Annotated in this window: 49 protein-coding genes, 1 pseudogene and 1 riboswitch (2 of these 51 only partly in view); of the genes and pseudogenes, 18 read left to right on the forward strand and 32 right to left on the reverse strand. The window is 72.2% G+C overall.

Going from position 1 to position 57,671, the window contains the following annotated elements:
• A protein-coding gene (locus tag QA802_RS11930; RefSeq protein WP_319167557.1) for a thioredoxin domain-containing protein crosses the window boundary here: on the forward strand, window positions 1–800 show its 3' portion. 43 nt of this gene lie to the left of the window's left edge; the window shows 800 of its 843 coding nt (coding positions 44–843); its start codon lies beyond the left edge, outside the window; the stop codon is at window positions 798–800.
• Between the two features lie 101 nt (window positions 801–901).
• Window positions 902–2,584 (forward strand): alkaline phosphatase D family protein, encoded by a 1,683-nt coding sequence (locus QA802_RS11935; RefSeq protein WP_319167558.1) that lies wholly within the window; start codon window positions 902–904, stop codon window positions 2,582–2,584.
• Between the two features lie 46 nt (window positions 2,585–2,630).
• On the opposite strand, the gene QA802_RS11940 is transcribed toward QA802_RS11935, so the two are convergent.
• Window positions 2,631–3,200, reverse strand: coding sequence for a dienelactone hydrolase family protein (locus QA802_RS11940; protein ID WP_319167560.1), 570 nt, complete (start codon window positions 3,198–3,200; stop codon window positions 2,631–2,633).
• A gap of 98 nt (window positions 3,201–3,298) precedes the next feature.
• Between QA802_RS11940 and QA802_RS11945 the strand changes: the two genes are divergently transcribed.
• Window positions 3,299–4,447: a mechanosensitive ion channel family protein gene (locus QA802_RS11945; RefSeq protein ID WP_334521041.1), complete on the forward strand. Its 1,149-nt coding sequence runs from the start codon at window positions 3,299–3,301 to the stop codon at window positions 4,445–4,447.
• On the opposite strand, the gene QA802_RS11950 is transcribed toward QA802_RS11945, so the two are convergent.
• The 6 genes and pseudogenes from QA802_RS11950 to QA802_RS11975 all read right to left on the reverse strand — a co-directional run bounded on the left by QA802_RS11950 (window position 4,414) and on the right by QA802_RS11975 (window position 10,088).
• Window positions 4,414–5,154 (reverse strand): SDR family NAD(P)-dependent oxidoreductase, encoded by a 741-nt coding sequence (locus QA802_RS11950; protein ID WP_319167563.1) that lies wholly within the window; start codon window positions 5,152–5,154, stop codon window positions 4,414–4,416. The two genes, QA802_RS11945 and QA802_RS11950, sit on opposite strands and share 34 nt — an antisense overlap.
• A gap of 111 nt (window positions 5,155–5,265) precedes the next feature.
• Window positions 5,266–6,851, reverse strand: a pseudogene (locus QA802_RS11955) (Na+/H+ antiporter).
• A gap of 65 nt (window positions 6,852–6,916) precedes the next feature.
• Window positions 6,917–7,390: a GNAT family N-acetyltransferase gene (locus QA802_RS11960; RefSeq protein WP_319167566.1), complete on the reverse strand. Its 474-nt coding sequence runs from the start codon at window positions 7,388–7,390 to the stop codon at window positions 6,917–6,919.
• Window positions 7,387–8,331 carry an RluA family pseudouridine synthase gene (locus tag QA802_RS11965; RefSeq protein WP_319167568.1) on the reverse strand — a complete coding sequence of 315 codons (945 nt, stop codon included), beginning with the start codon at window positions 8,329–8,331 and terminating at the stop codon, window positions 7,387–7,389. The genes QA802_RS11960 and QA802_RS11965 overlap by 4 nt, the downstream gene beginning before the upstream one ends.
• Before the next feature lie 76 nt (window positions 8,332–8,407).
• A complete protein-coding gene (gene lspA, locus QA802_RS11970; protein WP_319167570.1) occupies window positions 8,408–9,004 on the reverse strand; it encodes a signal peptidase II in 597 nt (198 codons plus the stop codon).
• Window positions 9,005–9,071: 67 nt separating this feature from the next.
• On the reverse strand, window positions 9,072–10,088 hold the full coding sequence (locus QA802_RS11975; RefSeq protein ID WP_334521050.1) for a TraR/DksA family transcriptional regulator: 1,017 nt from the start codon (window positions 10,086–10,088) through the stop codon (window positions 9,072–9,074).
• A 603-nt stretch (window positions 10,089–10,691) separates the two neighbouring features.
• Here QA802_RS11975 and ileS point away from each other — a divergent pair.
• Window positions 10,692–13,829 carry an isoleucine--tRNA ligase gene (gene ileS / locus QA802_RS11980; RefSeq protein ID WP_334521052.1) on the forward strand — a complete coding sequence of 1,046 codons (3,138 nt, stop codon included), beginning with the start codon at window positions 10,692–10,694 and terminating at the stop codon, window positions 13,827–13,829.
• Between the two features lie 225 nt (window positions 13,830–14,054).
• On the opposite strand, the gene QA802_RS11985 is transcribed toward ileS, so the two are convergent.
• The 16 genes from QA802_RS11985 to rsmH form a co-directional block, all read right to left on the reverse strand.
• Window positions 14,055–15,305, reverse strand: a complete 1,251-nt coding sequence (locus tag QA802_RS11985; protein WP_334521054.1) for a DivIVA domain-containing protein — start codon at window positions 15,303–15,305, stop codon at window positions 14,055–14,057.
• 52 nt (window positions 15,306–15,357) lie between these two features.
• A complete protein-coding gene (locus QA802_RS11990) occupies window positions 15,358–15,642 on the reverse strand; it encodes a YggT family protein (protein ID WP_319167576.1) in 285 nt (94 codons plus the stop codon).
• A 76-nt stretch (window positions 15,643–15,718) separates the two neighbouring features.
• Window positions 15,719–16,360, reverse strand: coding sequence for a cell division protein SepF (locus QA802_RS11995; protein ID WP_319167577.1), 642 nt, complete (start codon window positions 16,358–16,360; stop codon window positions 15,719–15,721).
• Between the two features lie 128 nt (window positions 16,361–16,488).
• Window positions 16,489–17,208 (reverse strand): YggS family pyridoxal phosphate-dependent enzyme, encoded by a 720-nt coding sequence (locus QA802_RS12000; RefSeq protein ID WP_334521060.1) that lies wholly within the window; start codon window positions 17,206–17,208, stop codon window positions 16,489–16,491.
• A gap of 6 nt (window positions 17,209–17,214) precedes the next feature.
• Complete coding sequence (pgeF, locus tag QA802_RS12005) at window positions 17,215–17,943, reverse strand: peptidoglycan editing factor PgeF (protein ID WP_334521063.1); 729 nt, start codon at window positions 17,941–17,943, stop codon at window positions 17,215–17,217.
• Window positions 17,940–19,130, reverse strand: a complete 1,191-nt coding sequence (gene ftsZ / locus QA802_RS12010; RefSeq protein ID WP_266727418.1) for a cell division protein FtsZ — start codon at window positions 19,128–19,130, stop codon at window positions 17,940–17,942. Before ftsZ ends, pgeF begins: the two co-directional genes overlap by 4 nt.
• A gap of 277 nt (window positions 19,131–19,407) precedes the next feature.
• On the reverse strand, window positions 19,408–20,202 hold the full coding sequence (locus tag QA802_RS12015) for a cell division protein FtsQ/DivIB (RefSeq protein WP_334521065.1): 795 nt from the start codon (window positions 20,200–20,202) through the stop codon (window positions 19,408–19,410).
• A 26-nt stretch (window positions 20,203–20,228) separates the two neighbouring features.
• On the reverse strand, window positions 20,229–21,326 hold the full coding sequence (murG, locus tag QA802_RS12020; RefSeq protein ID WP_319167587.1) for an undecaprenyldiphospho-muramoylpentapeptide beta-N-acetylglucosaminyltransferase: 1,098 nt from the start codon (window positions 21,324–21,326) through the stop codon (window positions 20,229–20,231).
• Window positions 21,327–21,332: 6 nt separating this feature from the next.
• Entirely contained in the window at window positions 21,333–22,697 is a 1,365-nt protein-coding gene (gene ftsW / locus QA802_RS12025) for a putative lipid II flippase FtsW (RefSeq protein WP_334521068.1), read from the reverse strand.
• A gap of 108 nt (window positions 22,698–22,805) precedes the next feature.
• The gene (gene murD / locus QA802_RS12030) at window positions 22,806–24,224 is read right to left on the reverse strand and encodes a UDP-N-acetylmuramoyl-L-alanine--D-glutamate ligase (protein WP_334521071.1); all 1,419 of its coding nucleotides are present in this window, start codon (window positions 24,222–24,224) and stop codon (window positions 22,806–22,808) included.
• Window positions 24,206–25,279 carry a phospho-N-acetylmuramoyl-pentapeptide-transferase gene (mraY, locus tag QA802_RS12035; RefSeq protein WP_319167593.1) on the reverse strand — a complete coding sequence of 358 codons (1,074 nt, stop codon included), beginning with the start codon at window positions 25,277–25,279 and terminating at the stop codon, window positions 24,206–24,208. The genes murD and mraY overlap by 19 nt, the downstream gene beginning before the upstream one ends.
• Complete coding sequence (locus QA802_RS12040; RefSeq protein ID WP_334521074.1) at window positions 25,276–26,706, reverse strand: UDP-N-acetylmuramoyl-tripeptide--D-alanyl-D-alanine ligase; 1,431 nt, start codon at window positions 26,704–26,706, stop codon at window positions 25,276–25,278. The genes mraY and QA802_RS12040 overlap by 4 nt, the downstream gene beginning before the upstream one ends.
• 4 nt (window positions 26,707–26,710) lie before the next feature.
• Window positions 26,711–28,408, reverse strand: coding sequence for a UDP-N-acetylmuramoyl-L-alanyl-D-glutamate--2,6-diaminopimelate ligase (locus QA802_RS12045; protein WP_443042092.1), 1,698 nt, complete (start codon window positions 28,406–28,408; stop codon window positions 26,711–26,713).
• Window positions 28,409–28,502: 94 nt separating this feature from the next.
• Complete coding sequence (locus QA802_RS12050; protein WP_334521080.1) at window positions 28,503–30,470, reverse strand: peptidoglycan D,D-transpeptidase FtsI family protein; 1,968 nt, start codon at window positions 30,468–30,470, stop codon at window positions 28,503–28,505.
• 5 nt (window positions 30,471–30,475) lie between these two features.
• On the reverse strand, window positions 30,476–31,063 hold the full coding sequence (gene ftsL, locus QA802_RS12055) for a cell division protein FtsL (RefSeq protein WP_334521082.1): 588 nt from the start codon (window positions 31,061–31,063) through the stop codon (window positions 30,476–30,478).
• Window positions 31,064–31,108: 45 nt separating this feature from the next.
• On the reverse strand, window positions 31,109–32,065 hold the full coding sequence (gene rsmH, locus QA802_RS12060) for a 16S rRNA (cytosine(1402)-N(4))-methyltransferase RsmH (RefSeq protein ID WP_334521086.1): 957 nt from the start codon (window positions 32,063–32,065) through the stop codon (window positions 31,109–31,111).
• Between the two features lie 259 nt (window positions 32,066–32,324).
• On the opposite strand from rsmH, the gene QA802_RS12065 reads away from it, so the two are divergent.
• The 4 genes from QA802_RS12065 to QA802_RS12080 all read left to right on the forward strand — a co-directional run bounded on the left by QA802_RS12065 (window position 32,325) and on the right by QA802_RS12080 (window position 38,093).
• Window positions 32,325–32,933: a beta-class carbonic anhydrase gene (locus tag QA802_RS12065; protein ID WP_443042093.1), complete on the forward strand. Its 609-nt coding sequence runs from the start codon at window positions 32,325–32,327 to the stop codon at window positions 32,931–32,933.
• 251 nt (window positions 32,934–33,184) lie between these two features.
• A complete protein-coding gene (locus QA802_RS12070) occupies window positions 33,185–34,219 on the forward strand; it encodes an AAA family ATPase (RefSeq protein WP_334521092.1) in 1,035 nt (344 codons plus the stop codon).
• A complete protein-coding gene (locus tag QA802_RS12075) occupies window positions 34,219–35,595 on the forward strand; it encodes a DUF58 domain-containing protein (protein ID WP_334521093.1) in 1,377 nt (458 codons plus the stop codon). The genes QA802_RS12070 and QA802_RS12075 overlap by 1 nt, the downstream gene beginning before the upstream one ends.
• Window positions 35,592–38,093: a transglutaminase TgpA family protein gene (locus QA802_RS12080; RefSeq protein ID WP_334521095.1), complete on the forward strand. Its 2,502-nt coding sequence runs from the start codon at window positions 35,592–35,594 to the stop codon at window positions 38,091–38,093. Before QA802_RS12075 ends, QA802_RS12080 begins: the two co-directional genes overlap by 4 nt.
• A gap of 124 nt (window positions 38,094–38,217) precedes the next feature.
• On the opposite strand, the gene QA802_RS12085 is transcribed toward QA802_RS12080, so the two are convergent.
• The 3 genes from QA802_RS12085 to QA802_RS12095 all read right to left on the reverse strand — a co-directional run bounded on the left by QA802_RS12085 (window position 38,218) and on the right by QA802_RS12095 (window position 40,825).
• A complete protein-coding gene (locus QA802_RS12085) occupies window positions 38,218–38,622 on the reverse strand; it encodes an SCO2097 family morphological protein (RefSeq protein ID WP_057580028.1) in 405 nt (134 codons plus the stop codon).
• 274 nt (window positions 38,623–38,896) lie between these two features.
• Entirely contained in the window at window positions 38,897–39,688 is a 792-nt protein-coding gene (locus QA802_RS12090; RefSeq protein ID WP_319167607.1) for a methyltransferase, read from the reverse strand.
• Window positions 39,689–40,258: 570 nt separating this feature from the next.
• Window positions 40,259–40,825: an SAV_6107 family HEPN domain-containing protein gene (locus QA802_RS12095; protein ID WP_334521097.1), complete on the reverse strand. Its 567-nt coding sequence runs from the start codon at window positions 40,823–40,825 to the stop codon at window positions 40,259–40,261.
• A 179-nt stretch (window positions 40,826–41,004) separates the two neighbouring features.
• On the opposite strand from QA802_RS12095, the gene QA802_RS12100 reads away from it, so the two are divergent.
• The 5 genes from QA802_RS12100 to QA802_RS12120 all read left to right on the forward strand — a co-directional run bounded on the left by QA802_RS12100 (window position 41,005) and on the right by QA802_RS12120 (window position 47,179).
• Entirely contained in the window at window positions 41,005–41,847 is an 843-nt protein-coding gene (locus QA802_RS12100; protein ID WP_334521099.1) for an ATP-binding cassette domain-containing protein, read from the forward strand.
• Window positions 41,819–43,903 carry a YhgE/Pip family protein gene (locus QA802_RS12105; RefSeq protein WP_334521100.1) on the forward strand — a complete coding sequence of 695 codons (2,085 nt, stop codon included), beginning with the start codon at window positions 41,819–41,821 and terminating at the stop codon, window positions 43,901–43,903. Before QA802_RS12100 ends, QA802_RS12105 begins: the two co-directional genes overlap by 29 nt.
• 44 nt (window positions 43,904–43,947) lie before the next feature.
• On the forward strand, window positions 43,948–44,571 hold the full coding sequence (locus QA802_RS12110; protein WP_334521103.1) for a TetR/AcrR family transcriptional regulator: 624 nt from the start codon (window positions 43,948–43,950) through the stop codon (window positions 44,569–44,571).
• A 471-nt stretch (window positions 44,572–45,042) separates the two neighbouring features.
• Window positions 45,043–45,657 carry a DUF4126 domain-containing protein gene (locus tag QA802_RS12115; RefSeq protein ID WP_334521105.1) on the forward strand — a complete coding sequence of 205 codons (615 nt, stop codon included), beginning with the start codon at window positions 45,043–45,045 and terminating at the stop codon, window positions 45,655–45,657.
• A gap of 37 nt (window positions 45,658–45,694) precedes the next feature.
• Window positions 45,695–47,179, forward strand: coding sequence for a phytoene desaturase family protein (locus QA802_RS12120; RefSeq protein WP_334521108.1), 1,485 nt, complete (start codon window positions 45,695–45,697; stop codon window positions 47,177–47,179).
• A gap of 81 nt (window positions 47,180–47,260) precedes the next feature.
• On the opposite strand, the gene QA802_RS12125 is transcribed toward QA802_RS12120, so the two are convergent.
• The 6 genes from QA802_RS12125 to QA802_RS12150 all read right to left on the reverse strand — a co-directional run bounded on the left by QA802_RS12125 (window position 47,261) and on the right by QA802_RS12150 (window position 52,298).
• A complete protein-coding gene (locus QA802_RS12125) occupies window positions 47,261–48,283 on the reverse strand; it encodes an SCO2102 family sporulation regulator (RefSeq protein WP_334521111.1) in 1,023 nt (340 codons plus the stop codon).
• Window positions 48,284–48,339: 56 nt separating this feature from the next.
• The gene (gene metF, locus QA802_RS12130; RefSeq protein ID WP_334521114.1) at window positions 48,340–49,263 is read right to left on the reverse strand and encodes a methylenetetrahydrofolate reductase [NAD(P)H]; all 924 of its coding nucleotides are present in this window, start codon (window positions 49,261–49,263) and stop codon (window positions 48,340–48,342) included.
• Between the two features lie 162 nt (window positions 49,264–49,425).
• Window positions 49,426–50,073: a thiamine phosphate synthase gene (gene thiE, locus QA802_RS12135; protein WP_334521117.1), complete on the reverse strand. Its 648-nt coding sequence runs from the start codon at window positions 50,071–50,073 to the stop codon at window positions 49,426–49,428.
• Window positions 50,074–50,149: 76 nt separating this feature from the next.
• Window positions 50,150–50,515, reverse strand: coding sequence for an Rv2175c family DNA-binding protein (locus QA802_RS12140; protein ID WP_057580009.1), 366 nt, complete (start codon window positions 50,513–50,515; stop codon window positions 50,150–50,152).
• A 78-nt stretch (window positions 50,516–50,593) separates the two neighbouring features.
• Window positions 50,594–51,835 (reverse strand): NAD(P)/FAD-dependent oxidoreductase, encoded by a 1,242-nt coding sequence (locus QA802_RS12145; protein ID WP_334521120.1) that lies wholly within the window; start codon window positions 51,833–51,835, stop codon window positions 50,594–50,596.
• 97 nt (window positions 51,836–51,932) lie between these two features.
• Window positions 51,933–52,298, reverse strand: coding sequence for an avidin-fold protein (locus tag QA802_RS12150; protein WP_334521123.1), 366 nt, complete (start codon window positions 52,296–52,298; stop codon window positions 51,933–51,935).
• 52 nt (window positions 52,299–52,350) lie between these two features.
• Window positions 52,351–52,462: riboswitch (TPP riboswitch) on the forward strand.
• Here QA802_RS12150 and thiO point away from each other — a divergent pair.
• The 5 genes from thiO to QA802_RS12175 form a co-directional block, all read left to right on the forward strand.
• Complete coding sequence (thiO, locus tag QA802_RS12155) at window positions 52,460–53,626, forward strand: glycine oxidase ThiO (RefSeq protein WP_334521126.1); 1,167 nt, start codon at window positions 52,460–52,462, stop codon at window positions 53,624–53,626. Its footprint overlaps the riboswitch before it by 3 nt.
• A 14-nt stretch (window positions 53,627–53,640) precedes the next feature.
• On the forward strand, window positions 53,641–53,841 hold the full coding sequence (thiS, locus tag QA802_RS12160) for a sulfur carrier protein ThiS (protein ID WP_306956140.1): 201 nt from the start codon (window positions 53,641–53,643) through the stop codon (window positions 53,839–53,841).
• A gap of 3 nt (window positions 53,842–53,844) precedes the next feature.
• Window positions 53,845–54,654, forward strand: coding sequence for a thiazole synthase (locus QA802_RS12165; RefSeq protein ID WP_319167635.1), 810 nt, complete (start codon window positions 53,845–53,847; stop codon window positions 54,652–54,654).
• A 244-nt stretch (window positions 54,655–54,898) separates the two neighbouring features.
• On the forward strand, window positions 54,899–56,839 hold the full coding sequence (gene pknB, locus QA802_RS12170) for a Stk1 family PASTA domain-containing Ser/Thr kinase (protein WP_334521129.1): 1,941 nt from the start codon (window positions 54,899–54,901) through the stop codon (window positions 56,837–56,839).
• Window positions 56,840–56,873: 34 nt separating this feature from the next.
• A protein-coding gene (locus QA802_RS12175; RefSeq protein ID WP_334521132.1) for a deoxyribonuclease IV crosses the window boundary here: on the forward strand, window positions 56,874–57,671 show its 5' portion. It continues 81 nt past the right edge of the window; 798 of the gene's 879 nt are visible here — the first part of the coding sequence; its start codon is at window positions 56,874–56,876; its stop codon lies off the right edge, out of view.

Genomic DNA, 57,671 nt, shown 5'->3' on the forward strand with positions numbered 1-57,671 from the left:
AGCGGCTGCGCATCGAGCGCGAGCGCGAGGCCAAGCGCGCCAAGGTCAAGCGTCAGATCATCGTCGCCTGCTCGGTCGTCGGCGTCCTGGCCGCCGCCGGCGGCATAGGCTACGCCGTCGTCCAGGCCAACAAGCCCAGCTACTGGGAGGAGGCGAAGGACGCCAAGGTCGTCGCCCCCGCCAACACCTCGGGCACGAACGGCACGACGGTCATGCTCGGCAAGAGCACGGCCAAGAAGGTCCTGAAGATGTACGAGGACCCCCGCTGCCCGATCTGCGCGCAGTTCGAGCAGACGGTCGGAGCGGCGGTCGAGAAGGACCTCGACGCCGGCAAGTTCAAGATCCAGTACATCGGCGCCTCGTTCCTGGACGGCGACCGGCTCAGTGACGGCACGATCGGTTCGCGCGGCGAGGGCTCCAAGAACGCGCTGAGCGCCATGGGCGCCGCGCTGAACGTGAGCACGGACGCGTTCATCGAGTACAAGACCGCGCTCTACTCGGCGAAGTGGCACCCGGAGGAGTCGGACGACAAGTTCAAGAGCGACAGCTACCTCATCGAGGTGGCCGACGCGGTTCCCGCGCTGAAGGGCAACACGAAGTTCCAGAACGCCGTCAAGAACGGTACCTATGACGCCTGGGCCCTCGCGATGTCGAAGACCTTCGACAACAACAAGGACGGCGTCGACGGCACCCCCTCCCTGGTCATGGACGGCAAGAAGCTCACGGCCCCCAACAGTGACAACGCCCCCATGTCGGTCGCCGACTACACCACGGCGATCACGGCGGCCCTGGGCGGCTGATCCCGGTCTGCGGACCGGTTCCTGACGCGCGGTCGAAGAGCGGGCGAACTTCTTTCCGGTTCGCCCGCTCTCCGTCGTACTCGTCAGTAATCTGATTGCCCGTGACCAGTCGATACAGATCGTCCACGAGCGCCGACGTCCCGTCGGAGCACCCCGACTCCCTTTCTCCACGCCGCCGTACGGTCGTCAAGGCCGCGGCGGCGACCGTCGTCCTGGCCGGACCGCTCGCAGCCGCGCTCCCGGCCCGCGCCGCCGCGCGGACCCCGGCGTTCCTGCACGGCCTCGCCTCCGGCGACCCGCTGCCCGACGGCATCCTGCTGTGGACCCGGGTGACGCCCGCCGCCGAGGCGACACCGGGCTCCGGACTCGGCCCGGACACCGAGGTGAGCTGGGTCGTCGCCACGGACCGGGCGCTGACGAACGTCGTCAACAAGGGCTCCACGACCGCCACGGCCGCGTCCGACCACACCGTCAAGGCCGACATCCGCGGCCTTCAGCCGGCCACCGACTACTACTTCCGCTTCTCGGCGGACGGCGCCGAGACCCCCGTCGCGCGTGCCCGCACCGCGCCCGCCACGGACGCCGCCGTGACGGGTCTGCGCTTCGGCGTGGTCTCCTGCGCCAACTGGGAGGCCGGCTACTTCTCCTCGTACCGACACCTCGCGGCCCGCGGCGACCTGGACGCCTGGCTGCATCTGGGCGACTACATCTACGAGTACGGCACCGGCGAGTACGGGGCGCGCGACACCGTCGTGCGGCAGACCGCGCCCACCCACGAGATCCGCACGCTCGCCGACTACCGCACCCGGCACGGCATCTACAAGACGGACCCCGACCTTCAGGCGCTGCATGTGAAGGCCCCGGTCATCGCGATATGGGACGACCACGAGTTCGCCAACGACACCTGGTCGGGCGGCGCCGAGAACCACACCGAAGGCGCCGAGGGCTCCTGGTCGGCCCGTCAGGCGGCCGCGAAACAGGCCTACTTCGAGTGGATGCCGGTCCGGCCCGCGATCGCCGGCACCACCTACCGCCGTCTGCGGTTCGGCAAGCTCGTCGATCTCTCGCTGCTGGACCTGCGCTCCTTCCGTTCCCAGCAGGTCAAGGTCGGCAACGGCACGGTCGACGACCCGGACCGCACGCTCACCGGGCGCGCCCAGCTGGACTGGCTGAAGGCCGGGCTGAAGTCCTCCGACACCATCTGGCGGCTGGTCGGCAACTCGGTGATGATCTCGCCGTTCGCCATCGGCTCGCTCGCCGCGGACCTGTTCAAGCCGCTCGCCGAGCTGCTCGGCCTGCCGCAGGAGGGGATAGCCCTCAACACCGACCAGTGGGACGGCTACACCGACGACCGCCGCGAGCTCCTCGCCCACCTGCGCGCGAACGCCATCCGCAACACCGTGTTCCTGACCGGAGACATCCACATGGCGTGGGCCAACGACGTGCCGGTGGACGCCGGGACGTATCCGCTGTCGCCCTCGGCCGCCACCGAGTTCGTGGTCACCTCGGTGACCTCCGACAACCTCGACGACATCGTGAAGGTCCCCGAGGGCACCCTCACCGCGGTCGCCTCGCCCGTCATCCGGGCCGCGAACCGGCACGTCCACTTCGTCGACACCGACCGGCACGGCTACGGCGTGCTGGACATCACCGCCGAGCGCGCGCAGATGGACTACTACGTCCTGTCCGACCGCACGAGCGCCACCGCGACCTCCTCCTGGCACCGCTCCTACCGCACCCGCAGCGGCACCCAGAAGGTGGAGCGGACGTACGACCCCGTCTGACGTACGACACCGGCCGTCAGCCGTCAGCCGGGCAGCCGGGCAGTCGTCAGAGGCTCTCCAGGAAGCCGAGCGCCACCCGCCAGGTGGCCTCGGCCGCCTCCTCGTCGTAGTCAGGGAGCCCGGGGTCGGTGTACAGGTGCCCGGCGCCCGCGTACCGGTAGACCTCCACGTCGGCGCCGGCCCGGCCCATCTGGAGGTACCAGGCGCTCAGCCAGTCGTCGGTCTCGAACGGGTCCGGCTCCGCGACATGCAGCTGCACCGGAAGGCCGTCCACCGAGACGTTCGGCGCGAGGTCCGAGGTGCCGTGCAGGAGGAGCAGACCGCGCGCCTTGTCGTCGCCGAGGGCGAGGGTCTGGGCGATCGACGCGCCCAGCGAGAACCCGGCGTACACCACCCCGCGCTCCGAGTAGGGCGCGGCGGCCAGCACGGCTCTCTTCAACAGCTCGTCCTTGCCGATCTCCGCGTTGTACGCCATGCCCTCCTCGACCGTGTCGAACGTGCGCCCCCCGAAGAGGTCCGGCGTCCAGACCTCGTGCCCGGCGGCACGCAGCCGGTCCGCAGCGGCGCGCACCGCCGGCCGCGGACCGTAGGTCGAGTGAAAGAGCATGATGTTCATGCGCCCATGGTGCCAGCCCGCACCGACAGCCCCCCGCGTGCGCCGCTTCACACCCGCCACAGGTTCCAGACCCCGCCGACTCGGTTACGTTCGAAGGCATGGAGAACCTGCTCCGCCCCGTGATCGTGATGGGCGGCTCGATGGTGCTGACCGTCCTCATCGGCTGGGCCACCGACCGCCTGCTGTCCAAAGCCGACCAACGGCACCCGGAGACCCCGCTGTGGGGTCTGCTGCGCCGTGGCCGCATCCCCTATCAGCTGGTGCTGTGCGCGGCGCTGCTCAGAGCGTCGTACGACGAGGCACAGCTGCTGGACGACCACAAGGTCGGCATCGGCCGGACCCTCACCCTGGTGCTGATCGGCTCGGCGGCCTGGCTCGTGATCCGGATCGCGGGGGCGGTCGTCGAGACGTCGTACTCGCGCTATGCGCGCATGCACCGCGACCCGGCCCGGGTCCGGCGGGTGCGGACCCAGGTGTCGCTGATCATGCGGGTGGTCTCGGCGGTCGTCGGCGTGATGGCCGCGGCCACGATGCTGCTGACGTTCCCCGCCATGCGGGCGGCGGGCGCCTCCCTGCTGGCCTCGGCCGGGATCCTCGGCATCGTCGCCGGTGTGGCCGCCCAGTCGACGCTGAGCAACATGTTCGCCGGCCTGCAGATCGCCTTCGGCGACATGGTGCGCATCGGGGACACGGTCGTGGTGGACGGCGAATGGGGCACGGTCGAGGAGATCACCCTGACCTTCCTGACGGTGCGGACCTGGGACGAGCGCCGGATCACGATGCCCGTGTCGTACTTCACCTCGAAGCCCTTCGAGAACTGGTCGCGCGGCACCCCGCAGATGACGGGCATCGTCTACTGGCACGTCGACCACGCGGCTCCCGTGGAGGCGATGCGCGAGAAGCTGCGCGACATCCTGCGCGAGTGCCCGGCCTGGGACGGCCGCGCCTGCGGTCTCGACGTCACCGACACCACACCCAACACCATGCAGGTGAGGGCGCTGGTCACGGCCAAGGACGCCGACGACATCTGGACGGTGCGCGTCGCGGTCCGGGAGCAGATGATCCGCTGGCTGTCCAAGGAGCACCCCTACGCGCTTCCCCGCGTCAACACCGCGGACGCCGCACTGCCCCGGGCCGCGTCCCGGGCCCGTCCGTCCCGCCCGACGGAGCGGCCCGCCGCGTCCACGGAGCGCCGCGCACGGGCCACTGACCCTCAGTTCCCTCGCTCGGCGCCCCCGTTGACCTGAACGACCTGCGAGGTGACGTGTCCGGCGCCCGGGGACGCCAGCCAGTGCAGTGTGGCTGCGATGTCCCCGGGCGTCCCGGCCCGGCCGGTGAAGGTCTCCCCCACGAGGCGCTCGCGCCGCGCCGGTTCGATGGCGTCGCCGAAGAACTCGGTGTCCTCGACGTAGCCGGGGGCGACGACGTTCGCGGTGACGCCCCGCGGCCCCAGCTCCCGCGCGAGATCGCGGGCGTACGGGTGCAGCGCGGCCTTGGCGCCGCCGTACGCCCCGCTGCCCGATCCCCGGAAGGCGGCGATCGAGCTGACGAACAGCACCCGCCCGCCCGGCGCGGCGAGCCGGTCCTTCAGTGCCTCGGTGAGCAGGGCCGCGCTGAGCGTGTTGCTCCGGAAGTTGACCGTCCAGTGGTGTGCGACCCGGTCGAGCGGATCGTCGCTGTCGCTCGGCGGCTCCAGGTGCCCTGCGCCCCCGGCACTGTGGACGAGCACGTCCACCGTGCCGAACTCCGCCCCGACGAACCGGGCGACTGCGCGCACCTGGTCCGGATCACTCAGATCCGCGGCGTGGGTGAGGGCTCCGGGCACCCCGGCCTGCTCCAACACCTCCGGCCGTCGTCCGAGCAGCAGCACCCGGTCCCCGTCCGCCGCGAAGGCCTGCGCCGCTGCGAGTCCGATTCCTGTTCCGCCTCCACTGATCACTACGTTGCGTGTCATGGATTCGAGCGTAACGAGGCGTGCCGACAGAGGCCGTGAAGGTCTCGTGGCAACCGTGCGACCACCGGCCGACGAAGACAGGCCCCGCCTCCTCACCTGAGGCTGCGCACGTCACCTGAGGCTGCGCACGTCCAGATGGCGCAGCACACGGTCCACGATCTCCGGGTCGGCGCCCGGCTCGCTGCGCGCCGCGACCACCTCGTGCCGTGCCGCGCTCAGCATCTCCCCCTGGATGCGGCGCACCCGCTTCAGCCGGCGGACCCGCTGATCGTGCCCCTCCCGCCGCTCGTCCTCGCCCACGTCCGGACTGATCCGCAGCCCGATGTCGAAGGCCCGCCGCAGCATCTGCTCGGACAGTTCCTCCGACAGGTCCTCCCCGGCCTCGATCTCCCGCAGCCGCTGCTTCGCCGCCTTGGCCGCGCGCACCGCCAGCTCCTTCTCGAACGCCTTCTCCCGGTCGGTGTCCGCCTGGACGTCGAGCCGCTTCACCAGCCAGGGCAGGGTCAGCCCTGGAGGACCAGGGTCGCCATGATCACGCCGAACGCGATGAAGATGATCTCGTCCCGGTCGGGAAAGGGCCCTCCGTCGTCGGTCTTCAGCGGGACGGCCAGCGCCAGCGCCACCGAGGCCACCCCGCGCATCCCCGACCACCACATGACGACGGTCTCCCGCCAGTTCGTCGGAATGTCCTCGAGGTGGTCCTTCCTGGCGTGCAGCCGCTGCGTCAGCCACGTCGCCGGCAGCAGCCACAACAACCGTACGACGACGACCACCGCCACGATGACCGCCGCCCACCCGAGCATCTCCCCCCACCGCCCGGACGCCGTACGGATCGCGTTGTGCAGTTCCAGGCCGATCAGCCCGAACGCCACGCCCGTGACCAGCGTGTCGATGATGTCCCAGAAGGTGTGGCCGGCCAGCCGGGTCAGCACGTCGTCGGGGTCGGTGGCGAACTCGGCGAGGAACAGCGCGGTGGTCAGCACCGCCAGCACACCGGACCCGTGGAACTCCTCCGCCAGGACGTAGGAGGCGTAGGGCACCAGGAGCGTCAGCCCGATCTGCAGCGTCGTGTCGCCGAGGACGTCCAGCAGCCTGTTCGCGCCCCAGCCGAGCGCGACGCCCACCGCCACCGCGACCACCGCGGACAGCACCAGGTCGAGGCCGGCCCGCCACGGGGAGAACGTTCCGCTCACGGCCGCGGCGATCGCGACGTGGTACAGCACGATCGCCGTCACGTCGTTGAACAGCCCCTCGCCCTCCAGGATGGAGACCAGCCGGCGGGGCAGCCCGAGCTGCCCGGCCACGGCGGTCGCGGCCACCGGGTCGGGCGGCGCGACCAGCGCGCCCAGCGCCACCGCGGCGGCGACCGGCAGCCCCGGCACGATCGAGTGGGCCACGGCGGCCACACAGACCGTCGTGACGAACACCAGCGCCACGGCCAGCAGGAAGATCGGCCGCACGTTCGCCGCGAACTGCCGCCACGAGGTCCGCCGTACCGCCGCGTACAGCAGCGGCGGCAGGAGGAGGGGCAGGATCAGATCCGGTGGGATCTCCACGTTGGGCACGAAGTCGAGCACCGCGAGGATGATCCCCAGCAGGGTCATCAGCACCGGCGCGGGCAGTTTGAACCGGTCCCCGACCGGGACGCTCACCACGGCCCCGAGCAACAGGACGAACAACAGGGCCAGCTGGTCCACGGTCAGCGCTCCGGGTCTAGACGATCAATGCATCCAGGCCTTCAGCGTCGCACGCCCGCCGTCCGCTACAGCGGACGCCGCATGGACCGGTGGGCTATGCCCGCCTCCAGGTCCTGTGGCCCGTAGGCCGTGTACCCCAGCCGTTCGTAGAAACCCAGCGCCTGCGTCTGCGCGTGCAGGTCCACGGCCGTGAGCCCCCGCGCGCGTGCCGCCTCCTCGACGGCCCGCACCAGCGCGACCCCGACGCCCAGACCGCGCGCCTCGCGTGTCACGGCGAGCCGCCCCAGCGAACCCACCGACGGGTCGCCGCCGGTCCTGGCCGCGGCCGCCTCGCCGTACAGCAGCCGCCCGGTGCCGAGCGCGGTCCCGTCCTCCCGGGCCGCCAGCAGGTGCACGGCGCCCGCGTCGTGCTCGTCGTACTCCAGGTCCTCGGGGACGCCCTGTTCGCCGACGAAGACCTCCTTGCGGACGGCGAAGCACGCCTCCCGGTCGGCGAGGTCCTCGGCGACGCGCACCGTGTACGCGGGCGTGCCGGTCATCCGTAGGTCTCCTCGCGGACCTGCTCCAGGGCCTTGTGCAGGTCCTCGGGGTAGTCGCTGGCGAACTCCGCCCACTGCCCGTCGCCGGGGTGCTCGAAGCCCAGCCGCACGGCGTGCAGCCACTGCCGGGTCAGGTGCAGCCGCTTGGACAGCGTCGGGTCGGCCCCGTACGTCAGGTCGCCGACGCAGGGGTGCCGGTGGGCGGCCATGTGCACGCGGATCTGGTGCGTGCGGCCCGTCTCCAGCTTCACGTCCAGCAGGGAGGCCGCGCGGAACGCCTCGATCAGGTCGTAGTGGGTGACGGACGGCTTGCCCTCGGCGGTGACCGCCCACTTGTAGTCGTGCTGGGGGTGACGGCCGATGGGCGCGTCGATGGTGCCGCTGGTCGGGTCGGGGTGGCCCTGGACGAGCGTGTGGTAGCGCTTGTCGACCGTGCGCTCCTTGAACTGGCGCTTGAGCGAGGTGTAGGCGCGCTCGGACTTGGCGACCACCATCAGTCCGGAGGTGCCGACGTCGAGCCGGTGCACGATGCCCTGGCGCTCTGCGGCGCCGGAGGTGGAGATGCGGTAGCCGGCCGCGGCCAGTCCGCCGATGACGGTGGGGCCGCTCCAGCCGGGCGACGGGTGCGCGGCCACGCCGACGGGCTTGACGATCACGACCACGTCGTCGTCGTCGTGCACGATCTCCATGCCCTCGACCGGCTCGGCGACGATCTGCACGGGCGCCGGGGCCTGCGGCATCTCGACCTCCAGCCAGGCCCCGCCGCTGACCCGCTCGGACTTGCCGACCACCGAGCCGTCGACCGTGACCTTTCCCGCCGCGGCCAGCTCGGCGGCCTTCGTACGGGAGAAGCCGAACATGCGGGAGATGGCGGCGTCGACGCGCTCGCCCTCCAGGCCGTCCGGCACGGGCAGGGTACGGATCTCGGGAATCGTGCTCACCCGTCGAGTATGCAGGACGGCCACGACACCGCCGTACGGGCCTGTGGACAACGGGTGCCGGCAAACGTGACCGGGCTCAGTCCCTGTGGACGGTCCCGTCCGGGTCGAGGCCCTTGAAGGACAGCAGCACGATGAGGATGCCGCCGCACACGATCGCCGAGTCGGCGAGGTTGAAGACCGCGAAGTGCTTCGGCGCGATGAAGTCCACGACCGCGCCCTCGAAGACGCCGGGCGCTCGGAAGATCCGGTCGGTGAGGTTGCCCAGCGCCCCGCCCAGCAGCAGACCGAGCGCGATCGCCCAGGGCAGGCTGTACAGCTTGCGCGCGAGCCGGGCGATCACCACGATCACCGCCGTGGCGATCACCGTGAAGATGACGGTGAACGCCTCGCCGAAGCCGAAGGCCGCGCCCGCGTTGCGGATGGCCTCGAACCGCAGCCAGTCCCCGACGATCTCGATGGGCGCGTGGTGCTCCAGCTTGGCGACCACGATCATCTTGCTGACCAGGTCGAGTGCGTACGCGAACCCGGCGACGGCGAAGAGCACGGCGATGCGGCGCTTGCCCCTGGGCCGTGCCCCGGCGCTCTCCTGCTCGCCCGGGCCGGACGACTGCTCCGACTCGGACCCCGCCTCTGGGGTGTCCGGCGTACCGATGACGCGCTCCGCCTCTGCCACGTGAGTCCCTCAACCTAGGTACCTGACTGAGGACGAGGGTACGGCACGCCCCCCGCCGGCCAGGTGATCAGTACCGCCGCTCCTGCTTCTGCTTGCACTCGACGCACAGTGTGGCCCTCGGGAAGGCCTGCATCCGGGCCTTCCCGATGGCGTTGCCGCAGTTCTCGCACAGCCCGTAGGTGCCGGCGTCCAGGCGCTCCAGGGCATGCTCGGTCTGGAGCAGCATCTCGCGCGCGTTGGCGGCCAGCGCCAGTTCGTGCTCACGCGTGATGTTCTTGGTGCCGGTGTCGGCCTGGTCGTCGCCGGCGCCGTCCCCCGAGTCCCGCATCAGCCCCGTCAGGGCCGTCTCGGACGCGGCCAGCTCCGCCCGCAGCCGCGCCTGCTCGGAGTCGAGCTCCGTGCGGGCCTCCTCGACCTCCTGAGGCGTCCACGGCTCCTCGCCGGGACGTACCGCGAGTTCGCCCGGCTCCACCGCGGCGAGGCGTGCCTTGGGGACGGCCGTCTTCGCCGCCGTGGCCGTACCCGGAGTCTTCTTCGCAACCACAGTCGTGGCTCCCGTCTGCTCCGCGGCCGAGGCCGCGCCCACCTTCTTGGCCGTGTTCTTCCTGCCCGCGCTCGTCGCGGCCACGCTCTTCGCGCCGGCCGCCTTCCTGGCCGTCGCCTTCTTGGCCGCGGCCTTCCCTCCGGCCGTCTTCGGCGCGGCGGCTCTCGCGGTTCTCTTCGAGGCGGTCTTCTTGGCGGCCGTCCGCTTCGCGGCCGCCTTCCCGGCCGTCTCCTCCACGGCCACCTGCTTCCCGGCGGTATCCCCGGTGGCATCCACGACGGCGTCCCCGGCCGCGGTGCTTTTCGGCGGGGCGCCCGACTCCGTCGCCGTCTTCCCGGCTGCCGCCTTCGCGTGCGCCGCCTTCCCGGCCGGAGCCTTCGAGTGCGCCTTCTTGGTGTCCGCCTTCCTCGTCCCGGCGGCGGCCGACGACCGCACGGACTTCACCGCTGTCACGGCCGTCACGTCCTCGGCCGCGCCGCCGGGGGCGCCCGTGGACGTCCCGGACGCCGGCTGCTGTACGGCGGTCTTCTTCGCCACCATGGCCGCGGCCCCTTCACATTTCGTGATCTTGCACGCAAATCGTGCTGGGACGATAAATCGACTTGGAGCCCGCGGCAACGGGGCACACCGCCTGATTCGCCCGCCTCGCGCACGCCACGCGGCAAGCCTGCATCCGTTGTGCCCAGCTCTCCGCCGGGTAATCCGCCGCGCCGGACGTACCGGACAGCGAACACGCACGGCATCGCGTCCGGCGACCATTCGGGCCATCCCGGACCGGGCCGCGGACCGCGCCGGGGCGCCCCGAAAACCGGTCGGCCGCCGTCGTCGGGGAGCCGTACACTGGGCGGAGCGAAAAGCGTGGATGGGGACGAGTAGCGGCGTACGCAGCCCAGAGCGACCCGGGGACGGTGGGAGCCCGGGGGTGAGCGCGACGTGAAGATCACCCCGGAGCCGCCGGAAGAAGACCCCCAGGGGGTTGGTAGAACCGGCATCGCGACCCCAATGAGGGGGCTCGCCGGCGCGCAGGGCGCACCGGAGGGCCAAGGAGGGTGGTACCGCGGGAGCGCGCCGCACACGGCGTCCGCAGGCAAGAAGGCTCTCGTCCCTCCGACGGAAGGCAGTACGTCCGCCGGAGGAAGATCGATGACGCAGTACCGTCAGGTGCCCGCCCAGGTCGACCTGCCCGCCCTCGAGCACGCGGTGCTCGAGTTCTGGCGTGAGCAGAAGATCTTTGCCAAGAGCCTGGAGCAGTCCGAGGGCCGCCCCGAGTGGGTGTTCTACGAGGGCCCGCCCACCGCCAACGGCATGCCGGGCGCCCACCACATCGAGGCGCGCGTCTTCAAGGACGTCTTCCCCCGCTTCCGCACCATGCGCGGCTACCACGTGGCCCGCAAGGCCGGCTGGGACTGCCACGGCCTCCCGGTGGAGCTGGCGGTGGAGAAGGAGCTCGGCTTCAGCGGCAAGCAGGACATCGAGGCGTACGGCATCGCCGAGTTCAACGCCAGGTGCCGGGAGTCCGTGCTCCGGCACACCGACGCCTTCTCCGACCTGACGACCCGCATGGGCTACTGGGTCGACCTCGACGACGCCTACGTCACGATGGACCCCGAGTACATCGAGTCGGTCTGGTGGTCGCTGAAGGAGATCTTCAACAAGGGCCTGCTGGTCCAGGACCACCGCGTCGCCCCGTGGTGCCCCCGCTGCGGCACCGGCCTGTCCGACCACGAGCTGGCGCAGGGCTACGAGACGGTCGTCGACCCGTCCGTGTACGTCCGTTTCCCGCTCACCTCCGGTCCGCTCGCCGGCGAGGCCGCCCTCCTGGTGTGGACGACGACCCCCTGGACGCTGGTCTCCAACACGGCCGTGGCCGCACACCCCGAGGTCGCCTACGTCGTGGCGACCGACGGCGAGGAGAAGCTCGTGGTGGCCGAGCCGCTGCTCGCCAAGGCGCTCGGCGAGGGCTGGGAGACCACTGGCCAGACCTTCACCGGCGCCGAAATGGAGCGCTGGACCTATCAACGTCCGTTCGAGCTGGTGGAGTTCCCGGAGCCCGCCCACTACGTGGTGAACGCCGAGTACGTCACCACCGAGGACGGCACGGGTCTGGTCCACCAGTCGCCCGCCTTCGGTGAGGACGACCTCAAGGTCTGCCGCTCCTACGGCCTTCCGGTGGTCAACCCCGTCCGCCCGGACGGCACCTTCGAGGAGTCCGTCCCGATGGTCGGCGGCGTCTTCTTCAAGAAGGCGGACGAACGCCTCACCGAGGACCTCCAGCAGCGCGGCCTCCTCTTCCGGCACATCCCGTACGAGCACAGCTACCCGCACTGCTGGCGCTGCCACACCGCGCTGCTCTACTACGCGCAGCCCTCCTGGTACATCCGCACCACGGCCGTCAAGGACCGCCTCCTCCAGGAGAACGAGAACACCAACTGGTTCCCGGACACGGTCAAGCACGGCCGGTACGGGGACTGGCTGAACAACAACATCGACTGGGCGCTGTCCCGCAACCGCTACTGGGGCACCCCGCTGCCGATCTGGCGCTGCGAGGACGACCACCTCACCGTCGTCGGCTCGCGCGCGGAGCTCACCGAGCTGACCGGCTCCGACCAGTCCGAGCTGGACCCGCACCGCCCGTACATCGACGCGGTCGCCTTCGCCTGCCCGCACGACGGCTGCGGCGCGACGGCCACGCGCGTGCCCGAGGTCATCGACGCCTGGTACGACTCCGGTTCGATGCCGTTCGCGCAGTGGGGCTACCCGTACAGGAACAAGGACCTGTTCGAGGCGCGCTACCCGGCGCAGTTCATCTCCGAGGCCATCGACCAGACCCGCGGCTGGTTCTACACGCTCATGGCGATCGGCACCCTGGTCTTCGACAAGTCGTCCTACGAGAACGTCGTCTGCCTCGGGCACATCCTCGCCGAGGACGGCCGCAAGATGTCCAAGCACCTGGGCAACATCCTGCAGCCGATCCCGCTGATGGACCAGCACGGCGCCGACGCGGTCCGCTGGTTCATGGCAGCCGGCGGCTCCCCGTGGGCGGCCCGCCGGGTGGGCCACGGCACCATCCAGGAGGTCGTCCGCAAGACGCTCCTGACGTACTGGAACACGGTCGCCTTCCAGGCGCTGTACGCCCGTACGTCCGGCTGGGCGCCGAGCGGGGCCGACCCGGCCCCGGCCGACCGCCCGGTCCTGGACCGCTGGCTGCTGTCCGAACTCCACGCCCTCACCGACCAGGTGACGCAGGCACTGGAGGCGTACGACACCCAGCGCGCCGGCAAGCTGCTCTCGGCGTTCGTCGACGACCTGTCCAACTGGTACGTCCGCCGCTCCCGCCGGCGCTTCTGGCAGGGCGACAAGGCGGCGCTGCGCACCCTGCACGAGGTCGTCGAGACGGTCACCAAGCTGATGGCCCCGCTGACGCCGTTCATCACCGAGCGGGTCTGGCAGGACCTGATCGCCCCCGTCACCCCGGGCGCCCAGGAGTCCGTGCATCTGTCGTCCTGGCCGGAGGCGGACCTCTCCGCGATCGACCCGGAGCTGTCGAAGCAGATGGTCCTGGTCCGCCGCCTGGTGGAGCTGGGCCGCGCCACGCGCGCGGAGTCGGGCGTCAAGACCCGCCAGCCGCTCCGGCGCGCGCTGATCGCCGCCAACGGGTTCGACGCGCTCTCCCCCGCCCTGCACGCGCAGATCACCGAGGAGCTGAACGTCGAGTCCCTGGCGTCCCTCTCCGAAGTCGGCGGCTCGCTGGTCGACACCACCGCCAAGGCGAACTTCCGCGCCCTGGGCAAGCGGTTCGGCAAGCGCGTCCAGGACGTCGCCAAGGCCGTCGCGAACGCCGACGCGGCCGCGCTGTCCCTCGCCCTGCGCGAGGGCACGGCATCGGTCGAGATCGACGGCGAGACGATCACCCTGGCCCCGGACGAGGTGATCATCACGGAGACCCCGCGCGAGGGCTGGTCGGTGGCCTCCGACTCCGGCGCCACCGTCGCTCTCGACCTGGAGATCACCGAAGAGCTGCGCCGCGCGGGCCTGGCCCGTGACGCCATCCGCCTCATCCAGGAGGCCCGCAAGAACAGCGGCCTCGACGTCGCCGACCGCATCGCGCTCCGCTGGACGGCGACCGACCCGGGAGCCGTCGACGCCCTGGACGGCCACGCCGGCCTGATCGCCGACGAGGTCCTCGCCACGGACTTCGCCCGGGGTGAGGCGGACGACACGTACGGCGCCCCGTTCACGGACGAGGCCCTGACGCTGACGTTCCGCCTGCGCAAGGCGTAACGACCCGGCGACCCGGCCCCGCCGGGGCCGACCGCCACGAGGGCCCGGCTCTCCCACGGGATGCTGCATCCAGGGGGCCGGGCCCTTGCCGTCCGGCCTCCGACATCACGGTGATCGCTGTCAGCACGTCGATCGCTGTCAACACGCGTAAAAAGGGCGGGCCCCGGATCGAATCCGGGGCCCGCCCTTTGAACGCTGCCGACGCCTAAGGCGTACTACTGGCCGTCAGTTGTCGTCCTCGTCGATGAGAAAGCCGCGCATCGGCGAGGGAGCCTGGCCCATCGGGGAGGGACCCTGCGGACGTACCGGAGCCATCGGCTGAGTCATGGCCGGAGACATCTGCTGCTGACCGCCGTAGGACGGGGCAGCCGGGCTCGGCGCGCCCATGCCCGGGTTGCCGCCGTAGGACGGGGCGCTCGCGCCGGCCGGAGCCATGGAGGGCGCCGGGGACGGCGGCAGGGAGGCCGTGGCCGGAGTACGCGGCGGCGCGAGAGAGTCGTCGGCCTGGGTCTCCAGCTGACGCAGCTGGGACTCGAGGTACGACTTCAGACGCGTGCGGTACTCGCGCTCGAAGCCGCGCAGGTCCTCGACCTTGCGCTCCAGCGTGGCGCGGGCGGACTCCAGGGAGCCCATCGCGACGCGGTGCTTCTCCTGCGCGTCCCGCTCCAGGGCGTCGGCCTTGGCACGGGCGTCCCGCTCGAGACCCTCGGCGCGGCTGCGGGCCTCGCCGACGATCTTGTTGGCCTCGGAACGGGCCTCGGCGATCGCCTGGTCGGCGGTCTGCTGGGCCAGCGAGAGGACACGGGCGGCGCTGTCGCCACCGGGGCCCTGACCGGGGCCGCCCATCGGACCGCCCATGGGGCTGCCCATCGGACCACCCATCTGCTGCTGCATGGGCTGGCCACCCATCGGGCCCTGACCCATGGGGCCCTGACCCATACCCTGGCCCATCGGGCCGGGACCCATGCCCTGGCCCATGGGGCCGGGACCCTGGGGGCCACCCTGACCGCCGGGACCGGCGGGCAGCTGCGGGGCACCGCTCGGCAGCTGGGGCGGGCCACCCATGGGGCCGCCCATCTGCTGCTGCGGCGGGCCCGATATGCCGGCGGGCACCGGTCCGCCCGGACCTCGCATGCCCTGCTGCGGCATTCCCTGCGGGGGCATCCCCTGCTGCGGCATGCCCTGCTGCTGCATACCGCCCTGCTGCATACCGCCCTGCTGCATGCCACCTTGCTGGGGCATGCCGCCCTGCTGCTGGTCCTGTTCCGGAGGCTTGCGCATGTTCTGCTGGTTCTGGGCAGCAGCGCGCGTGGCTGCGGCCAGCTTGGCCCGCAGGTCCTCGTTCTCACGGAGCAGGCGGGTCAGTTCGGCTTCGACCTCATCGAGGAAGGCATCGACCTCGTCCTCGTCATAGCCTTCTCGGAGGCGGACGGTCGTGAACTGCTTGTTCCGCACGTCCTCGGGGGTCAACGGCATCTCTTCACCTCAACGTAGTCGTCGGCATCGGCAAGACGGTAGTTCACATCGCTCACAGCTTGCTCACGATCGAGATCAGGATGTAAACGATGATCATCAGTACGAAGAAGGACAGGTCGAGCGCCACGCCCCCGAGACGCAGCGGCGGGATTACCCGCCGCAGAAGCTTGAGCGGTGGATCGGTGACAGTGTAGGTGGCCTCCAGAACGACCACCATCGCCTTGCCGGGCTGCCATGAGCGGGCGAACTGGAAGACGTAGTCCATGACCAGCCGGAAGATGAGCACGATGAGGAACACCATCAGCGCGATGTAGACGACATCCAGGACCACGCCCATGTTCGGTGCTTCCCTCTCCCCAGTTTCCGTGCTGCTGCCCTGTACTGCTTTGTACTGCTTCTACCGGCCTTATGTCTCAGCTCTGGTTGAAGAACCCGCCTTCTGCGATGCGGGCCTTGTCCTCCGCCGTGACATCGACGTTAGCAGGCGACAACAGGAACACCTTCTGCGTCACCCGCTCGATGCTGCCGTGAAGACCAAACACCAAACCGGCCGCAAAGTCGACAAGTCGCTTCGCGTCTGTGTCATCCATCTCAGTCAGATTCATGATCACCGGGGTGCCCTCGCGGAAGTGTTCCCCGATGGTACGGGCCTCGTTGTAGGTCCGAGGGTGCAGCGTGGTGATCCGGTACGGCTCTCGTTCCGACACGACCTTGGGCATGATCACCGGTGCGTTCTTCTCCAGGGACTGACGTTCTTGTGTGATGGACGCCACGGGCGCGATGCGCGCCGGACGCCCGGATTCCGCGGGGAGCGAAGCGGATCGTGCCACCGGCTCACGCGGGGCGGGCGGCTGTACGATTCGCACCTCTTCGCCCCTTTGTGACTGATGTGCACCGTGGGGCTGGTGCGTCGACTCATGTCGCCGGTGGTCCCGCTCGGGCTCCGGGTCGAGCTCGGGTTCGAAGTCGTCGTCGGGGTCGAATCCCCGGCCGTCGTACCCATCGTCCTCCACGAGGCCGAGGTAGACCGCCATCTTGCGCATCGCGCCGGCCATGCTCTGAGTCCTCCGCTCTGTGGTGGATCGACTTCCTACTGCCAAGTCCCTCGATCCACGTGGCCCTTATGGCCGCCTTTCGGCGGTAATGACCATATTTTCTGCTGTGGTCCGACTTCCTGGCGACGTTACCCGAGCCTGGGGCGGACTCCGAGTACCGCAGTGCCGACGCGCACATGTGTCGCTCCGGCCGCCACGGCCTCCTCGAGGTCCGCACTCATCCCCGCGGACACCATGTTCGCAGCCGGATGGGCTCGGCGCAGGTCAGTCGACAAATCCATCAACCGCCCGAACGCCGCTCGTTGGCGTCCCGCCAACTCCCCGGTCAGGGGCGCGACCGTCATCAGTCCGTCGAGCCGCAGCCCCGGGGCGCCGGCCACCAGGTCGGCCAACTCCGCGACGCCGCCCGGGGCCACACCGCCCCGTTCGCCCCGCTCGCTCACCCCCGCGTCGAGGGCGACCTGGATGAGGCAGCCCACCTCGCGCCCCGCCCGCGCCGCCTCCTTCGACAGCGACGTCACCAGCCTGGCGCGGTCGACGGACTGCACCACGTCCGCGTAACCGACCACCGAGCGCGCCTTGTTGGTCTGCAGCTGCCCGACGAAGTGCCAGCGCAGCGGCAGGCCGGAGCACTCGGCCGCCTTCGGCGCGGCGTCCTGGTCCTTGTTCTCGGCGACATGGCGCACGCCGAGTCCGGACAGGATGCGCACGTCGCTCGCCGGGTAGGTCTTGGTGACCACGATCAGGGTCACCTCGTCCCGCTCCCGCCCGGCCGCCGCGCACGCGGCGGCGATACGCTCCTCCACTTTCGCCAGATTCGCGGCGACTTCGTCCTTACGGTCCGTCATGCCCTATCAGTCCAGCCAGACATATCCCGCGAGTCGCCCCGTGGTGCGATCGCGGCGGTATGAGAAATGGTCTTTCGACTCCTTCGTGCACACGGACGACTGCGCTCGGTCACGCACCCCGAGCCGGTCGAGCTGCGCGTGCACCCCGGCGCTCACATCGACGGCGGGAGTGCCCCAGCCGGTCTCGGCGTGCGCCGCCGGTTCGACCGCGGCGACCTCGGCGCGCATCGCCTCCGGCACCTCGTAGCACCGCCCGCACACGGCGGGTCCGGTGCGGGCGACGATCCGGGCGGGGTCGGCCCCGAGCGACGTCATCGCGTCGACCGCGGCGGGCACGATCCCTCTGACCATGCCGGGTCTTCCCGCGTGCGCGGCGGCGACGACGCCCGCGACCGGGTCGGCCAGCAGAACCGGCACGCAGTCCGCGGTCAGCACGGCGAGGGCCAGCCCGCGGGTGGCGGTGACCAGGCCGTCCACCTCGGGAACGGGCCGGGTGGTCCACGGCCCGTCGACCTCGGCGACGTCGGCGCCGTGCACCTGGTTCATCCAGACGACCCGGGCCGGGTCGAGGTCGAGCGACGTGGCGGCGAGCTCACGGTTGGCCAGTACGGCGTCGGGCTCGTCGCCGACCGCCCCGCCGAGGTTGAGCTGCTCATACGGAACGGCGCTCACCCCGCCCCACCGGTCGGTGAAGGCGAAGTGCGCGCCGCTCACGCTCTCGCGCTGTCCTATCACTTCAGGAAGTCCGGCACGTCCAGCTCCTCGGCCGCGCTGTCCGAGTAGGTCCGCGACGGCGGCACCGGCGGGGACGACGGGAGGTCGGCCACCGGCTCGGGCGCCGGCTCCGGCTCCTCCTTCGGGGTCACGCTGCCGAGCGAGCCGAACGACGGGCGGCTCTCGGGCTGCCGTACCGGGGTGGGCTCGTCGCGTCGGGCCGAGGACGAGCCCATGACGGTCTCCCGGCGGGCCGGCGGCTGTCCGCCGTCGAAGCCGGCCGCGATCACGGTGACCCGGACCTCGTCGCCGAGGGCGTCGTCGATGACCGCGCCGAAGATGATGTTGGCCTCGGGATGGGCGGCCTCGCTGACCAGCTGGGCGGCCTCGTTGATCTCGAACAGGCCGAGGTCGGAGCCGCCGGAGATGGAGAGCAGGACGCCCCGGGCGCCGTCGATGGAGGCCTCCAGGAGCGGCGAGGAGATCGCCATCTCGGCGGCGGCCACCGCGCGGTCGTCGCCGCGGGCCGAGCCGATGCCCATGAGGGCCGAACCGGCCTCGGACATGACCGACTTGACGTCGGCGAAGTCGAGGTTGATCAGGCCGGGGGTGGTGATCAGGTCGGTGATGCCCTGGACGCCGGAGAGCAGGACCTGGTCGGCCGACTTGAAGGCGTCGAGGACCGAGACCTGGCGGTCCGAGATGGACAGCAGCCGGTCGTTGGGGATGACGATGAGGGTGTCGACCTCTTCGCGGAGTTCGGCGATGCCGTCCTCGGCCTGGTTGGCGCGGCGTCGGCCCTCGAAGGTGAACGGGCGGGTGACCACGCCGATGGTGAGGGCGCCCAGGGAGCGGGCGATGTTGGCCACGACCGGCGCGCCGCCGGTGCCGGTGCCGCCGCCCTCTCCGGCCGTCACGAAGACCATGTCGGCCCCCTTGAGGACCTCCTCGATCTCCTCGCGGTGGTCCTCGGCGGCCTTGCGGCCGACGGCCGGGTTGGCGCCGGCGCCGAGTCCGCGGGTGAGTTCGCGGCCGACGTCGAGTTTGACGTCGGCGTCGCTCATCAACAGCGCCTGCGCGTCCGTGTTGATGGCGATGAACTCGACGCCCTTGAGACCGACCTCGATCATCCGGTTGATGGCATTGACACCACCGCCGCCGACACCGATGACTTTGATGACTGCGAGGTAGTTCTGCGGTGCTGCCACGTCGAAGGCCTCTCGCCTCGAGTTACGTGTCGTCGCCTCACAGGTGATGCGATCCGACGACTGATGCCGAATGGGACGGTCCGTTTCGCCGACCCGAACCCTAACGCTGAAGTTTAGGGTTACCAGTGTGTCCGTTCCTTGAAGTCTTCTGAACAGGACACTAAGTCGACAAGTGGCGCCCGTTCAACGAACACGCCGAACCTCCCGTTTTTCTTTTCACCCTATGTGATCAGCCATGTCACTGCCCAACCAGGGTGCTGGCCTGCGCGGATGTGCGTCAACTCCCCGATGACGCCGGGGCGGTGGGAGCGCTGACGTCGAAGTGCCGCGCGGCCGGGGCGGCTTTCATGAGAGCGGTGAGTGCACGGCCCTTCGCGGCGCCGTTCTCGGCACTGCCCCAGGCGACCGTGCGGCCGTCGTTCAGCCGCAGGGCGATGTCGTCGTAGGAACGGACCTTGACCAGCCGTGTCCGGCGGGCGACGGCGGACGGCAGCGAGCCGGCCGTCCGGACCGCCTCCCGCACCAGCCGGTCCTCGCCGAAGCGGCGCAGACTCGCCGCCGCGGATCGCGCGGAGGACGTCGCCGTTTCCAGCAGCGGGATGCCTCGGGGAGCCTCGGAAACCGTGGCGAAACGGACGCCCTCGTCGTCCACTTCCACGAATTTCGCCCCTTTTCGAATCAACAGGATCGGCGTGCGCTCGACGACTTTCACGCTGACTCCGTGCGGCCAGGAACGGACCGCCTCGACCGAGTCGATCCGGGGCAGTTCCTCGCGAAGTCGCGCCTCGATCGCGTCGGTGTCGACCGAGACGAGCGGAGATCCGACGGTGACGTCAGCGGCTTCGCGCACCTGTTGCGGGGTCAGCACGTCGGTGCCCGTGACGGAGACCTCCCGCACCCGCAGCCACTGCGAGCCGTACAACGCCCAGACGGCGCCCGCACCGAGGAGGGAGACGGCCAGCACGAGAACGATGATCATACGAAGCCGGCGCGGCCCCAACCGCCGGACAAGGGGCGGGCCGGACGACTCCTGCTGGCGTGCACCGCGCTCGGCGGTGGCGGATCCGGCCACGCTCCCTGCCCTTTCGTCCGTCGTGCCTAACGGTGTGCACGGGAGGCGGCGATCGCCTCGTACACCATGCCGACGAGCAGTTCGTCGGCGTCCCGGCGGCCGAACTCACCGGCGGCCCGGGACATCTCGTACAGCCGGTGCGGATCGGCCAGCACGGGCAGGACGGTCTCCCGGACCCACTCGGGGGTCAGTTCCGCGTCGTCGACCAGCAGACCGCCGCCCGCCTTCACCAGCGGCTGGGCGTTCAGCCGCTGTTCGCCGTTGCCGATGGGCAGCGGGACGTAGGCGGCCGGGAGCCCGACGGCGGAGAGCTCGGCGACGGTCATCGCGCCCGCACGGCAGAGCATCATGTCGGCGGCGGCGTACGCGAGGTCCATCCGGTCCACGTACGGTACCGGGATGTACGGGGGCATCCCCGGCATCTGCTGCACCTGCGGCAGTTCGTTCTTCGGGCCGACCGCATGCAGGATCTGGATGCCGGCCTGCTGCAGCCAGGGCGCCACCTGCTGGATCACCTCGTTGAGCCGGCGGGCGCCCTGTGAGCCGCCGGAGACCAGCAGAGTCGGCAGGTTGGGGTCGAGGCCGAACATGTGCCGGGCCTCGGGACGCATGGCGGCGCGGTCCAGCGTGGCGATGGAGCGGCGCAGCGGGATGCCGATGTAGCGGGCGTCGCGCAGCTTGCTGTCGGGCGTGGAGACCGCCACCCGGGCCGCGTAGCGCGAGCCGATCTTGTTGGCCAGGCCGGGGCGGGCGTTGGCCTCGTGGACGATGATCGGCACACCGAGGCGCTTGGCCGCGAGGTAGCCGGGCAGGGCCACGTAACCGCCGAAGCCGACGACGGCGTCCGCCCGGGTGCGCTCGAGGATCTGCTCGGCGGCCTTGATCGTGCCGCGCAGCCGGCCCGGGACGGTGATCAGTTCGGGGGTGGGCTTGCGCGGCAGCGGCACGGCGGGGATCAGCGCGAGCTCGTAGCCGCGCTGCGGGACCAGCGTGGTCTCCAGGCCGCGCTCCGTGCCCAGGGCCGTGATCCCCACCGAGGGGTCCTGCCTGCGCAGGGCGTCCGCGAGGGCGAGCGCGGGCTCGATGTGGCCGGCGGTCCCCCCACCAGCGAGTACGACATGCACCGAAATTCACCGCTCTCCGGACGGGCGCGCCGCCGAGGCACGCCGTCGCATCGTGTTCCATCTCCGGGGGCCCCGTGCGAACGCGGAGCCCCCCGCCCCCCGCTTTCTACCAAAGCGGCGGGGCCGCATCGCAAGCGTTGCCCGCGCAGCGGGCTCGTCGCGTGCGAAGGCGATCAGCAGCCCGATGGCGAACATGGTCGGCAGCAGGGCGGAGCCCCCGTAGGAGAACAGCGGGAGAGGGACGCCGGCGATCGGCAGCAGGCCGAGCACCGCACCGATGTTGATCACTGCCTGAGCGGTGATCCAGGTGGTCACGCCTCCCGCGGCATACCTCACGAAGGGGTCCTCCGTGCGTCCGGCCACGCGGATACCCGCATAGCCTAGAGCCGCGAACAGGGCGAGCACCGACAGCGTCCCCGCGAGACCCAGTTCCTCACCGGTGACGGCGAAGATGAAGTCGGTGTGCGCTTCGGGGAGTTGCCCCCATTTCTCCACACTCGCCCCGAGCCCCGAGCCGAAGATCCCGCCGGAGGCCAGGGCGTAAATACCGTGCACGGCCTGCCAGCAGGAGTCGCCCGGGCCGGGATCGGTCGCGCCGATGCACTGCAGCCGGGCCATGCGGTTGGGGCTGGTCTTGATGAGGATCACACCGAGGGTGGCGGCGACGGACAGGACCCCGACGAAGAGCCGCGTGGGCGCACCCGCCAGCCACAGCAGTCCGAACAGGATCGCTGTGAGGATGATCGCCGTGCCCATGTCGCCGCCCAGCATGATCAGCCCGAGCAGCATGAAGGCCGCGGGCACGAGCGGCACCAGCATGTGCTTCCACTGACTCAGCAGCTTCTTGTCCTGTTTGCGGGCGAGCAGGTCGGCGCCCCACAGCACCAGCGCGAGCTTGCCGAACTCGCTGGGCTGGATCTGGAAGGAGCCGCCCAGCGCGATCCAGTTCTGGTTGCCGTTGACCGACATCCCTATGCCGGGGATCTGCACCAGCGCCATCAGGAAGACGGCGCCCGCGAGGATCGGATAGGCGAGAGCGCGGTGCAGCTTCACCGGCATGCGGGACGCGACCAGCAGCAGCACCGCCCCGATGGAGGCGGCCAGGAACTGCTTGCGGAAGAAGAACGAACCCGGCAACGACTTCTGCAGCGCGGTGATCTGAGAGGCCGAGTAGACCATCACCAGGCCCAGCACGGTGATCAGCAGGCTACCGCCGAAGATCAGGTAGTAGGCCGTCAGCGGCCGGTCCCAGGCCTTCTGCACGCGCGCGTGCAGCCGTCGTACGGGGTTGTCGCGGCGCGGCCGGGAGGCGCCGGAAGGTCTGCGGACGGTTCGCTGGACGGGCGGCCGCCCGGTACGGCTACCGGGCATCTGCCGCTCCGCTGTGCGCGGCGCAGCCGCTGCGCTCGGCTGCTGCGCCGTACGTCGGCCGTGACGGTCCCACGCGTCCCTCCCAAGGTCGCCCGGCAGGCGGCCGGGTCAGGTTCCGAGTTCGCGGACGGCCTGAGCGAACGCGTCACCGCGCTGGTTGTAGTTGACGAACATGTCCATGGAGGCGCAGGCGGGGGCGAGGAGCACCGTGTCGCCCTCGGCGGCGAGCCGCCGGGCCTCCTGGACGGCTGCGGACATCGCCCCAGTGTCGGTCCGGTCGAGGTCGACGACGGGTACTTCCGGGGCGTGTCGCGCCAGGGCTTCCCGGATCAGGGCGCGGTCGGCGCCGAGGAGCACGACGCCGCGAAGCCGCTCGGCCGACGTGGCGACCAGCTCGTCGAAGGTCGCGCCCTTGGCCAGTCCGCCGGCGATCCACACGATCGACCCGTAGGCCGCCAACGAGGCCTGCGCCGCGTGCGTGTTGGTGGCCTTGGAGTCGTCGACGTACGCGACGCCGTCCACGTCGGCCACGTGGGCGATGCGGTGGGCGTCGGGCGTGAAGGACCGCAGCCCGTCCCGTACGGCCTTGGGGGGCACTCCGAAGGCCCGGGCGAGGGCCGCCGCGGCAAGGGCGTTGGCGATGTTGTGCGGGGCCGGCGGATCGACGTCGGCGACCTCGGCGAGCTCCTGGGCGTTCTTCTGCCGGTCCTCGACGAAGGCGCGGTCGACCAGGATGCCGTCCACCACGCCGAGTTGGGAGGGGGCGGGGGCGCCGAGGGTGAAGCCGATCGCCCGGCAGCCCTCCTCGACGTCGGCCTCGCGCACCAGGTCCTCGGTGGCCTTGTCGGCGACGTTGTAGACGCAGGCGACCTGGTTGCCCTCGTAGACGCGCCCCTTGTCCCTGGCGTACGCCTCCATGGAGCCGTGCCAGTCGAGGTGGTCGGGGGCGAGGTTGAGGACGGCGGCGGAGTGCGCGCGCAGGGACGGCGCCCAGTGCAGCTGGTAGCTGGACAGCTCGACGGCCAGGACGTCGTACGGCTCGTCGCCGAGCACGGCGTCCAGCAGGGAGACGCCGATGTTGCCGACGGCCGCCGTACGCAGGCCGGCGGCCGCCAGGATCGACGCGAGCATCCGGGTGGTGGTCGTCTTGCCGTTGGTGCCCGTGACGCACAGCCAGGGCGCCGCGTCCGGGCCCCTGAGCCGCCAGGCGAGTTCGACGTCGCCCCAGACCGGTACGCCGGCCTCGCGGGCCGCCGTGAACAGCGGCTTGTCGGGCTTCCAGCCGGGTGCGGTGACGACTAGTTCGGCGCCCTCGGGCAGGGTCGCCCCGTCACCGAGGCGCACGGTGACGCCCAGCGCCTCCAGCTCTGCGGCCTGCTCCCGCGCGCGTGCGTCGTCGCCGTCGTTGACGACGGTGACCTTCGCGCCGAGCCCGTGCAGCACCTTGGCCGCCGGGAGGCCGGAGACGCCGAGCCCGGCGACGGTGACGTGCTTGCCCTGCCAGTCGGTCACTTCTCTGCTGCCCATCCCGCGTAGAAGATGCCCAGTCCGACGATCACACAGATGCCCTGGATGATCCAGAAACGGACCACCACGAGGACTTCGGACCAGCCCTTGAGCTCGAAGTGGTGCTGCAGCGGAGCCATCCGGAAGACCCGCTTGCCGGTGAGCTTGAAGGAGCCGACCTGGATCACCACCGACATGGTGATGAGGACGAACAGGCCGCCCATGATGGCCACCAGCAGCTCCGTGCGGGAGCAGATGGCGAGGCCCGTGAGGACGCCGCCGAGCGCGAGCGAACCGGTGTCGCCCATGAAGATCTTGGCCGGCGACGTGTTCCACCACAGGAAGCCCAGGCAGGCGCCCATCAGCGCCGCGGAGATGACCGCGAGGTCCAGCGGATCGCGCACCTCGTAGCAGGCGTTGGGGTTGGTCAGGGTCTCGCCGTTGGCGCAGGACTCCTGGAACTGCCAGACGCCGATGAAGGTGTAGGCGCCGAAGACGAGCACGGAGGCGCCGGTGGCCAGACCGTCCAGACCGTCCGTCAGGTTCACGCCGTTGGACATCGCGAGGATCATGAACAGCGCCCAGACGACGAACAGCACGGGACCGATCGTCCAGCCGAAGTCCGTGATGAAGGACAGCTTCGTGGAGGCCGGGGTGTTGCCGCGGGCGTCGGAGAACTGCAGCGACAGCACCGCGAAGGCGATGCCGACGATGAGCTGGCCGGCCATCTTCGCCTTGGCCCGCAGACCCAGCGAACGACGCTTGACGATCTTGATGTAGTCGTCGAGGAAGCCGACCAGGCCCATGCCGCACATCAAGCCCAGCACCAGCAGACCGGTGTAGCTCGGCGCATTGCCCGTGATCAGCTTGGACAGGAAGTACGCGGCGACCGTCGCGAAGATGAAGGCGATGCCGCCCATGGTCGGCGTACCGCGCTTGCTGGCGTGCTCGCGCGGGCCGTCGTCGCGGATGTACTGGCCGTAGCCCTTGCGCGCCAGCAGCTTGATCAGCAACGGCGTGCCGATCAGCGTCAGGAAGAGGCCGATGACGCCCGCGAACAGGATCTGATTCATCATCGGGCGGCGACCTCACCCTCGGCGTCGGCCGCGAGCAGCGCCTGCGCGACGCTCTCGAGACCGACCGAACGGGACGCCTTCACGAGTACGACGTCCCCCGGGCGCAACTCGCTGCGCAACAGGTCGACAGCCGCCTGTGCGTCGGACACGTGCACCGACTCCTCACCCCACGAACCCTCGTTGTATGCGCCCAGTTGCAGCCAGGCGGCTTCCCTGCCCCCGACCGCGACGAGCTTGCCGACATTGAGCCGGACGGCGAGCCGTCCGACCGCGTCGTGCTCGGCGAGCGCCTCGTCCCCGAGCTCGGCCATCTTGCCGAGCACCGCCCAGGTCCGGCCCCCCTTCGCCCGTGAGGCTTCGCCCATGGCTGCCAGTGCACGCAGGGCGGCTCGCATGGACTCAGGGTTCGCGTTGTAGGCGTCGTTGACGATCGTCACGCCGTCCGGGCGCTCGGTGACCTCCATACGCCAGCGGGAGAGGGAGCCCGCCTCGGAGAGCGCGGTGGCGATCTCTTGCGCGGACATGCCCAGCTCATGGGCGACGGCGGCCGCGGCGAGCGCGTTCGACACGTGATGCTCACCGTACAGGCGCATGGTCACATCGCTGCACCCGGAGGGTGTGTGAAGGCGGAAGGCGGGCTGTCCGGTGTCCATGAGTCGCACGTTCTCGGCCCGTACGTCCGCTTCGTCGGACTCTCCGAAAAAGACCGCCTTCGCCTTCGTTCGGGAGGCCATGGCCCGGACCAACGGATCGTCGGCGTTGAGGATCGCGACGCCGCCCTCGGCCGCCGGGGGCAGCGCCTCGACCAGCTCGCCCTTTGCCTGTGCGATCTGTTCGCGGCCGCCGAACTCGCCGATGTGGGCGGTGCCGACGTTGAGGACGAGGCCGATCTTCGGGGGCGTCAGATCGGCGAGGTAGCGGATGTGACCGATGCCGCGCGCGCCCATCTCCAGTACGAGGAAACGGGTTTCCCCGGTGGCCGACAGGGCGGTCAGCGGCAGTCCGATCTCGTTGTTGAGCGAGCCGGGCGTGAACACGGTCGGCGCCTTACGCCGGAGCACCTGGGCGATCAGGTCCTTGGTGCTGGTCTTGCCGGCCGAGCCGGTGAGCGCGACGAGGGTGGCGCCGAGCCGGTTCACGACGTGCCGGGCGAGGGCGCCCAGCGCCGTCTGGACGTCGTCCACGACGATCGCGGGCACGCCGACCGGGCGGGAGGCCAGTACGGCCGCCGCGCCCGCCTCGACGACCGCGGCCGCGTAGTCGTGGCCGTCCACCCGTTCGCCGACGAAGGCGACGAAGAGGCTGCCGGGAGCCACCTCCCGGGAGTCCCGGACGACCGGTCCGGTGACCTCCACGGACGGATCCGGTATGTCGTGCGTCTGCCCGCCGACGACTGCTGCGATCTCGGCGAGGGAGAGGGCGATCACAAGTTCATCCCTGGGTCTGCTGGATAGCTTCGCGAAGCACCTGGCGGTCGTCGAACGGACGGACCACCCCGGCGATGTCCTGGCCCTGCTCGTGGCCCTTGCCCGCGACCAGCACGGTGTCCCCGGCGTGCGCGCGTGCCACGGCCGCGGCGATCGCGGCGGCCCGGTCCTCGAACAACTGCACGTCGCCGCGCTCGTGGGCCGGCACCGACGCCGCGCCCTGGAGCATCGTCGCGAGGATCGCGAGGGGGTCCTCGGAGCGGGGGTTGTCGGAGGTCAGTACGGCGGTGTCGGCGAGCCGGGCGACGGCGGCGCCCATCGGGGCGCGCTTGGTGCGGTCCCGGTCGCCGCCGCAGCCGAGGACGACGTGCAGCCGGCCCTTGGTGACCTTGCGCAGCGCCCTGAGCACCGACTCGACGGCGTCGGTCTTGTGGGCGTAGTCGACGACCGCGAGGTAGGGCTGCCCGGCGTCCACCCGCTCGAGACGGCCCGGCACGCCCGGCACGGCGGCGACGCCGTCGGCGACGGTCCGCGGGTCGATGCCGGCGACGGCGAGGGAGACGATCGCGGCGAGGGTGTTCGCCACGTTGAAGCTGCCCGGCAGCGGCGACCTGGCGCCGACCCGCACCCCGTCCGGGCCCAGGACGGTGAACGTCGAGTCCATCGGGCCGGTCTCGACGTCCACCGCGCGCCAGTCGGCGTCCGGGTGACCCTCGGCGGAGAAGGTGACGACCGGCACCTGCGCCTCCTGGACCAGCCGGCGGCCGTACTCGTCGTCGAGGTTGACCACGCCGAGTTTGCTGCGTTTCCGCGTGAACAGCTGCGCCTTGGCCCGGAAGTAGTCCTCCATGCCCGAGTGGAACTCCATGTGCTCCGGGCTGAGGTTGTTGAAGACGGCGATGTCGAAGACGCAGCCGTCGACCCGGCCGAGGACCAGGGCGTGGCTGGAGACCTCCATCGCGACCGCCTCGACGCCGCGCTCGCGCATGACGGCGAACAGGGCCTGGAGGTCGGTGGCTTCGGGGGTGGTGCGCTCGGACTTGATGCGCTCGTCGCCGATGCGCGTCTCGACGGTGCCGATCAGCCCGGTGGACCTGACCGCCTTCAGGCCGCCCTCGACGAGGTAGGCGGTGGTGGTCTTTCCGGAGGTGCCGGTGATGCCGATCTGGAGCAGGTCGCGGCCGGGGCGGCCGTAGATGGTGGCCGCCAGTTCGCCCATGGCCCCGCGCGGGTCGTCGACCACCAGGACCGGCAGGCCGGTCGCGGCGGCGCGGTCGGCGCCGGTGGGGTCGGTGAGGACGGCGACCGCGCCCAAGCCCGCTGCCTGGGCGACGAAGTCGGCGCCGTGCAGGCGGGCGCCGGGGAGGGCGGCGTACAGGTCGCCGGGGCGGACCGCGCGTGAGTCGTGGGTGATGCCCGTGACCTCGGCGGCGTCACCCGGCTGTGCGGCGCCCAGCTGATCGGCGAGCTCCGCGAGGGGTGTGGCGGAGACCTGGGCCGGCCGCGGCGGTCCCGGATATGTCACGGAAGCGCCCTTCTGGGTGGTTTGGGAGTGATCGGCGTGTGGCACGGCGGTGAGCGTACCGGGAGTACCCGCCCGCGGGCGAAGCGAGGGCGAGGCCGCCGGTGTACTCCCGGACGGCCCGGCGGGGGGTGTCGTGGGCGGTGCGGGAGTCCCGGGGTCGGGAGTGATCATGGTCACGGGCTGGTTCCTGGCTTGCTCGGCGCTGAACAGTGGCGTTCGGGGGTCGGTGGCGGAAAAGGGCGGGGGCCCCGGTCGGGGCGGGGCTCGGCGGTCAGGGCGCGAAGGAGACCGGGAGGTTCGCGGCCTTCGCTCCGGTCGGTGGGACCTGCAGGGTCTTCAGCGCGAACTCCATGACCTGTTTGAAGACGGGGCCGCAGATCTGGCCGCCGAAGTAGCTGCCCTCGGTGGCGTTCTGGATGGCGCAGTAGACGGTGATGCGGGGGCTGTCGGCGGGCGCGAAGCCGGCGAACGACGAGGTGTACCCCTTGTAGGTGCCGGTGGCCGGATCCACGCGGTTGGCGGTGCCCGTCTTGCCCGCGACGCGGTAGCCGGGGATGCGCGCCTTGGCGCCCGTGCCCTCCCGGTCGTCCACGACCGACTCCAGCATGTGGGCGAGGGTCTTCGCCGTCTTCTGGCTGACGACCCGGCTCTTCGCGGGCGACTCGGCGGGCGTGAAGCGTCCGTCCGGCCCCTTGGTGCCGCGCACCAGGGTGGGCTCGACGCGCACGCCGCCGTTGGCGATCGTCGAGTACACCGAGGCCGCCTGGACCGCGTTGAGGGACATGCCCTGACCGAAGGGGATCGTGTACTGCTGCGAGGTGGACCACTTGTCGGGCGCGGCGAGGATGCCCTTCGTCTCGCCGGGGAAGCCGAGCCCGGTGTGGCTGCCGAGGCCGAACTTGCGCAGGTACGAGTACAGGACCCGGTTGGCCTCGGCCTGGGTCCTGCCGAGCTGCCCGGTGGCCAGGATGGTGCCGATGTTGCTGGACTTGGCGAGCACCCCGTTGAGCGTGAGGTGCCAGGTCGGGTGGTTGATGTCGTCCTGGAAGAGCCGGTCGCCGCGGTGCAGCCGGTTGGGCACGGTGACGTGCGTCAGCGGGGTGGCGGCGTTCTCCTCCAGCACGGCGGCCATGGACATGATCTTGGCGGTGGAGCCGGGCTCGTAGGCGTCCTGGACGGCCGCGTTGCCCAGGGCACCGGGGTCGGCCTTCGACAGGTCGCCCGGGTCGAAGCCGGGCGAGTTGGCCATGGCGAGGATCTCGCCGGTGCGGGTGTCCTGCACGATGACGTAGCCGCGGTCCGCCGCGGACCTTTGCACCTGCTCGGTGATGGCGTTCTGCGCGGCCCACTGGATGTCGCGGTCGATGGTCAGTTCCACGTCGGAGCCGGGCACCGCGGGCGTCTCGGTGGCGCCCGCGGTGGGCACCTGGCGGCCGCCGGACTGGGCGTAGCGGATCTTTCCGTCCTTGCCCGCCAGCGTGGCGTTCAGCTGCTGCTCGACACCGCCGCCGCCCTGGCCGTCGGCGTTGACCCAGCCCAGTATCCCGGCGGCGAGCTCCTTGTTGGGGTACACGCGCTTGCTGCTGGGCACGGAGAACAGCCCGGCGAGGACGTTGACCGTGGAGCGGTCCGACTCCGCCTTGGCGGAGAGCGCGGACCTCAGGTCGCGGATCTGCTTCCACACCTGCGGGGTCTGCCGCCCGGCGAGCTTGACGTAGCGCAGGCTCTTGTCCTTCGGCCGCAACTTCTTGACCAGGGCGGACTGCTGTTGGCCGAGGATCGGTGCGAGAAGGGCGGCCGCCCGCTCGGGGCCGTCGTCGATCTTCAGCTGGGCGCGGGCGAACATGGTGGGGTCGGCCGTGATGTCGTAGGCGTCCTCGCTGGTCGCGAAGGCCACGCCGGTGCGGTCGGTGATCTCGCCGCGCTCGGCGGGCAGCACCTGGCCGACGTACCGGTTCTGCTCCGCCTTGGCGGTGTAGGCGCTCGCGTCGACGGCCTGCACCTGGAGGAGGCGGACGACGAAGGCGACGAGCACCAGGGTCAGCGCGAGGCCCACCATGCGCAGCCGGGGGCGGGGGCTGCCGAGCCGGATGACCCGCGGGGCGGCGGCGCGCGGGGTGGGCGCGGTCGGGCGACGGGCCGGGCGGGTCCCGGGTCCCGGGCGCCGCTGGGCGGACGCGGGACGGGAGGGCCGGGCGGGGCCGGGCACACGCCGGCGCGGCGGTTCCCTGTCGGACACTTCCGTCACCTGCCGGGGGTCTCGGGGGTGGCTGCGGTCGGTTCGGGGGCCGGGCTCCGCGCGGGTGCGGCGTCCTGATCGGGGAGGTCCTGGCCCTGCCGGGCGGACGCGCCGCCCGGCGCGTCGGAGTCGGCGGACGTGCCGGGGTCGGCCGGTTCGGGCGTCCGCGGGAGCGTCCCGGACAGCGTGAGGGTCTCCGGCGGTCGTACGACGGGGTCCACGGACTGCCCGGCGGCCGCGGACGGGACGCCCTTCACGGTGCCGTCGGGGTTCAGGAAGGCCGGGTCCCCGCCCGGGACCATGCCCAGTTCGCGCGCGCGGCGCTGGAGGGCGTCCGGGGCGGAGTAGGAGTCGATGTCCCGCTGGAGCGCCTGCTCCTCGTCGGTGAGGCTCTTGGTGTCCTTCCGCAGGTCGTCCATCTTGAACGAGCCCTCGCTGAGAGCCGAGTTCAGCACGAGCAGTCCGATCAGACCGCCGCCGAGGAGCAGGACGACGAGGAGGACGAACGGAGTGCGGGCGGCCTGCCGGGGGCCGGCCGGGAAGAGCCGCGCGAGACGGGCCGCCCTCCCCTTCAGCACGGGTCTACTGCTCACTCGCCCTCCCCCGGACCCGCTGTGCGGACCCTCGGCTCACGCCCGTCATTCGATGGACTCCCTGATGCGCTCGGCCCCGCGCAGCCGCGCGGGTGCGGCGCGCCGGTTCTCGGCGATCTCTTCCTCGGTGGGAAGTTCGGCACCGCGGGTGAGCAGCTTGAGTCTCGGCTGGTAGCGCTCGGGGACGACCGGCAGGCCGGGCGGCGCGGTGTTGGCGGCGCCGGCCGCGAACACCTGCTTGACGAGCCGGTCTTCGAGCGAGTGGTACGACAGGACGGCGATCCGCCCGCCCACGGCGATCGCGTCCACCGCGGCCGGGATCGCCCGTTCCAGGACGGAGAGTTCGCCGTTGACCTCGATCCGCAGCGCCTGGAAGGTGCGCTTGGCGGGATTGCCGCCGGTGCGCTTGGCGGCCTGCGGAAGGGCGTTGCGAATGAGTTCGACGAGCCGCGCGCTGTTGGTGAACGGCTCGTCGTCGCGCTCGCGCACCACCGCGGAGACGATCCGCTTGGCCTGCTTCTCCTCGCCGTACGCCCGCAGGATCCGCACGAGTTCGCCGGGCGGGTAGGTGTTGAGCACCTCCGCGGCGCTGACGCCGGTCGTCTGGTCCATGCGCATGTCGAGGGGGGCGTCCTGGGCGTAGGCGAAGCCGCGGTCGGCCTCGTCGAGCTGCATGGAGGAGACGCCGAGGTCGAACAGGACGCCCTGCACGCACGCGATGCCGAGCCGGTCCAGTACGTCGGGCAGCTCGTCGTAGACCGCGTGGACGAGGGTCGCGCGCTCGCCGAACGGGGCGAGCCGCTCGCCGGACAGGCGCAGGGCCTCCTTGTCGCGGTCGAGGGCGATCAGCCTGGCCTCGGGGAAGCGTGTCAGCAGGGCCTCGCTGTGCCCGCCGAGGCCCAGCGTGCAGTCGACGACCACCGCTCCCGGCTCCTGGAGGGCGGGGGCCAACAGGTCCAGGCACCGCTGGAGCATCACCGGGACGTGTCGACTGTGACTCAAGGGGCCCTCTCAGATCCGGCGGGATGACGCACCGCCGGGTCCCCGCCCCTCGCGAAGGGAAGGCCTGCCGGCGCCGCGGGGAGATCTCGGCGGCCGGGCCGGGGTCTCACGGGTTCAGTCCAGCAGGGAGATCGTCGCCTCCCGCTTCGCGTCACTTTAGTCCACGGGGTGGCGCGGTCAATCAACCGGCCTGTGCGGCGCGGCCCGGGGCTCCTCCCGGCAGGCGCGGGGTTGTGGCTTACCTCACAAAGAGGACGTGATGACGCTCTTTTTCCGTTCTCACAGCAGGACCGAGACGCGCGTGACCAGTACCGTCATGGATATGACGACTTCTGCATCCGTGCCCAGCGAGACCGAGGCCGCCATAGACGGCGGGACCGTGACCGACCGCCTCGTGGTGGCCAACGAGCGGTATGCCGACGCCTTCACCGACCCCGGTATGGACGCCCGGCCCGTGCTGCACGTCGCGGTCGTGGCCTGCATGGACGCCCGCCTCGACCTGCACGCCGCGCTCGGCCTGGAACTCGGCGACTGTCACACGATCCGCAACGCGGGCGGCGTGGTCACCGACGACGTCATCCGCTCGCTCACCATCAGCCAGCGCAAACTGGGTACCCGCAGCGTCGTCCTGATCCATCACACGGGGTGCGGCCTGGAGGCGATCACCGAGGATTTCCGTACCGAACTGGAGATGGAGATCGGCCAGCGCCCGGCGTGGGCGGTGGAGTCCTTCCGGGACGTCGACCAGGACGTCCGGCAGTCGATGCAGCGGGTGCGCACCTCGCCGTTCCTGGTGCACACCGACGACGTGCGCGGCTTCGTGTTCGACGTGCGGACCGGACTGCTCCGCGAGATCGACCCCGCGTGACCACCCGGCTCCACGGTCGTTCTTTCCTGTCGTTTTGCTGTTGATGTACGCCCTCGAGACGCCCAAACGGCCATAACCCCGACATATCGCGGACGGTTGTCCACTCGCGAGTGACACGAATCGGTAACGGCAGCAAGAATGCGGATGTGACGCCGCGCTGAGCAGTTCGCGGGTGGTGTCCGTGATTCGGGGTGGGCCGGTTAGCGCGACAGAGCGTCGGCCCGTGGAAAGTACGGGCCGAGGAGGGCCGGGTGACGACCTATGACGATCGAGCGAGCCTCACAGATCTGACCGCCACTGTGGAGCGTGTCCGCAGTTCGGTGGAGGGAGTGATCGAGGGCAAGCCCGAGGTCGTACAGCTTTCGCTGACCGTGCTGCTCGCCGAGGGGCACCTGCTGATCGAGGATGTGCCGGGCGTCGGGAAGACGATGCTGGCCAAGGCACTGGCGAAGTCCATCGACTGCTCGGTGCGCCGTATCCAGTTCACGCCCGACCTGCTGCCCTCGGACATCACGGGCGTGTCCATCTGGGACCAGCAGCGCCGGGACTTCGAGTTCAAGCCGGGCGCGATCTTCTCTCAGATCGTGATCGGCGACGAGATCAACCGGGCCTCGCCCAAGACGCAGTCGGCGCTCCTGGAGTCCCTGGAGGAACGCCAGGTCACCATCGACGGGCAGACCTATGAGCTGCCCAGCCCGTTCATGGTGGTGGCCACGCAGAACCCGGTCGAGATGGAGGGCACCTATCCGCTGCCCGAGGCGCAGCGCGACCGGTTCATGGCCCGGATCTCCATCGGCTACCCGAGCGCCGAGGCCGAGCTGCAGATGCTCGACGTGCACGGCGGGGTCAGCCCGCTGGACGACCTTCAGCCGGTCGCCCACGCGCACGAGATCGTCAAGCTGATCGACGCCGTCCGGGGCGTCCACGTGGCCGACTCGGTGCGGCGCTACGCGGTCGACCTGGTCGCCGCCACCCGCGCCCACCCCGACCTCAGACTCGGCGCCTCGCCGCGCGCGACGCTGCATCTGGTGCGCGCCGCGAGGGCGACCGCAGCGCTCGACGGCCGGGACTACGCGCTGCCGGACGACGTCCAGAACCTCGCCGTGGCCGTACTCGCCCACCGTCTGCTGCCCACCGCGCAGGCCCAGCTCAACCGCCGCACGGCGGAGCAGGTCGTCGAGGACATCATCCAGCGCACCCCGGTGCCCGCGACGCCCCAGCAGCACGGGTACGGGCTGGGCCACGGCACCCAGGCGTACGGCCGGCAGCAGCCGCGGAGGCTGTGATGGCCGCCGGCGGGACCGGGCAGCCGTCCGCCGGCCGGGCGGCGAGGGGGGACAGGGGCGGCGCGCGCACCGCTCTGGCCGGCCTGACGACCCGCGGCCGTTCCTTCCTGGCGGCCGGCGCCGCGGCCGCCGTCTGCGCCTATGTGCTCGGGCAGCCCGACCTGTTGCGGGTCGGACTGCTGCTGGCCGCCCTGCCGCTGATCTGCGCGGCCGTGGTCTACCGCACCCGCTACCGGGTCGCCGGCAGCCGTCGGCTCGCCCCCGCGCGGGTGCCGGCGGGCAGCGAGGCCCGCGTCCATCTGCGGATGGACAACGTCTCGCGGATGCCCACCGGTCTGCTGATGCTCCAGGACCGGGTGCCGTACGTGCTCGGCCCGCGCCCGCGCTTCGTCCTGGACCGGGTGGAGGCGGGCGGCCGCCGCGAGGTGTCCTACCGGGTCCGCTCCGACCTGCGTGGCCGTTACCCGCTGGGCCCGCTCCAGCTGCGGCTGAGCGACCCCTTCGGCATGTGCGAGCTCACCAGGTCCTTCTCCACGCACGACACCCTGACGGTGATACCGCGTGTGGAACCGCTCCCCCCGGTGCGGCTGGGCGGCGAGGCCAAGGGGTACGGCGACGGGCGGCAGCGCTCGCTGGCCCTGGCCGGCGAGGACGACGTCATCCCGCGCGGCTACCGCTACGGCGACGATCTGCGCCGGGTGCACTGGCGCTCCACCGCCCGTTACGGCGAGCTGATGGTGCGGCGCGAGGAACAGCCCCGGCGCTCCCGCTGCACGGTGCTGCTGGACACCCGGGGCCTGGCCTACCGCGGCGCGGGCCCGGACTCCGCTTTCGAGTGGGCGGTCTCCGGCGCCGCGTCCGTGCTGGTGCACATGCTGGAGCGGGGGTTCTCCGTGCGGCTGCTCACGGACACCGGCACCTCGGTGCCCGGGGAGGGAGCCGACGGCTACGCCGGGGGCGGCCCGGAGTCGTCCGACGCGGCCGGGCTGATGATGGACACCCTCGCGATCGTCGACCACTCCGACGGCGCGGGCCTGTCCCGGTCGTACGACGTGCTGCGCGGCGGCCACGAGGGGCTGCTGGTGGCCTTCCTCGGTGATCTCGACGAGGAGCAGGCGGCGATCGCGGCGAAGATGCGCCAGCGCAGCGCGGGCGCGGTCGCCTTCCTCCTGGACGGTGACGGCTGGGTGCGTGAACCGAACGGCACGCCCGATCCGACGAACAGGCAGGAGGAGCGGCTGCGGATGCTGCGCGAGGCGGGCTGGACGGCCCTGAGCGTGCCGCGGGGCGCGTCACTGAACGAGCTGTGGCGGCTGGCGGAGCGCGAGCGGGTGGGCGCGATGTCGTCCGGCGGCGGCGGGGAGGGGAGGGCATGAGCGGGCGGGCTCGACTGACACTGTGCTCGGCCGCGGCGACGCTGCTGGCCTCGTGCGCCCTGCTGCCACTGGTGGAGCCGGCTTCATGGCTGCTGCAGGCGGCGTTCCTGCTGGCGATCCAGTCCGGGGTGGGCGCGGCGGCCCGGCGGGTGCCGCTGGCCCGGCCGCTGACCGTGGCCGTCCAGGCCCTGGTCACGCTGGTGGTGCTGACACTGGTCTTCGCCCGGGGGGACGCGGTCCTCGGGCTGGTCCCCGGCCCGGACGCCTTCCGGCACTTCGGCGACCTGCTCCAGGCGGGCGCCGACGACATCGGGCGGTACGCGATACCGGCCCCGCTGTCCGACGGCATCCGGCTGATGGTGATCGGCGGGGTACTGGTGATCGGCCTGGCGGTGGACACCCTCGCGGTGACGTTCCGCAACGCGGCGCCGGCCGGCCTGCCGCTGCTGGCGCTGTACTCGGTCGCCGCCGGGCTGTTCGACGGCTCGGCCGACTGGCTGTGGTTCCTGGTGGCCGCCGCCGGCTATCTGATGCTGCTGCTCGCCGAGGGGCGGGAGCGCCTCTCGCAGTGGGGCAGGGTCTTCGGCGGCGCCTCGCGCAGCGTGGGCGAGCCGTCCGGACCGGTGGCCCCGGTGCGCACCGGCCGGCGCATCGGGATGGCCGCACTGGGCGTCGCCCTCGTGGTACCGCTGCTGCCGCTGCCGGCCATCCAGGACGGCCTGCTGGGCGGCACGGGGGCCGGCGTGGGCGCCGGCAACGGCAGCGGGGGCACGATCTCCGCGGTGAACCCGCTGGTGTCACTGCGCGACAGCCTGAACGTGGACGAGGACCGCACGGTCCTGACGTTGCGCACCAACAGCGGCAACCTCTCGGACCTGTACCTGCGGATCGTGTCCCTGGACGACTTCGACGGCACCACGTGGAAGCCGGCCAAGCGCCACATCACCGCCGTGCCGGACGACTTCCCGGCGCCCACCGGTCTGGGTCCCGACGTGAAACGGGCGGAGATCACGACCCGGATCGCGGCCGCCGGCAGTTACGCGCAGGACTGGCTGCCGATGCCCTATCCCCCCAGCGGGGTGCAGATCAAGGGCAACTGGCGTTACGAGCCGGTCGGCATGACGCTGGTCGGCGACCACGGCCAGAACACCCGCGGCAAGACGTACCTGGTGACGAGCCTGGACGTGCAGCCGACGGCGCAGCAGCTGGCCTCCGCGCCCAGGGCCCCCGACACGATCCTGCGGGAATACACCAAGGTCCCCGACTCCCTGCCGACGGCGGTGGCGCGGCAGGCCCGGGACATCACCGAGAGCGCCGCGAGCGGCTACGAGAAGGCGGTCGCGCTCCAGGACTACTTCGCGGTCACCGGCGGCTTCGAGTACGACACCCAGGTCGAGGTCGGCAGCGGCCCGGGCGCTATCACCCGCTTCCTGCGGGACAAGCAGGGCTTCTGCGTCCACTTCTCGTTCGCGATGGCGGCGATGGCCCGCACGCTGGGCATACCGGCGCGCGTCGCGGTGGGCTTCGCTCCGGGCTCCCCGCAGGCGGACGGCACGGTGACGGTCAGCCTGAAGGACGCGCACGCCTGGCCGGAGCTGTACTTCGAGGGCGTCGGCTGGACGCGCTTCGAGCCGACCCCGACGCGTGGCTCGACGCCGACGTACACGCTGCCGGAGACCTCGGGCGAGGCGGTGCCCGCTCTGCCGCAGGCCTCCCGCTCGGCGGACGCCGCTCCGTCGGCCGCTCCGTCGGCGAGCGCCAGCTGCTCCGCCACGGACAGGAAGCTCGGCAACTGCGCCGACCCGCTGCCGCTGGACCAGGCGGACCAGGGCGGCGGCGGTGCCCCGTGGTACCGGACGGCCGGCTGGGCCCTGCTGGGGGCCGCGGCGCTCGCCTTGCCGCTGCTGCCGATGCTGTGGCGGCTGAGACGGCGTTCGGTGCGGCTGGCGTCCGCCCAGCACGCCGCTGCCGCGGCGTCCGGCGCGCCGCCCGGCCGCCGTAAGGGCGACGCCGACGGCCGACGCGCAGGCGACCCCGACGCAGCGGTGCTGCTGGACGCCCCGCCGCAGGAAGCCGCCGAGGCGGCGGCCGGGCATGTCCTCGCGGTCTGGCGTGAGCTCACCGACACGGCCTGGGACTACGGCATCGAGCCGGACGAGGCGCTCACCCCGCGGCGGGCCGCGGCGCGGATCGTGCGGGTCGGGGAGCTGGACGAGACGGCGAGCCGCTCGGTGCACCGGGTCGCGGACGCCGTGGAGCGAGTGCTGTTCGCCCCGGAGCCGAGGGCCGAGGCCGGGCTGGCGGACGAGGTCCGCAGGGTGCGGGCGGCTCTGCGGGAGAAGGCCGGCCGGCGCACGCGGGTGCGTGCCGTGGTGGCGCCGCGTTCGGCCATCCGCGCGGTGTGGGACCTCGCTGACCGCTGGACGGCCCTCAAGGCGTCCTGGGCGGGCCGTCTGACGATGCTGGTCCGCCGGCCGTCCCGCCAGCAGAGCGGCTAGAGGGGCTGGAGCGGCTGGAGCGGCTGAGGGAAGCGCGACCGGCCGTCAGAGCGGCAGGCAGAGCGAGGGGCGACCACCCGGGCCGGGTGGTCGCCCCTCGCTCTGTGCTTGTCGGTGGGCGGTGTCAGTGGCCGCCCTGCTCGTCACGCCGGCGCTGCCAGCGCTGCTCGATACGGTCCATCATGGAGCGCTTCTGCCGACCCTGACCGCGGGTGCGCGGGGCCCCCGGCGCTCCTGCGGCGGCCTGTTCGCCGGGCTTGGGGGCCTTGCGCCAGCCGGTCACGGCGAGCACCGCGCATCCCAGCATGACGAGGAAGCCCACCACGCTCAGCCAGACCTGCTTGGCGACCATTCCTGCCATGAGGAGCGCGATACCCACGAGGAAGCCAGCGACCGCCTGGTAGACCCGCCGCCGGGTGTACGTACGCAGCCCGCTTCCCTCGAGCGCCGACGCGAACTTGGGATCTTCGGCGTACAGCGCTCGCTCCATCTGCTCGAGCATGCGCTGCTCGTGCTCCGAGAGCGGCACGGAGTCCTCCTCATCGTGCAGTCGCCGGGGCGACCCTGGGGGTCCCTTCAGGATAGGCAGGGAATCGCCCCCGTGAAACCCGCCCCTCTGCGCCAATTGGCCAACCGGAGCCCGCCATGGGCGTCCCGGCTCGCTGAGGTGTCCATTCCCCGGCAGCCGACCCGTCATGCCGGGCGGTCTCCCTCGATCATACGGCGCACCGGGCCCGAACGGGGGGCCTGTGGCGTACTCCATGCGCAGCCGAGCGCCTGATCAGCGTACGGTCGGGAGGCCCTCAGCTCCCTTCGGCCCCGGTCGTCTCACCGAGGACATGGAGCTGGGTGGCCACGGAATGGAACGCGGGGAGTTCGGCGGCGGCCTCCTCGAGCTTGAGCAGTGCCTCGAGGGCGCCGGGCTCGGTGTCCACGAGGACGCCGGGCACGAGGTCGGCGAAGACCCGGACGCCGTGCACCGCGCCGACCCGGAGGCCCGCGCCCTCCACCAGGGCGGTGAGCTGCTCGGCGGTGAAGCGGCGCGGCACGGGGTCGCCCTCGCCCCAGCGGCCGTCCGTGCCGGTGAGCGCCCGGTGGGCCTCCGTGAAGTGGCCGGCGAGGGCGCGCGCGAGCACGGCCCCGCCGAGGCCGGCGGCCAGGAGGCTGACGACGCCGTCGGAGCGCAGCGCGGCCACCGCGTTGCGGACGCCCTCGGCCGGGTCGTCGACGTACTCCAGGACGCCATGGCACAGGACGGCGTCGTAAGCGCCGCGCTCGACCACGTCGAACAGCCCGTGGGCATCGCCCTGTACGCCCTTCACGCGGTCGGCGACGCCGGCCTCGGCGGTGCGGCGCTCCAGGGCGAACAGCGCGTTGGGGCTGGGGTCGACGACGGTGACCCGGTGCCCGAGGAGGGCGACGGGCACCGCGAAGTTGCCGCTGCCGCCTCCGGTGTCGAGAACGTCCAGCGACTCCCGGCCGGTCGCCTTGACCCGGCGCTCGAGGGCGTCCTGGAGGACCTCCCAGACCACGGCGGTGCGCAGAGAGGCGCGGGAGCGGGGGTGGGAGGCGGGCGGGCGCATCGGATCCGACACGGCAGTTGACTCCTCGGCGCGGCACCGCCTCTTGCGCGGCGGAGCGAACGGGCTGCCTCCCCGGGCCCGGCCCGCGCCGGGGTGCGGACGGGCGGAGGGAAGGCTTCAGGCGCCTTCCACCCTATTGCCTCCACCGCCCCGACCGGTGCCGCCGGTACGCGGGCCGTCCGGCCGGGCCGGGCGACGCCGCCCACGACCTCCACGGCCGCCCCGGGGACCGCTTCCCGACGGCACTCGGCGGATCCGACGGTGCGCGGCGATCGGGGCGGTGCTCGGCCGGTCGGGGCGGTTCCGTCGCAGGCGGTTCCGTCCCGTGGCCCCGACCCGTCCGGCGCCGGTGTCACGCGGCGAGTCCCGGCAGCGCGGGGCTGGTTCGGCCGGCGCGCGGCCTCCGGGCCGGCGGTGCGCGGTGCGTGCGGACAGTGCACGGCCGACCCCTGTCGCGCGGTGTGCGGCCGGTCTGCGTGGCGCGGTGTACGGCCGGTCCGGACGGCTGCGACCGGCCGGTGGGTGCTCGCCCCATACCTGCGGCGCTCGACCGGTGGCGGGGCCCGGTGGCGGGTGGGCATGTCAGCCGGCGTCCGGCAGGTCGCGCCGGCGCGCATCGGGGCCGTCCGGCGCGTCCTCCTCGTGGCGCGGCTGGGGCAGGACCGGCTGGAGCACCAGCATGCGCTCGACGAGACGGAGGAACATCGCCACGTCACGGATCAGGTCGTCGGCGTCCCTGCGGCCGGCCGCGCCCTGGATGCCGGCCTCGGCCCGGGCCCGCCGTCGGGCTCCGGAGGCGAACAGCGCGCTCCACTCGGTGAGTTCGGGTGCTATCTCGGGAAGCACCTCCCAGGCGCTGCGGATGCGGGCGCGGCGGCGGGAGGAGGGTTCGGGGCGGCCACGGGCGGCGAGTACGGCCGCCGCGGTGCGCAGGGCCGCGAGATGGGCCGTGGCATAGCGGTCGTTGGGGGTCTCGAGGGCGGCCGCCTCCTCCAGACCCGCGCGGGCCTGGGCGAGCAGGTCGAGGGCGGCGGGCGGGGCGGTGGTGCGGCGGAGCACGGGGTGCACATCGCTCGCCGGGCCGGTCAGTGAGGGGGCAGGGCCGGTGGCGCGGCGCCGGTGTGCGGCGGCTGCGTGGTAGTTGGCCATGACGAACCTCCTGTCGTCAGTGTGACGGCGCGTCCGATACGGGCTGCCGTATGTGCCCATCGTGCGGTATGCCACTGACAATCCGTTCTGACCTGGGGCTTTGCCTCGATCGAAGGTTCGGGTTAGTTTTTGCACTGACCAGTCAGTTCAAAAACTAACCGGGGGAAGCAGTGGACGGAGTGGACGGAGTCGGTGTCGCGGCCGACGGCTTGGGGCTGCGAGGTCCGCGCGGATGGGTGTTCCGGGGCGTGGACGTCGCCGCGGAGCCGGCAACGCTCATCGCCGTCGAGGGGCCCTCCGGCTCAGGCCGCACGAGCCTGCTGCTCGCCCTCACCGGGCGGATGAAGGCCACCGAGGGGACGGCGGCAGTCGGGGCGGCCCGTCTGCCCCGGCAGATGGCCGCCGTGCGGCGGGTCAGCGCGCTCGCGCACGTCGCCGGCGTGACGGACCTCGAGCCGGCTCTGACGGTCGGCGAGCACCTGCGTGAACGGGCGCTGCTGCAACGGCGGTTCGACGGCTCCGTACGGGATCTGCTGCGGCCGCGCGCGCACCGGGAGGCGCGGACGGCCTCGCAGATCGACGCCGCGCTCGCCGCCGCTGGGCTCGACCGCGAGGCCCTGCCCAAGGGCGCGCGCACCGCCGTCCGCGATCTGGAGCGCGTCGAGGCCCTCCGGCTCTCCGTGGCACTGGCGCTCGTCGGGCGCCCCCGGCTGCTCGGCGTCGACGACATCGACCTGAAGCTGACGGACGCCGAACGGACCCTGGTCTGGACGCTGCTCACGTCGCTCACCGAGGCGGGGACGACGGTCGTCGCCGTGTGCGGCGGCGCCGCTCCCGAGAACGCCGTCCGGGTCCGCACGGACGGCACAGACACGGGCAACAGGGACGACACGGACGCCGGGCCGCCGGCTGCCACGCAGGACGGCGGCCCGGCCGCGAAGACCGGTCGGGGCGACGCCGACGCCACGACCGACGACGGAGAGGAGAGGGCGCGTGCGCACACCGAGACTGGCCGCGCTTGAGCTACGGCGGTTCGGCCGGGGCCGGCTGCCACGGGCGGCCCTGGTCGCGCTTCTGCTGCTGCCGCTGTTGTACGGCGCGCTGTACCTGTACTCGTTCTGGGACCCGTACGGCAGGCTCGACCGCATCCCCGTCGCGCTGGTGAACGACGACCGGGGAGCGACCGCCGACGGGAAGCGGATCGCCGCCGGGGACGACATCACCCGGCACTTGCGCGACAGCGCGGTCTTCGACTGGCACGAGGTGAGCGCCAGGGAGGCACGCGCGGGCGTGGAGGACGGCAGGTACTACCTGTCGCTGACCATGCCCGCTGACTTCAGCCGGCGGATCGCGTCCAGTTCCGGCGACTCCCCCGCGACGGGCGCCCTCCAGGTGCGCACGAACGACGCGAACAACTACGTCGTCGGGCAGATCTCACGGACCGTCTTCAGCGAGGTCCGCGCGGCCGCGTCCACGAAGACCTCCCGGTCCTTCCTCGACAAGATCTTCGTGTCCTTCTCCGACATCCACGGCAAGACGCAGGAGGCCGCAGACGGGGCCGACGACCTGACGGGGGGCATCGGGAAGGCCCAGAAGGGCTCCAGGGCCCTCGCCGACGGGCTGGGCGACGCCAAGGACGGCAGCGGCAAGCTGGCCAAGGGACTGACGACGCTCGACGAGCGCGCCGACGCCCTCGAGGACGGCTCGCAGAAGGTGGCCGACGGCACCCAGGCGCTCGCCGACAAGGTCAACGGCTTCTCCGGCGCGGTGGGGCCCTTCCTCCAGGACAACGAGAAGGCCATCGGCGACACCGCCCAGCTGGTCGCCGACTCCGCCGAGCTGATCGACGGCGATCTGGCGGCCCTGGTGAAGGCGGCGCCGCCCGCCGCCAAGGCCGCCCACACGGCCTCCGACACCCTCGCCGCCCTCCACACGGCGCGCTGCGAGACGCCCGTGCTGCCCGATCCCGCCTGCGCCGACCTGGCGAAGGCCAAGGACTCGGCCGCCGACGTGGCGACGGTCGCCGACGATGTCGACACGCTGATCGCGGACCAGGACGGCGACCTGAAGACGCTCCGCACGAACCTGGGCGCCCTGCGCGAGCAGGCGCAGTCGCTCGCCGACGACGCCCCGCACCTCTCCGAGGATCTCGCCGACGCCGTGACCAAGGTCAACGCACTGAACACGGGCGCCTCGAAGGTGGCCAAGGGCGTCAAGAAGCTGAACGGCGGGCTCGGCACCGCGAAGACGGGCTCCGTCGACCTGGACGCGGGCGTCGGCAAGCTGGAGACCGGCGCCGAGAACCTCGACGGCGGCATGTTCAAGCTCTCCGACGGCTCCGGCAAGCTCGCCGACGGCCTGCACGACGGCGTCCGGCGGATCCCCGACTACGACGAGCGCCGGCGCGACGCGCGCACCGCCGTCATGGCCGACCCCGTGCGGCTCGTCTCCCAGGACCTGCACAAGGCGCCCAACTACGGCACCGGCTTCGCCCCGTACTTCATCCCGCTGTCACTGTGGGTGGGCGCGATGGTGGCGTACATGCTGATCGCCCCGATGAACCGGCGTGCGCTGGCCGCCGGCGCCCCGGCGTGGCGGATCGCGCTGGCGGGCTGGCTCCCGGTGGTGGCCGTCGGGGTGCTGCAGACCACGGCGTTGATGGCCGTGCTGCACTGGTGGGTCGGTCTCGAGATGGTGCGAGCGGCGGGCACGGTGGGCTTCCTGTTCCTGGTGTCGGCGTGTTTCGCGGCGCTCGTGCAGTGGTTCAACGCGCGCTTCGGGGCGGCGGGCCGGATCCTCGTCCTCGCCCTGCTGATGCTGCAGCTGACGTCCGCGGGCGGCACCTATCCCGTGCAGACCAGCCCCGGGTTCTTCAACGCTGTCCATCCCTACCTGCCGATGAGTCACGTGGTCGACGCGCTGCGCCGGCTCATCACGGGCGGCGGACTCGGGCCTGTGTGGCACGCGTGCGTGGTGCTCGTCGCGTTCACCGCGGGAGCCCTCGCGCTGACCGCCCTGTCGGCGCGCCGCCGCCAGGTGTGGACCCTGGACAGGCTGCACCCGGAGCTGACCCTGTGAGGATCCGTCGTCCGGGCGGCCGAGTTCCTGTGACAATCGGGACCATGGAAAGCAGCACCACCCCGGGCGGCCGCACCCGCCGCGAGGCCACCCGGCAGAAGCTCTACGAGGCGGCCGTCACCCTCATCGCCGAGCAGGGCTTCTCCGCGACCACCGTCGACGAGATCGCCGAACGGGCCGGCGTCGCCAAGGGCACGGTCTACTACAACTTCGCGAGCAAGTCGGTCCTGTTCGAGGAGTTGCTGCGGCACGGCGTGGGCCTGCTCACCGCCTCGCTGCGCGACGCCGCCGAGCGCACGGCCAGGGAGGGCGGCGGCAAGGTCGACGCGCTGGACGCGATGATCCGCGCGGGCCTCGTCTTCATCGACCGCTATCCGTCCTTCACCCAGCTGTACGTGGCCGAGCTGTGGCGCACCAACCGGGCGTGGCAGTCCACGCTGATGGTGGTCCGGCAGGAGGCGGTGGCCGTCGTCGAGGGAGTGCTGCGCGAGGGCGTGGACAACGGCGAGTTCAGCGACGAGATCGACGTGCCGCTGACCGCGGCCGCGCTGGTCGGCATGGTGCTGGTGGCCGCCCTCGACTGGCAGGCCTTCCAGCCGGAACGGTCGCTGGACGACGTCCATTCCGCGCTCTCCCGGCTGTTGCAGGGACGGGTCGGCGGGCACTGACCGAGACAGCCGAGAACGGCACGCACGCGTGCCGAGGCGAACGTCTCACGCGCGCGTGCGGCGGTGCGGTCCACCGCGCGCGGGCACACGAAAGCGCCGGTCCGCGGCGGCCCACGTCCCCCGTGGGCTGCCGCGAACCGGCGCTTCCTCGTGCTCCCCCGTTTTTCCCTCCCCCTCCCCCGTTGCCCCCCTTCTCCCCCCATTGCCCCCGTTCGGTCGTTCCCCCCGGGGTTCCCCCGTGCCTCGCTCCCGCCGAACCCGTCGGCGGAAGGAGCGGATCGGGGGCCGCTCCGTTCCGGCGCCCCGTGTCGCCGGTGCCGGAGCCGCCCCTCTCTCCGTGTCTCCACTCTCCCGTTCACGCAGGTCGGCCCCCATCCGCGCGCGTACTCAACTCACCCCCTAGGTACGCGTACTCAGGCCCGCGCGCTCATCCCCAGGACGCCGTGCCGCCGACTGGTTACGATCGCCCCCGTGTCCGTACTCCCCCTCGTCTTCACCAGCGGCTGGGCCAGCGGCGTCAACGCCTACGCGGTGGTGCTGCTGCTCGGCGTGTTCGGCGCCACCGGCCTGAGCGACGACGTCCCCGGGACGCTCCAGCGGCCCGAGGTGCTCATCGCCGCGGGCGTCCTGTTCCTGTGCGAGGCGGTCGCCGACAAGATCCCGTACGTGGACTCGGCGTGGGACGCGGTGCACACGGTCGTCCGGCCGGCGGCGGGAGCCTGGGTGGGCGCGGTGCTCGCCGGGCAGAGCGGCTCGCTCTCCGACGCGGCGGCCGGTCTGCTCGGCGGTTCGACGGCGCTGGCCAGCCACGCGGTCAAGGCCGGCGCCCGGATGGCGGTGAACTCCTCGCCGGAGCCGTTCAGCAACGTGATCGTGAGCCTGGCCGAGGATCTCGGGGTCGCCGGGATCGTGACGTTCGCGATCTTCCATCCGGTGGCCGCCTCCTTCGTCGCGGCGACGCTGCTGCTGGCCGGTCTGACGGTGCTGTTCTTCCTCGTCTCACGGATCCGGCGGTTCCTGCGGCGCAGGGCGCAGCGGCGGGAGGAACGCCGGCTCGCCCGGCTCCCGTGGCCGCCGCCGGGCTGACGGCGTGCCTGTCGGTGGCGGCCGATAAAATCGCGGCATGGCAGGGATTGCGGTGATCGGCGCCGGCATGGGCGCGCTGGCGGCGGCCGCCCGGCTGGCCGTCGCGGGCCACCGGGTGACGGTGTACGAGCGGACGGGGACGTACGGCGGAGCGGTGCGCCGCTTCGAGCGGGAGGGGTTCGGCTTCGACACCGGTCCCGGGCTGCTCACGCTCCCGGCCGTCTGGCGCGACCTGTTCGTCAAGACCGGCAAGGAGCCCCTGGAGGAGTGCGTCGAGCTGGTCCAGGTCGACCCGTCCACCCGCCATGTCTTCGCGGACGGCACCGAGGCGGCACTGCCGAACGCTTCACGCGCGGGTGTCGTCTCCGCGCTGGACGGGGCGCTGGGCGTGCAGGCCGGGCAGCGCTGGGGCGACTTCCTGGTGCGGGCCCGCGAGGCGTGGGACCGCACCCGCCGCCCGCTCCTGGAGGAGCCCCTGTGGCCGAACTGGTCGGTGCTGGCCGACCGCGAGCCCTACCCGGCGGTGCCGCACCGGCGTCTGCTGCGCACCCGACGCGCCGGCACCCTCGCCGAGGTGGGCGCCTGGGAGCTGCGTGACCCCCGGCTCGTCGCGCTCCTCGAGTCCCACGCGCTCGCGTACGGTCTCGACCCGCGAGTCACCCCGGCGAGCGCGGCCGTCCTGCCGTACATGGAGCACGCCTTCGGCACGTGGTACGTGCGCGGGGGGATGCGGGAACTGGCCCGCGCGGTGTACGAGCGGTGCCTGGCCCGCCGGGTCGTGTTCGTCTTCGACGCCGAGGTGACGCGTGTCCTCGAGAAGGAGGGCAGGGCGGCGGGTGTGGAACTGGCCGACGGCAGCACGGCGGACGCGGACTTCGTGGTCGCCCCGGGCAGCTTCGCGGGCCTGCCCGTCCGGGGCGAGGGCGAGGTCGTCCCCCAGCGGTCCCTGCCGAGCCGGCTGACCGTGCTGCTGGCGTTGCGCGGCCCCCGTCCGCAGGACGCCGCGCATCGCACGGTGGTGCACACGCGGGACCGTGCGGGCGAGTTGGCGAGCCTCTTCGGCGCCGTGCCGTCCGCGCCGGCGCTGCCGACGGTGACGGTCCTGCGGCCGGACGACGCCGGGCTGGTACCGGACGGCGACCACGAGGCGGTCACGATCGGCGCCGTGGTCCCCGCCGGAACGGAGCTGCCCGCCGGGCAGGCGGAGCTCCAGGCGGACGCTCTGGTCGACGCGGCCGAGCGGGCCGTCCCGGGCCTGCGCGAGCGCCTGCTGTGGCGGGAGGTGCGCACCGCGGCCGACATCGCGCGGGAGACCGGTGCGGCGGGCGGGGCGGTTCCGGCGCCGGCGTTGGCCGCGGCCGGGGGGCGGCTGCTGCATCCCGCCAACTCCACCGGAATGCAGGGCCTGTTCACCGTCGGCGGCTGGTCGCACCCGGGCGGCGGACTGCCGCACGCGGGAATGTCGGGCGCGCTGGTGTCCGGTCTGATCGTGGAGGGCCCGCAGTTCCGGGGCTCGCAATGAGCGCGTGATGGGCGAGCGCGGTGGGCGAGCGCGGTGAGCGGTGCCCGTCGGGCCGGGGCTCGCGGTGGGTGAACGCGGCCGTCAGAACCGATACTGCTCGTCGTAGCCGGTTCCCTGACCGGGCTGCCCCTGCTGCTGGCCCTCGCCCTGGTAGGGGTACTGCTGCTCGGCCGGGAAGTCGCCGCCCAGCGGATCGTCGGTGTTGCGCTGCTGGGGGACCCAGACGCCGCCGGCCGGGGTCTCCCCGTAGCCGCCCGTGCCGTACTGGTCCTGGCCGTAGCCCTGCTGCCCGTACTGCTGCTGCCCGTAGGCGGTGTCGTAGGAGCCCCCGCCGTAGGTCTGGGTGCCGATGTACGGGTCGGAGTAGGCGGCGTACTGCTGCTCGCCGGTGGCGTCGTAGCCGTACTGCTGCTGATAGCCGGAGTAGCCGTCGTAGCCGTAGTTCTGGTCGGCGCCCTGGGCGGCCGTCGCGTACTGGTCCTGCTGCTGACCCTGCTGCTGACCCTGGCCGTTCGTCGCGGCGTAGGCGGCGTCGCTGTATATGCCGTAGGAGCCGGTGTCGTCGGGCATGGGCTGCGGCTCGTAGACGGAGGTGGTGGCGGGGTCGGCGGTGCGGGCCGCGGGGGTGAAGACGTCGTCGTGGTCCACGTCGTCGTCGTAGGTGTAGGCGTTCCTGTCACCGCGCGCGCCGTCGTCCCGGACGGAGTCCGCGGCGTCGGCGTCGTACGGCGTGCCGGAGTCGAAGCCCGCCTCGGCCGCCTCCAGACCGGAGACCTCGAGGCTCGGGTCCTGGCGCTCGGCCTTGCCGCGCCGGCGTTTGGCGACGATGCCGCCCACACCGTCGGCGTCGGCGCGCCGGAAGGCCCAGCCCTCCGCGAAGCCGCGCCGGAACGACAGCGTGACGTAGGTCTGGCCGACGGCGAAGGCGGCCGCGCCCAACGCGATGACGACCACCGACGGGATCAGCACACCGAGGACGACGCCGAGGAAGCCGACGAAAGCCAGCAGCCGCCAGCGCAGTCGCGCCTTGTACTGCAGCAGCACCTCACCCAGCAGCCACAGCGCGACGATGCCGAACGCGATGTAGAGGACCGTCCAGCCCATGTACGCCCCTCTCCGTGTGGCCGCTACGCAGTGTGTCGTAACGCGGTGCGACCGGTCTAGGCCTGCGGCGGATGGTGCAGGCCCAGGTTCTCGTAGATTTCCAGCGTCGCCGTGGAGTTGTTGAGCGTGATGAAGTGCAGTCCGGGCACTCCCTCGGCCAGCAGCCGTGCGCAGAACTCCGTGGCGAAGTCGATGCCAATGGAGCGTACAGCGGACGGATCGTCTTTGGCTGTGAGGATCCGCTCTTTCAGGGCGGAGGGGATGGGGGCGTTGCTGAGCTGCGGCAACCGTTCCAGCATCTTCACGCTGGTCACCGGCATGACCTCGGGGATGACGGGGGTCTCGCAGCCGGCCGCGGCGACGCGGTCGCGCAGACGCAGATAGGACTCCGGCTCGAAGAACATCTGCGTGATGGCGTAGTCGGCGCCCGCCCGGCACTTGTCGACGAAGTGGGCGACGTCCGTGTCCCAGTCGGCGGAGCGCGGGTGCATCTCCGGGAAGGCCGCGACGCCGACGCAGAAGTCGCCCGACTCCTTGATGAGCCGGACGAGTTCGGCGGCGTAGGTCAGGCCCTTCGGGTGCGGCAACCAGTCACCCATGGGGTCGCCGGGCGGGTCACCGCGCACGGCGAGCATGTTGCGGATCCCGGCGTCGGCGTACTGGCCGATGATGTTGCGCAGTTCGGCGATGGAGTGGTCGACCGCGGTGAGGTGCGCGACCGGGGTGAGGGTGGTGTCGGCGGCGATCTGCTCGGTCGCCTTCACCGTGCCCGCGCGCGTGGAGCCGCCGGCGCCGTATGTCACGGAGACGAAGCTGGGGGCGACGGCCTCGACCCTGCGCAGCGCGTTCCAGAGGTTCCGTTCGCCCTTCTCCGTCTTCGGGGCCCAGAACTCGAACGAGTACGTCGCCTTGCCGGACGCGAGCATGTCGCGCACGGTGCGGGCGTGGTCAGTCCGGGTGGACGCGGTTCCCAGTGCCATACCCGCAGGTTAGTCAGGGGTCGGCGGTCCCCCAACCGGATGCGGGATATTTGCCCGAATTGCCGCCTTGTTGTCCATCCCTTGGACAGTCGTACGGGAAACGACCGTATGAGCCGGAGCCCGGCAGGCCCGCCCGCGGGCGGGCCGCCGGCCGGCCGGTCTCTACGCCTCGCTCAGCCGCTTCGCGAACTCGGCCGCCGCGGCGCCCGGGTCCGCCGCCTCGGTGATCGCCCGGACGACCACCACCCGGCGGGCCCCCGCCGCCAGCACCTCGTCGAGGTTGTCGAGGTCGATGCCGCCGATGGCGAACCACGGCCGGTCGGTGCCGAGGGCGGCGGTGTGCCGGACCAGGTCGAGGCCGGGGGCGTGCCGGCCGGGCTTGGTGGGGGTGGGCCAGCACGGGCCGGTGCAGAAGTAGTCGACGCCCTCCTGGACCGCGGCCGCGTCGGCCTCGGCCGCCGCGTGCGTGGAGCGGCCGACGAGGACGTCGCCGCCGAGGATCGCACGGGCCGCGGGGACCGGGAGGTCGCCCTGGCCGAGGTGGAGGACGTCGGCCCCGACGGCGTGCGCGACGTCCGCGCGGTCGTTGACCGCGAGCAGCCTGCCGTGGCGGGCGCAGGCCTCGGCGAACACCTTCAGGTGCTCCAGTTCCTCGGCCGCCTCCATGCCCTTGTCGCGCAGCTGGACGATGTCCACACCGGCCGAGAGGACGGCGTCCAGGAACTCCGGGAGGTCACCCTGCCGGGTACGGGCGTCCGTGCACAGGTACAGCCGGGCCGCGGCCAGGCGGGTGCGGGCGGTGTCGGACATACGAGGTCCCCCAGGGTGGTGGTGTACGGGGGCCTGGTGCGCCCCCGTACACCGGGTGTCGGTGCGAACGAGCGGGTCAGACGGCGAGCGCCTGGGCGCGGCGCTTCACCTCCGTGCCGCGATTCTCACTCAGGGCCTGCGCCGGCGTGCCGGGCAGGCTCGGGTCGGGGGTGAAGAGCCACTCGAGCATCTCTTCGTCCTTGAAGCCGTCGTCCCGCAGCAGGGTCAGGGTCCCGACCAGGCCCTTCACCACCTTGTCCCCGTCGATGAAGGCGGCGGGGACGTGCAGCGCACGGTTCTCACCCCGGCGTACGGCGATGAGCTGGCCGTCCTTGATCAGCTGCCGGACGCGGATCACGTCGACATCGAGCATCTCCGCGATGTCGGGCACGGTGAGCCAGGCGGGGACGAGAGCATCGGTCTTTGCGTCAATCTCGGTCACGGGAACAAGCCTGCCATCTGCCACCGACAGTCGGAAGCCGGGCCGGTCCGACCAGGGGTCCGACCAGGGGGTCCGGGCTCAGGCGGCGGCCGCCTTCAGCGGCCGGGCGGGGTCCACGAGGAGCCGCGGGTTCATCGGCGTGCCCGCCTCGATCAGCCGCCTGCCCTGGGCGAGGTCGCGCGGTCGCCCCACTGCCAGCAGGGCGACCAGGCGGTCCTCGCGCAGCCAGCAGACGGTCCAGGCCGCCCCGGACGGCTCGCCGCGCCACAGCAGGGCGTCGGCGTGGGCGTGGTGACCTGCGTACTGGACGAAGCGGCCGAACTGCTCCGACCAGAAGTACGGGACCGGGTCGTAGGGGACCGTGGGCTCCCCGGTGGCCGCGCCGAGGATGTTCGCCGCGACCGTGCGCGGCCCCTGGAGGGCGTTGTCCCAGTGATGGACGAGGAGCCGTTCGCCGTACCTGCGCGACGGGAAGGAGGCGCAGTCGCCGACCGCGTACACGTCCGGCAGGTTCGTGCGCAGGCCCGCGTCCGCCACGATCTCGTGGTGCACGCCCAGCTCGACGCCGGAGCCGGCGAGCCAGGCGGTGGCGGGGCGGGCGCCGATGCCGACCACGACGGCGCCGGCGGGCAGCCGCGAGCCGTCGTCCAGCAGGACGGCGCCGGGCTCGACGCGTGCCACGCGCGTGTGGGTGCGCAGGTCGGCGCCGCTGTCGGCGTACCAGACGGCCATCGGGGCGGCGACCTCGGGCGGCAGCGCTCCGGCCAGCGGACGGTCGGCGGCCTCGACGACGGTGACCGCGCAGCCGGCCTCGCGCGCGGCGGTGGCGAACTCCGCGCCGATCCAGCCGGCTCCGACGACCACGACGTCGTGCTGCCTGGCGAGGACGGGCCGCAGGCGTTCGGCGTCGTCCAGGGTGCGCAGCAGGTGCACGCCGGGCACGCCCTCGGACCCCGGCAGCCGGACCGGCTCCGCCCCGGTGGCGAGGACGAGGACGTCGTACCTGACGGGCCCGCGTTCGGTGTCCAGCTCGTGGTCGGCGCCGCGCAGGCCGAGGACCTCGCGGCCGAGTTCGAGCCGGATGCCGAGGGCCTCGAAGTCGACGTCGAAGGCGGAGTTCTCGGCCTTGCCGAGCAGCACCGCCTTGGACAGCGGGGGCCGGTCGTAGGGCTGGTGGGGTTCCGCGCCGATCAGGGTGACGTCGCCGTCGAAGCCCTGCTCGCGCAGGGCGACCGCGGTCTGGACCCCGGCCATGCCCGCGCCGGCGACGACCACGCGCCGCGTGCCGGACCGGCCTTCTTCCTGCCTCTGCTCGCTCACCCGATCACCATAGACACCTGACGTTTTGTCAGTCAGCCGCACTGCTCGGTGACCTGCTCCACACCCGCGCGGGACGTCCTGGCGCCGCGCGCGTGGATCACTCCCCTCGTGCGGGATCCGCTTCGTCCGTGATCTGCTCGACGACGCTGGTTCCACGGCCCGGCCGCGACTCCCACTGCCAGGTCTCGTCGAGGCGCACCCGGCCGTCCGGCAGCTCCAGGACCGTCGACACGCAGTGCCCCGAGGAGGTAGTCCCGTCGTGCCCCAGCTGGACGTACCGGAAGTCGAGCCGGTCCCCCTCACGGGTGCCCACCAGATGCCCGCGCACGACGTCGCCGCCGGTGTACTCGGCCCAGACCGTCCCGTCCTGCTCGTGGTAGGCGAAGCGGGTGCGGACGCCGACCTGTCCGGGGGCCTGGTCGGCCACGGGGGCGAGGACGAGGCCGTCGAGCGAGCGTGCCATGCGCGGGGGCTCCCTTACTGAGGCGTGCGACGTCGGGCTAGGGTGGCCAACGTAGAGCACTCGCGGGAGCCCGGGCGCACCGGGCTGAGAGGGAGGCTGGCGGCCTCCGACCGTACGAACCTGATCCGGGTCATGCCGGCGAAGGGAGGGGCTGGACGCCCATGCCGTCTCCACGCACATCCGACGTCCTCGTCATCGGGGGCGGGATCATCGGGCTGGTCACCGCCTGGCGGGCCGCGCAGCGCGGCCTCGCGACGGCGGTGGTGGACCCGGAGCCGGGCGGCGGGGCCGCCCAGGTGGCCGCCGGGATGCTGGCCGCCGTCACGGAACTGCACTATGGCGAGCAGACCCTGCTCGGTCTCAACCTCGCGTCGGCCCGCCGCTATCCGGAATTCGCGGCCGAGCTGACGGAGCTGACCGGGCTCGGCGTCGGCTACCGGCGCTGCGGCACGCTCGCGGTCGCACTGGACGCCGACGACCGCACCCACCTGCGGGAACTGCACGCCCTGCAGCGCCAGTCGGGGCTGGAGTCGGAGTGGCTGTCCGGACGCGAGTGCCGTCGTCTGGAGCCGATGCTCGCGCCCGGGGTGCGCGGCGGACTGCGGGCGGACGGCGACCACCAGGTCGATCCGCGGCGGCTGGCCGCGGCCCTGACGGCCGCCTGCGAGCAGGCGGGCGTCGCCTTCCACCGCACCTGGGCGGAGCGGCTGACGGTGGTGGGCGACCGGGCGACGGGCGCCGTCCTGCGGGACGGCACGACGGCGGCGGCGGGGCAGGTGGTGCTCGCCGGCGGCAGTCTGAGCGGGCGGCTCGCGGGCGTCCCGTATGACGTGCTGCCCGCCGTACGGCCCGTCAAGGGGCAGGTGCTGCGGCTGGCCGTGCCGGCGCGGTGCGCGCCGTTCCTGAACCGGACCGTGCGGGCCGTGGTCCGCGGCAGCCACGTCTATCTGGTTCCCCGGGAGAACGGCGAACTGGTGGTGGGCGCGACCAGCGAGGAGCTGGGCTGGGACACGACGGTGACGGCGGGGGGCGTGTACGAACTGCTGCGCGACGCCCACGAGCTGGTCCCGGGCATCACCGAACTGCCGCTCACCGAGACGCGCGCGGGGCTGCGTCCGGGGTCCCCGGACAACGCGCCGCTGCTCGGGCCGACGGAGCTGCCCGGGCTGCTGCTGGCCACCGGGCACTACCGCAACGGCGTGCTGCTGACGCCGGTGACCGGCGACGCGATGGCGCAGGTCCTGGCCACCGGGGAGCTGCCGGACGAGGCCCGCCCCTTCACCCCCCGGCGTTTCGGCGCCGCCGCACTCCTGGAGCAGCCCGCGTGAACGCCCCTGCCCCTGTGCACGTCTCGGTCAACGGCGAGCGGCGGGAGTTCGCCGCCGGCACCGCCCTCGACGGCGTCGTACGGTCCCTGACGCCCGCCGCCTCCGGGGTGGCCGCCGCGCTCAACGAGACCGTCGTCCCGCGCGCGCAGTGGCCGTCCACGGCGCTGTCCGACGGGGACCGCGTGGAAGTCCTCACCGCCGTCCAGGGAGGCTGAGCCATGGCCGACGACGACCTCGTCCTCGGGGGGACGTCCTACTCCTCCCGGTTGATCATGGGCACCGGGGGTGCGCCCAGCCTGGAGGTGCTGGAGCGGGCCCTGATCGCCTCCGGCACCGAGCTGACGACGGTCGCGATGCGCCGGGTGGACCCGTCGGTGCACGGGTCCGTGCTGTCGGTGCTGGAGCGGCTCGGCATCCGGGTGCTGCCGAACACGGCGGGGTGCTTCACGGCCGGCGAGGCCGTACTGACGGCACGGCTGGCCAGGGAGGCGTTGGGGACCGACCTGATCAAGCTGGAGGTCATCGCCGACGAGCGGACGCTGCTGCCGGACCCGGTCGAGCTGCTGGACGCGGCGGAGACGCTGGTGGACGAGGGGTTCACCGTGCTGCCCTACACGAACGACGATCCGGTGCTGGCCCGGAAGCTGGAGGACGTGGGCTGCGCCGCGGTGATGCCGCTGGGGTCGCCGATCGGCTCCGGCCTCGGGATCCGCAACCCGCACAACTTCCAGCTGATCGTCGAGCACGCGCGCGTGCCGGTGATCCTGGACGCGGGGGCGGGCACGGCGTCGGACGCGGCGCTGGCGATGGAGCTGGGGTGTGCGGGGGTGATGCTGGCGTCGGCGGTGACGCGCGCGCGGGATCCCGAGCGGATGGCGTCCGCCATGCGGGCCGGCGTCGAGGCGGGCAGGTCGGCCCGGCTGGCGGGCCGGATCCCCCGGCGCTACTTCGCCGAGGCGTCGTCTCCGGCGGAGGGCCTGGCCGCCTTGGACCCGGCCGCCCCGGACCCGGAACGCCCCGCTTTCTGACGGCCGGCCACCGCACGGGAGACGAACGCCGCCGGCGTCGAACTCGCCCGGCCCACGCGCGCGCCCGAGCCCGGGACACGCACACGCCCCCCGGCCCGGGACACCAGCACGACCCGGCCCGGGACACGAGCTCGCCCCGGGCCCCGGGCGCTACCGGCCGGTTCGCGTCACAGCTCGGCTGCAGTCGCGCTGCGATCCCGGTGTGATCGGCGGGGTGTCGGTGACGGCTCGTACACTCACCTGCGTGGACACGACCCTTCAGGACCCTCTGGTCGGGCAGGTGCTCGACGGCCGGTATCGCGTGGAGGCGCGGATCGCGGTCGGCGGGATGGCCACGGTCTACCGGGCCGTGGACACCCGCCTCGACCGCGTGCTCGCGCTCAAGGTGATGCATCCGGCGCTCGCCGCCGACGCGGTGTTCGTCGAGCGGTTCATCCGGGAGGCGAAATCCGTCGCCCGCCTGGCCCATCCGAACGTCGTGCAGGTCTTCGACCAGGGCGCCGACGGGACGTACGTCTACCTCGCCATGGAGTACATCGCCGGCTGCACCCTGCGGGACGTGCTGCGCGACCGCGGGGCCCTGCAGCCGAGGGCCGCACTCGACATCCTGGAGCCGGTCCTCGCCGCGCTGGGCGCCGCGCACCGGGCCGGGTTCGTGCACCGGGACATGAAGCCCGAGAACGTGCTGATCGGGGACGACGGCCGGGTCAAGGTCGCCGACTTCGGTCTGGTGCGCTCGGTGGACACCGTCACCAGCACCACCGGGGCGGTGCTCGGCACCGTGTCCTACCTCGCCCCCGAGCAGATCGACCAGCCGGGCGTCGCCGATCCCCGGGTCGACGTGTACGCGTGCGGCGTCGTGCTCTACGAGATGTTCACCGGCGAGAAGCCGCACGACGGGGACTCCCCCGCGATCGTGCTCTACAAGCACCTCCACGAGGACGTCCCGGCGCCCTCCGCGATCGTCCCCGGCCTGCCGTTCGAGCTGGACGACCTGGTGGCGTCGGCCACCGCGCGCACGCCCGGGGTCCGGCCGCACGACGCCGTCGCGCTGCTCGGACTGGTCAGGGAGGCGCGCGCCCCGCTCACCGAGGAGCAGCTGGACGCGCTGCCGCCGCAGGCGCTCTCCGGTGAGCACGACAACGCCGAGGACCGTACGAGCGTGATCCCGCGCTCGCTCACCGTCCCCCGCCCGCTGCCGGTCAACGAGGACGAGCCCGCCGACGACGGGGCCGCGCTCAACCGGACCTCCCGGTTCCAGAGCCCCCCGCCGCTGCCGCCCCGGCGCCGTTCTGTGCGGCCGGGGCGCGGGGCGATCGCGCTCGTCACCGTCGTCCTGCTGGTGCTCGGTGTGGGCGCGGGCGTCTGGTACATCAACTCCGGCCAGTTCACCAAGGTCCCCGCGGTGCTGACGCAGAAGGAGGCCGAGGCCCGCAAGCGCCTGGAGGCGGCGGGGCTGGAGGTCGGCAAGGTCCGGCACACGTACAGCGACACGGCGAAGCGCGGCACCGTCATGGAGACGGACCCCGGGCCGGGCGCCCGGATCCGCAAGAACGACTCGGTGGCGCTCACGATCTCCGACGGCCCCAAGGTCGTGAAGGTGCCCGACGTGCAGGGCACGGCGCTGAAGAAGGCCGAAGAGCTGCTGAAGAAGGACGGCCTCGAACCGGGTCTGGTCACCGAGGAGTTCAGCGACGAGATCGCCCAGGGCGCGGTGATCAGCACCGATCCGGAGGCGGGCGCGCAGCGTCGCGCGGGCACCGCGATCGCGCTCGTCGTCAGCAAGGGCAGCCCGGTCGACGTCCCCGACGTCACCGGCGACGACCCGGACGACGCCAGGGCCGAGCTGGAGGCGGTCGGCCTGACGGTGAAGGTCGCCACCGAGCAGGTCAACTCCGAGGTCGACAAGGGCAAGGTCGCGGCGCAGACCCCCAGGGCGGACAGTCAGCTCGCCGTGGGCGACGCCGTGACGCTGACGCTGTCCAAGGGCCCGGAGATGGTCGAGGTCCCGAACGTGGTCGGCGCGAGCGTGGACGACGCCAAGTCGCTCCTGGAGCAGTCCGGGTTCAAGGTCGACGAGGACCGCGGCCTGCTCGGTCTGTTCGGCGACACCGTGAAGAAGCAGTCCGTCGAGGCCGGGAAGACGGCGCCCAAGGGGTCGACGATCACGATCACCATCCGGTGACGGACCGGGCGGGCGGGCATGACACCCTGACCGGGTGAGTGCTCGTCCCCCTTTCCCCTCCCGCAATCCCGTCGGCGGCCATGTGCCCGTGGCCGGCGGTCTGCACCGCGTGGGCATGTCGTACGCGCACGAGCTCGAGGCCGAGACGGTCCAGGTGTTCGTGGCCAACCCGCGCGGCTGGGCCACACCGGTGGGCGACCCACGGCAGGACGAGGCCTTCCGGGAGGCGTGCGCGGCGCGGTCGGTCCCGGCGTACGTGCACGCCCCGTACCTGATCAACTTCGGCTCGCACACCGAGGCGACGGCCGAGCGGTCGGTGGAGTCGATGCGGCACTCGCTGCGCCGGGGGCGGGAGATCGGCGCGCTGGGCGTGGTCGTGCACACGGGGAGCGCGACGGGCGGACGGGACCGGTCGGTGGCGCTGAAGCAGGTGCGGGAGTACCTGCTGCCGCTGTTGGACGAGCTGACCCATGACGACGACCCGTTCCTACTGCTGGAGTCCACCGCCGGCCAGGGCTCCTCGCTCTGCTCCCGGACCTGGGACTTCGGGCCGTACTTCGAGGCGCTGGACTCCCATCCCAGGCTGGGCGTCTGCTTGGACACCTGCCACGTCTTCGCGGCCGGGCACGACCTGGCCGGCCCGTCCGGCATGCACCGGACCCTCGACCTGCTGGTGGACACGGTCGGCGAGGGCCAGCTGAAGCTGATCCACGCCAACGACTCCAAGGACGTGGCCGGCGCCCACAAGGACCGGCACGAGAACATCGGCGCGGGTCACATCGGCGAGGACCCGTTCCGGGACCTGATGACCCACCCGGCGACGGCGGGCGTG

Source organism: Streptomyces sp. B21-105 (assembly GCF_036898465.1).
Classification (GTDB): domain Bacteria; phylum Actinomycetota; class Actinomycetes; order Streptomycetales; family Streptomycetaceae; genus Streptomyces.

Bases quoted from the DNA above. Each gene is read 5' to 3' on its own strand.
- QA802_RS11940 (WP_319167560.1), bottom strand. From the start codon at position 3,200: ATGAACATCATGCTCTTTCACTCGACCTACGGTCCGCGGCCGGCGGTG.
- QA802_RS11945 (WP_334521041.1), top strand. From the start codon at position 3,299: ATGGAGAACCTGCTCCGCCCCGTGATCGTGATGGGCGGCTCGATGGTG.
- QA802_RS11950 (WP_319167563.1), bottom strand. From the start codon at position 5,154: ATGACACGCAACGTAGTGATCAGTGGAGGCGGAACAGGAATCGGACTC.
- QA802_RS11960 (WP_319167566.1), bottom strand. From the start codon at position 7,390: ATGACCGGCACGCCCGCGTACACGGTGCGCGTCGCCGAGGACCTCGCC.
- QA802_RS11975 (WP_334521050.1), bottom strand. From the start codon at position 10,088: ATGGTGGCGAAGAAGACCGCCGTACAGCAGCCGGCGTCCGGGACGTCC.
- ileS (WP_334521052.1), top strand. From the start codon at position 10,692: ATGACGCAGTACCGTCAGGTGCCCGCCCAGGTCGACCTGCCCGCCCTC.
- QA802_RS11985 (WP_334521054.1), bottom strand. From the start codon at position 15,305: ATGCCGTTGACCCCCGAGGACGTGCGGAACAAGCAGTTCACGACCGTC.
- QA802_RS11990 (WP_319167576.1), bottom strand. From the start codon at position 15,642: ATGGGCGTGGTCCTGGATGTCGTCTACATCGCGCTGATGGTGTTCCTC.
- QA802_RS11995 (WP_319167577.1), bottom strand. From the start codon at position 16,360: ATGGCCGGCGCGATGCGCAAGATGGCGGTCTACCTCGGCCTCGTGGAG.
- QA802_RS12000 (WP_334521060.1), bottom strand. From the start codon at position 17,208: ATGACGGACCGTAAGGACGAAGTCGCCGCGAATCTGGCGAAAGTGGAG.
- ftsW (WP_334521068.1), bottom strand. From the start codon at position 22,697: ATGCCCGGTAGCCGTACCGGGCGGCCGCCCGTCCAGCGAACCGTCCGC.
- murD (WP_334521071.1), bottom strand. From the start codon at position 24,224: ATGGGCAGCAGAGAAGTGACCGACTGGCAGGGCAAGCACGTCACCGTC.
- mraY (WP_319167593.1), bottom strand. From the start codon at position 25,279: ATGATGAATCAGATCCTGTTCGCGGGCGTCATCGGCCTCTTCCTGACG.
- QA802_RS12065 (WP_443042093.1), top strand. From the start codon at position 32,325: ATGACGCTCTTTTTCCGTTCTCACAGCAGGACCGAGACGCGCGTGACC.
- QA802_RS12075 (WP_334521093.1), top strand. From the start codon at position 34,219: ATGGCCGCCGGCGGGACCGGGCAGCCGTCCGCCGGCCGGGCGGCGAGG.
- QA802_RS12080 (WP_334521095.1), top strand. From the start codon at position 35,592: ATGAGCGGGCGGGCTCGACTGACACTGTGCTCGGCCGCGGCGACGCTG.
- QA802_RS12095 (WP_334521097.1), bottom strand. From the start codon at position 40,825: ATGGCCAACTACCACGCAGCCGCCGCACACCGGCGCCGCGCCACCGGC.
- QA802_RS12110 (WP_334521103.1), top strand. From the start codon at position 43,948: ATGGAAAGCAGCACCACCCCGGGCGGCCGCACCCGCCGCGAGGCCACC.
- QA802_RS12120 (WP_334521108.1), top strand. From the start codon at position 45,695: ATGGCAGGGATTGCGGTGATCGGCGCCGGCATGGGCGCGCTGGCGGCG.
- QA802_RS12125 (WP_334521111.1), bottom strand. From the start codon at position 48,283: ATGGGCTGGACGGTCCTCTACATCGCGTTCGGCATCGTCGCGCTGTGG.
- metF (WP_334521114.1), bottom strand. From the start codon at position 49,263: ATGGCACTGGGAACCGCGTCCACCCGGACTGACCACGCCCGCACCGTG.
- thiE (WP_334521117.1), bottom strand. From the start codon at position 50,073: ATGTCCGACACCGCCCGCACCCGCCTGGCCGCGGCCCGGCTGTACCTG.
- QA802_RS12150 (WP_334521123.1), bottom strand. From the start codon at position 52,298: ATGGCACGCTCGCTCGACGGCCTCGTCCTCGCCCCCGTGGCCGACCAG.
- thiO (WP_334521126.1), top strand. From the start codon at position 52,460: ATGCCGTCTCCACGCACATCCGACGTCCTCGTCATCGGGGGCGGGATC.
- QA802_RS12165 (WP_319167635.1), top strand. From the start codon at position 53,845: ATGGCCGACGACGACCTCGTCCTCGGGGGGACGTCCTACTCCTCCCGG.